At 71.7% G+C, this 57,441-nt stretch carries 46 protein-coding genes, 4 pseudogenes and 1 riboswitch (2 of these 51 running past the window's edge); of the genes and pseudogenes, 15 read left to right on the forward strand and 35 right to left on the reverse strand.

The window, feature by feature from the left end; all coding sequences use genetic code 11:
* Both KGS77_RS05165 and KGS77_RS05170 read right to left on the reverse strand, forming a co-directional pair.
* On the reverse strand, nucleotides 1–602 hold the 5' portion of the coding sequence (locus KGS77_RS05165) for an aldehyde dehydrogenase family protein (RefSeq protein ID WP_242578908.1). The gene continues 814 nt to the left of window position 1, outside the view; only the first 602 of its 1,416 coding nucleotides appear in the window; the start codon lies at nucleotides 600–602; its stop codon lies off the left edge, out of view.
* Between the two features lie 103 nt (nucleotides 603–705).
* Complete coding sequence (locus tag KGS77_RS05170) at nucleotides 706–2,073, reverse strand: glutamine synthetase family protein (RefSeq protein WP_242578910.1); 1,368 nt, start codon at nucleotides 2,071–2,073, stop codon at nucleotides 706–708.
* Between the two features lie 73 nt (nucleotides 2,074–2,146).
* Here KGS77_RS05170 and KGS77_RS05175 point away from each other — a divergent pair, with 73 nt between their 5' ends.
* From KGS77_RS05175 to KGS77_RS05190, 4 genes are all read left to right on the forward strand, one after another.
* Nucleotides 2,147–2,923: an FCD domain-containing protein gene (locus KGS77_RS05175; RefSeq protein WP_242578912.1), complete on the forward strand. Its 777-nt coding sequence runs from the start codon at nucleotides 2,147–2,149 to the stop codon at nucleotides 2,921–2,923.
* A 101-nt stretch (nucleotides 2,924–3,024) separates the two neighbouring features.
* The gene (eat, locus tag KGS77_RS05180; protein ID WP_242578913.1) at nucleotides 3,025–4,497 is read left to right on the forward strand and encodes an ethanolamine permease; all 1,473 of its coding nucleotides are present in this window, start codon (nucleotides 3,025–3,027) and stop codon (nucleotides 4,495–4,497) included.
* Nucleotides 4,498–4,584: 87 nt separating this feature from the next.
* Entirely contained in the window at nucleotides 4,585–5,334 is a 750-nt protein-coding gene (locus tag KGS77_RS05185; protein ID WP_242587300.1) for a gamma-glutamyl-gamma-aminobutyrate hydrolase family protein, read from the forward strand.
* Between the two features lie 70 nt (nucleotides 5,335–5,404).
* Nucleotides 5,405–6,340, forward strand: a complete 936-nt coding sequence (locus KGS77_RS05190; protein WP_242578915.1) for a methyltransferase — start codon at nucleotides 5,405–5,407, stop codon at nucleotides 6,338–6,340.
* Between the two features lie 143 nt (nucleotides 6,341–6,483).
* Here the strand turns inward: KGS77_RS05190 and KGS77_RS05195 are convergent, their stop codons facing one another.
* A complete protein-coding gene (locus tag KGS77_RS05195) occupies nucleotides 6,484–7,521 on the reverse strand; it encodes a LysR family transcriptional regulator (RefSeq protein ID WP_242578917.1) in 1,038 nt (345 codons plus the stop codon).
* A gap of 70 nt (nucleotides 7,522–7,591) precedes the next feature.
* Here KGS77_RS05195 and KGS77_RS05200 point away from each other — a divergent pair, with 70 nt between their 5' ends.
* Nucleotides 7,592–8,878, forward strand: coding sequence for a TDT family transporter (locus tag KGS77_RS05200; protein WP_242578919.1), 1,287 nt, complete (start codon nucleotides 7,592–7,594; stop codon nucleotides 8,876–8,878).
* 92 nt (nucleotides 8,879–8,970) lie between these two features.
* Here KGS77_RS05200 and KGS77_RS05205 read toward each other — a convergent pair whose 3' ends face one another.
* The 3 genes from KGS77_RS05205 to KGS77_RS05215 form a co-directional block, all read right to left on the reverse strand.
* Entirely contained in the window at nucleotides 8,971–9,720 is a 750-nt protein-coding gene (locus KGS77_RS05205; protein ID WP_242578921.1) for a helical backbone metal receptor, read from the reverse strand.
* Nucleotides 9,721–9,752: 32 nt separating this feature from the next.
* On the reverse strand, nucleotides 9,753–10,223 hold the full coding sequence (locus KGS77_RS05210) for a hypothetical protein (protein WP_242578923.1): 471 nt from the start codon (nucleotides 10,221–10,223) through the stop codon (nucleotides 9,753–9,755).
* A 327-nt stretch (nucleotides 10,224–10,550) separates the two neighbouring features.
* A complete protein-coding gene (locus KGS77_RS05215) occupies nucleotides 10,551–12,131 on the reverse strand; it encodes a TROVE domain-containing protein (RefSeq protein WP_242578925.1) in 1,581 nt (526 codons plus the stop codon).
* A gap of 454 nt (nucleotides 12,132–12,585) precedes the next feature.
* Nucleotides 12,586–12,734: riboswitch (cobalamin riboswitch) on the forward strand.
* Nucleotides 12,735–12,889: 155 nt separating this feature from the next.
* On the opposite strand from KGS77_RS05215, the gene metE reads away from it, so the two are divergent.
* From metE to KGS77_RS34555, 4 genes are all read left to right on the forward strand, one after another.
* Nucleotides 12,890–15,331, forward strand: coding sequence for a 5-methyltetrahydropteroyltriglutamate--homocysteine S-methyltransferase (gene metE, locus KGS77_RS05220; protein ID WP_242578927.1), 2,442 nt, complete (start codon nucleotides 12,890–12,892; stop codon nucleotides 15,329–15,331).
* Nucleotides 15,328–15,750 carry a hotdog domain-containing protein gene (locus KGS77_RS05225; protein ID WP_242578937.1) on the forward strand — a complete coding sequence of 141 codons (423 nt, stop codon included), beginning with the start codon at nucleotides 15,328–15,330 and terminating at the stop codon, nucleotides 15,748–15,750. Before metE ends, KGS77_RS05225 begins: the two co-directional genes overlap by 4 nt.
* A 241-nt stretch (nucleotides 15,751–15,991) precedes the next feature.
* Nucleotides 15,992–16,564, forward strand: a complete 573-nt coding sequence (locus KGS77_RS05230; RefSeq protein ID WP_242578939.1) for a hypothetical protein — start codon at nucleotides 15,992–15,994, stop codon at nucleotides 16,562–16,564.
* Nucleotides 16,537–16,665: a hypothetical protein gene (locus KGS77_RS34555; RefSeq protein ID WP_277994186.1), complete on the forward strand. Its 129-nt coding sequence runs from the start codon at nucleotides 16,537–16,539 to the stop codon at nucleotides 16,663–16,665. The genes KGS77_RS05230 and KGS77_RS34555 overlap by 28 nt, the downstream gene beginning before the upstream one ends.
* A gap of 57 nt (nucleotides 16,666–16,722) precedes the next feature.
* On the opposite strand, the gene KGS77_RS05235 is transcribed toward KGS77_RS34555, so the two are convergent.
* The 3 genes and pseudogenes from KGS77_RS05235 to KGS77_RS05245 all read right to left on the reverse strand — a co-directional run bounded on the left by KGS77_RS05235 (nucleotide 16,723) and on the right by KGS77_RS05245 (nucleotide 20,011).
* Nucleotides 16,723–16,920: a hypothetical protein gene (locus tag KGS77_RS05235; protein ID WP_242578949.1), complete on the reverse strand. Its 198-nt coding sequence runs from the start codon at nucleotides 16,918–16,920 to the stop codon at nucleotides 16,723–16,725.
* A gap of 156 nt (nucleotides 16,921–17,076) precedes the next feature.
* Nucleotides 17,077–18,849 (reverse strand): annotated as a pseudogene (locus KGS77_RS05240) (ABC transporter permease/substrate binding protein); the annotation flags it as partial.
* Nucleotides 18,842–20,011 carry a glycine betaine/L-proline ABC transporter ATP-binding protein gene (locus KGS77_RS05245; protein ID WP_242578951.1) on the reverse strand — a complete coding sequence of 390 codons (1,170 nt, stop codon included), beginning with the start codon at nucleotides 20,009–20,011 and terminating at the stop codon, nucleotides 18,842–18,844. The gene KGS77_RS05245 and the pseudogene KGS77_RS05240, both read right to left, overlap by 8 nt.
* Before the next feature lie 231 nt (nucleotides 20,012–20,242).
* Between KGS77_RS05245 and KGS77_RS05250 the strand changes: the two genes are divergently transcribed.
* Both KGS77_RS05250 and KGS77_RS05255 read left to right on the forward strand, forming a co-directional pair.
* Nucleotides 20,243–21,187, forward strand: a complete 945-nt coding sequence (locus tag KGS77_RS05250) for a 5'-3' exonuclease (RefSeq protein ID WP_242587301.1) — start codon at nucleotides 20,243–20,245, stop codon at nucleotides 21,185–21,187.
* Nucleotides 21,188–21,224: 37 nt separating this feature from the next.
* Entirely contained in the window at nucleotides 21,225–22,109 is an 885-nt protein-coding gene (locus KGS77_RS05255) for a siderophore-interacting protein (RefSeq protein WP_242578953.1), read from the forward strand.
* A gap of 129 nt (nucleotides 22,110–22,238) precedes the next feature.
* Here KGS77_RS05255 and KGS77_RS05260 read toward each other — a convergent pair whose 3' ends face one another.
* The 14 genes from KGS77_RS05260 to KGS77_RS05325 form a co-directional block, all read right to left on the reverse strand.
* Nucleotides 22,239–23,015, reverse strand: coding sequence for an ABC transporter permease (locus KGS77_RS05260; RefSeq protein WP_242578955.1), 777 nt, complete (start codon nucleotides 23,013–23,015; stop codon nucleotides 22,239–22,241).
* On the reverse strand, nucleotides 23,012–24,025 hold the full coding sequence (locus KGS77_RS05265) for an ATP-binding cassette domain-containing protein (RefSeq protein WP_242578957.1): 1,014 nt from the start codon (nucleotides 24,023–24,025) through the stop codon (nucleotides 23,012–23,014). Before KGS77_RS05265 ends, KGS77_RS05260 begins: the two co-directional genes overlap by 4 nt.
* A gap of 253 nt (nucleotides 24,026–24,278) precedes the next feature.
* On the reverse strand, nucleotides 24,279–24,974 hold the full coding sequence (locus tag KGS77_RS05270) for a PadR family transcriptional regulator (protein WP_242578959.1): 696 nt from the start codon (nucleotides 24,972–24,974) through the stop codon (nucleotides 24,279–24,281).
* A 227-nt stretch (nucleotides 24,975–25,201) separates the two neighbouring features.
* Nucleotides 25,202–28,018, reverse strand: a complete 2,817-nt coding sequence (locus tag KGS77_RS05275; RefSeq protein WP_242578960.1) for a DEAD/DEAH box helicase — start codon at nucleotides 28,016–28,018, stop codon at nucleotides 25,202–25,204.
* Between the two features lie 196 nt (nucleotides 28,019–28,214).
* A complete protein-coding gene (gene tatC / locus KGS77_RS05280) occupies nucleotides 28,215–29,132 on the reverse strand; it encodes a twin-arginine translocase subunit TatC (RefSeq protein WP_242587302.1) in 918 nt (305 codons plus the stop codon).
* Nucleotides 29,133–29,247: 115 nt separating this feature from the next.
* The gene (tatA, locus tag KGS77_RS05285; RefSeq protein ID WP_242578962.1) at nucleotides 29,248–29,535 is read right to left on the reverse strand and encodes a Sec-independent protein translocase subunit TatA; all 288 of its coding nucleotides are present in this window, start codon (nucleotides 29,533–29,535) and stop codon (nucleotides 29,248–29,250) included.
* A 206-nt stretch (nucleotides 29,536–29,741) separates the two neighbouring features.
* Nucleotides 29,742–29,942 carry a hypothetical protein gene (locus tag KGS77_RS05290; RefSeq protein WP_242578964.1) on the reverse strand — a complete coding sequence of 67 codons (201 nt, stop codon included), beginning with the start codon at nucleotides 29,940–29,942 and terminating at the stop codon, nucleotides 29,742–29,744.
* 143 nt (nucleotides 29,943–30,085) lie between these two features.
* On the reverse strand, nucleotides 30,086–30,403 hold the full coding sequence (locus KGS77_RS05295) for a phage terminase large subunit family protein (RefSeq protein WP_242578967.1): 318 nt from the start codon (nucleotides 30,401–30,403) through the stop codon (nucleotides 30,086–30,088).
* A gap of 12 nt (nucleotides 30,404–30,415) precedes the next feature.
* Nucleotides 30,416–31,366, reverse strand: a complete 951-nt coding sequence (locus KGS77_RS05300; RefSeq protein ID WP_242578969.1) for a WYL domain-containing protein — start codon at nucleotides 31,364–31,366, stop codon at nucleotides 30,416–30,418.
* A gap of 28 nt (nucleotides 31,367–31,394) precedes the next feature.
* A complete protein-coding gene (locus tag KGS77_RS05305; RefSeq protein WP_242578971.1) occupies nucleotides 31,395–32,387 on the reverse strand; it encodes a WYL domain-containing protein in 993 nt (330 codons plus the stop codon).
* Between the two features lie 317 nt (nucleotides 32,388–32,704).
* Entirely contained in the window at nucleotides 32,705–33,079 is a 375-nt protein-coding gene (locus KGS77_RS05310; RefSeq protein ID WP_242578973.1) for an FKBP-type peptidyl-prolyl cis-trans isomerase, read from the reverse strand.
* Between the two features lie 63 nt (nucleotides 33,080–33,142).
* On the reverse strand, nucleotides 33,143–34,072 hold the full coding sequence (locus KGS77_RS05315; RefSeq protein ID WP_242578974.1) for an FKBP-type peptidyl-prolyl cis-trans isomerase: 930 nt from the start codon (nucleotides 34,070–34,072) through the stop codon (nucleotides 33,143–33,145).
* Between the two features lie 149 nt (nucleotides 34,073–34,221).
* Complete coding sequence (gene pafA, locus KGS77_RS05320; RefSeq protein WP_242578977.1) at nucleotides 34,222–35,583, reverse strand: Pup--protein ligase; 1,362 nt, start codon at nucleotides 35,581–35,583, stop codon at nucleotides 34,222–34,224.
* A gap of 9 nt (nucleotides 35,584–35,592) precedes the next feature.
* Nucleotides 35,593–36,852 (reverse strand): MFS transporter, encoded by a 1,260-nt coding sequence (locus KGS77_RS05325; protein ID WP_242578978.1) that lies wholly within the window; start codon nucleotides 36,850–36,852, stop codon nucleotides 35,593–35,595.
* A gap of 382 nt (nucleotides 36,853–37,234) precedes the next feature.
* Here KGS77_RS05325 and KGS77_RS05335 point away from each other — a divergent pair.
* Nucleotides 37,235–38,292, forward strand: a pseudogene (locus tag KGS77_RS05335) (LacI family DNA-binding transcriptional regulator).
* Nucleotides 38,293–38,447: 155 nt separating this feature from the next.
* Here the strand turns inward: KGS77_RS05335 and prcA are convergent.
* The 6 genes and pseudogenes from prcA to arc form a co-directional block, all read right to left on the reverse strand.
* Entirely contained in the window at nucleotides 38,448–39,308 is an 861-nt protein-coding gene (gene prcA / locus KGS77_RS05340) for a proteasome subunit alpha (RefSeq protein ID WP_242578980.1), read from the reverse strand.
* Nucleotides 39,309–39,372: 64 nt separating this feature from the next.
* Nucleotides 39,373–40,218 (reverse strand): proteasome subunit beta, encoded by an 846-nt coding sequence (gene prcB, locus KGS77_RS05345; RefSeq protein WP_242578982.1) that lies wholly within the window; start codon nucleotides 40,216–40,218, stop codon nucleotides 39,373–39,375.
* Nucleotides 40,170–40,366: pseudogene (locus KGS77_RS05350) on the reverse strand (endonuclease domain-containing protein); the annotation flags it as partial. The gene prcB and the pseudogene KGS77_RS05350, both read right to left, overlap by 49 nt.
* Before the next feature lie 127 nt (nucleotides 40,367–40,493).
* Nucleotides 40,494–40,712 carry a ubiquitin-like protein Pup gene (locus KGS77_RS05355; protein ID WP_242578984.1) on the reverse strand — a complete coding sequence of 73 codons (219 nt, stop codon included), beginning with the start codon at nucleotides 40,710–40,712 and terminating at the stop codon, nucleotides 40,494–40,496.
* A 191-nt stretch (nucleotides 40,713–40,903) separates the two neighbouring features.
* Entirely contained in the window at nucleotides 40,904–42,415 is a 1,512-nt protein-coding gene (dop, locus tag KGS77_RS05360; protein WP_242578994.1) for a depupylase/deamidase Dop, read from the reverse strand.
* 276 nt (nucleotides 42,416–42,691) lie between these two features.
* Nucleotides 42,692–44,458: a proteasome ATPase gene (gene arc, locus KGS77_RS05365; RefSeq protein ID WP_242578996.1), complete on the reverse strand. Its 1,767-nt coding sequence runs from the start codon at nucleotides 44,456–44,458 to the stop codon at nucleotides 42,692–42,694.
* A gap of 241 nt (nucleotides 44,459–44,699) precedes the next feature.
* On the opposite strand from arc, the gene KGS77_RS05370 reads away from it, so the two are divergent.
* Nucleotides 44,700–44,987, forward strand: a complete 288-nt coding sequence (locus KGS77_RS05370) for a ferredoxin (RefSeq protein WP_242578998.1) — start codon at nucleotides 44,700–44,702, stop codon at nucleotides 44,985–44,987.
* Nucleotides 44,988–45,002: 15 nt separating this feature from the next.
* On the opposite strand, the gene KGS77_RS05375 is transcribed toward KGS77_RS05370, so the two are convergent.
* The 3 genes from KGS77_RS05375 to KGS77_RS05385 all read right to left on the reverse strand — a co-directional run bounded on the left by KGS77_RS05375 (nucleotide 45,003) and on the right by KGS77_RS05385 (nucleotide 48,843).
* Nucleotides 45,003–45,632: a hypothetical protein gene (locus KGS77_RS05375; protein ID WP_242579000.1), complete on the reverse strand. Its 630-nt coding sequence runs from the start codon at nucleotides 45,630–45,632 to the stop codon at nucleotides 45,003–45,005.
* 373 nt (nucleotides 45,633–46,005) lie between these two features.
* Nucleotides 46,006–46,914, reverse strand: coding sequence for a tRNA (adenine-N1)-methyltransferase (locus KGS77_RS05380; protein WP_242579002.1), 909 nt, complete (start codon nucleotides 46,912–46,914; stop codon nucleotides 46,006–46,008).
* Between the two features lie 609 nt (nucleotides 46,915–47,523).
* Entirely contained in the window at nucleotides 47,524–48,843 is a 1,320-nt protein-coding gene (locus KGS77_RS05385; protein ID WP_242579004.1) for a site-2 protease family protein, read from the reverse strand.
* Between the two features lie 250 nt (nucleotides 48,844–49,093).
* Here KGS77_RS05385 and KGS77_RS05390 point away from each other — a divergent pair, with 250 nt between their 5' ends.
* The gene (locus KGS77_RS05390) at nucleotides 49,094–50,254 is read left to right on the forward strand and encodes a PD-(D/E)XK nuclease family protein (RefSeq protein ID WP_242579006.1); all 1,161 of its coding nucleotides are present in this window, start codon (nucleotides 49,094–49,096) and stop codon (nucleotides 50,252–50,254) included.
* A gap of 13 nt (nucleotides 50,255–50,267) precedes the next feature.
* Nucleotides 50,268–50,942, forward strand: a complete 675-nt coding sequence (locus KGS77_RS05395) for a response regulator transcription factor (RefSeq protein WP_242579008.1) — start codon at nucleotides 50,268–50,270, stop codon at nucleotides 50,940–50,942.
* A gap of 159 nt (nucleotides 50,943–51,101) precedes the next feature.
* Here KGS77_RS05395 and KGS77_RS05400 read toward each other — a convergent pair.
* From KGS77_RS05400 to metH, 3 genes and pseudogenes are all read right to left on the reverse strand, one after another.
* A pseudogene (locus KGS77_RS05400) lies at nucleotides 51,102–52,711 on the reverse strand (ABC transporter substrate-binding protein).
* Nucleotides 52,712–53,087: 376 nt separating this feature from the next.
* Entirely contained in the window at nucleotides 53,088–53,789 is a 702-nt protein-coding gene (locus KGS77_RS05405) for an HAD family phosphatase (protein ID WP_242579010.1), read from the reverse strand.
* 160 nt (nucleotides 53,790–53,949) lie between these two features.
* Nucleotides 53,950–57,441, reverse strand: the 3' portion of a protein-coding gene (metH, locus tag KGS77_RS05410; protein WP_242579012.1) for a methionine synthase. The gene runs 18 nt beyond the window's last position; the window shows 3,492 of its 3,510 coding nt (coding positions 19–3,510); the start codon falls outside the window, past its right edge; its stop codon occupies nucleotides 53,950–53,952.

The raw sequence follows: 57,441 nt of genomic DNA on the forward strand, positions 1-57,441 counted from the left end.
ACGCCGGGGTGGTCGACCAGGGCCTCGCCGGTGACCGCGCCCTCGCCGGGCAGGACCTGGAAGAGGTCCTCGGGGACGCCGGCCTCCAGCGCGTGCCGTGCCAGGCGCAGGGCGGTGAGCGGGGTGGTCTCGGCGGGTTTGAGGAGGACGGCGTTGCCGGCGGCCAGCGCGGGGGCGGTGCCCCAGGCGGCGATGGGCATGGGGAAGTTCCAGGGGGCGATGACGGCGACGACGCCCAGCGGCTCCTGGAAGGTGACGTTCAGGCCGCCGGCCACCGGGATCTGGGTCCCGGTCAGGCGCTCCACTCCCCCGGCGGCGTAGTCCAGCAGGTCACGGACGTTGCCGGCCTCCCACCGGGCGCTGTCCAGGGGGTGGCCGGCTTCCCTCAGCTCCAGGTCCGCCAGCGGTTCGGTGTTCTCCTCGACGACCTGGGCGAACCGGCGCAGGACACGGGCCCGGTCGCCGGGCGGCAGGGCGGCCCACTTCTCCTGCGCGCGGGCGGCCCGCCGGACGGCGGCGTCGACCTCGGCCGGGGTGGTGACGGGGACGGTGGCTACCAGTTCCTCGGTCGCCGGGTTGATGACGCTCAGTTCTCGCAACATGCAGCGGCTTTCCTCACCTGCGCTCGGCGGCTTGTCTTCCACGGGGTCGGCGGCTTGTCTTCCACGGAGTCGGCGGCTTCCCGCACGGGGGCGGCGACGGGCTTCACATGCGTTCGAAGGAGCGGAAGCGCTCCCAGTCCGTGACGGCGGCGTCGTACGCCTCCTGCTCGACGCGCGCCATGTTGAGGTAGTGGCCGACGACCTCGTCGCCGAACGCCTCGCGCGCCATGGGGCTCGCCTCCCACAGGGCGGCGGCCTCGCGCAGCGTGGTGGGGACATGGGCGGCGTCGCCGGTGTAGGCGTTGCCGGTGCACGGCTCGGGGAGTTCCAGTCGGTGGTCGATGCCGTACAGCCCGGCCGCGATCATGGCGGCGAGCGCGAGGTAGGGGTTCACATCGCCGCCGGGCAGCCGGTTCTCCAGGCGGTGGGAGGGGCCGTGGCCGATGACGCGCAGCGCGCAGGTGCGGTTGTCCGGGCCCCAGGCGACGGCGGTGGGGGCGAAGGAGCCGGGCCTGAAGCGCTTGTAGGAGTTGATGTTCGGGGCGTAGAAGAGCGTGAAGTCGCGCAGGGCCGCGAGCTGTCCGGCCAGGAAGTGCCGCATCGTGGCGGACATGCCGTACGGGCCGGACTCGTCCGCCAGCACGGGGCGGCCCGCCTCGTCGCGCAGCGAGAGGTGGATGTGGCAGGAGTTGCCCTCGCGCTCGTCGTACTTGGCCATGAAGGTGAGCGCCATGCCCTCCTGGGCGGCGATCTCCTTGGCGCCGGTCTTGTAGACGGAGTGCTGGTCGCAGGTGGTCAGCGCCTCGTCGTAGACGAACACGATCTCGTGCTGGCCGAGGTTGCACTCGCCCTTGGCGGATTCCACCGCCAGGCCGGCCACGCCCATCTCGTTGCGGATACGGCGCAGCAGCGGCTCGACGCGGCCCGTCCCCAGGACGGAGTAGTCGACGTTGTACTGGTTGACGGGGGTCAGGCCGCGGTAGCCGCGGGACCAGGCGTCCTCGTAGGTGTCCTTGAAGACCATGAACTCCAGCTCGGTACCGGCGTACGCGCTCCAGCCGCGCTCGGCGAGGCGGTCGAGCTGGCGGCGCAGGATCTGCCGGGGCGAGGCCAGGACCGGGGAGCCGTCGTGCCAGGCGAGGTCGGCGGTGATCAGGGCGGTGCCCGGGTTCCAGGGGGTACGGCGCAAGGTGGCGGGGTCGCCGTGCAGGGCGAAGTCGCCGTAACCGCGTTCCCAGGAGGACATGGCGTAGCCGTCGACGGTGTTGAGGTCCACGTCCACGGCGAGCAGGTAGTTGCAGCCCTCGCTGCCGCCTTCCAGGACGGTGTCCAGGAAGTAGCGGGCGGCGAACCGCTTGCCCTGGAGCCTGCCCTGCATGTCGGTGAAGGCCAGGACGACCGTGTCGATCTCGCCGGTGCCGACGAGCCGGGTCAGCTCCTCGACGGGGAGCGGGGGCGTGCGGTCTGCCACGGTGGTGCCTCCTGTCGCCGTGTCCGGAGGTCATAAGGTAGGGCCACGAACCATTGGTTGGGAAGGGGTGGCGATGGACGGTACGGCGGACCGGCTGGCGCCCGTGCTGCGTCCGGTACGGGCGGGGAACGGCTTCGAGGAGGCACTGGAGCAGATACTCCAGATCGTCCGTCTCGGCCTGGTTCCGCAGGGTGAACGACTGCCCGCCGAGCGGGAGTTGGCCGAGCGACTGCAGATCAGCCGGGTGACGCTGCGCGAGGTGCTCAAGGTCCTCCAGGACCAGGGCCTGGTGGAGAGCCGGCGCGGGCGGTACGGCGGGACGTTCGTACGCGTCCGTACGGAGTCCACCGGCGAGGCCGAACTGCGGCGCCGCATCGGCACGGTGGACATCGAGGACGTACTGCGCTTCCGCGAGGTGCTGGAGGTCGGGGCCGCCGGACTGTGTGCCGCGCACGGCCTGGACGACGCGGGGGCGACGCGACTGCGGGGCGCGCTGACCGCCACCCACGACGCGCCGCTTGCCGACTACCGCCGCCGCGACACGCTGCTGCACCTGACGCTCGCCGAGCTGTCCGGCTCTCCCTCGCTCGCCGCCCAGTACGCCGCCGTACGGGCGAGCGTCAACGACCTCCTGGACTGCATCCCGCTGCTGGTACGGAACCTGGAGCACTCCCAGGCGCAGCACACCGCGCTGGTCGAGGCGGTGCTGGAGGGGGACGCGGACGGGGCGCGGGAGGTGATGCGGGAGCACTGCTGCGGGACGGCGGCGCTGCTGCGGGGGTTCCTGACCGGGCCGGCGGGTCCGGGCGGCCCGGGTGGCACGAGCGGCACGGACGCGCCGGCTTCGTAACCGGCCGTTGCCGCAGGGGTCTTGCGCCCGGCCGCCCGGGAACGCAAAGGTATTCCGCTGAACCTTTACCCGACGTCCCCTCGGCGAGGCAGGAGCGGCTCATGGCCGACAGCACGGACGCGCACACCGCACCGCCCACCCGTCCCCCGGGCGGCGAGCGGTCCGCACCGGACACGTACCTGGAGAAGCGCTCCCTGCGGCGCGGCAGCGCGGGCCCCCTCCTGCTCACCGGCCTGGGCGTCGCCTACGTCGTCTCCGGCGACTTCTCCGGCTGGAACAACGGCCTGGCCCACGGCGGCTTCGGCGGCCTGGCCGTGGCCGCCGTCCTGATGGGCGTGATGTACACCTGCCTGGTCTTCGCGCTGGCGGAACTGGCGTCCGTACTGCCCACGGCGGGCGGCGGCTACGGCTTCGCGCGCCGCGCGCTGGGGACCTGGGGCGGCTTTCTGACCGGCACCGCCATCCTCATCGAGTACGTGCTCGCGCCCGCCGCCATCTCACTGTTCATCGGCGACTACGTCGAGTCCCTGGGCCTGTTCGGGCTGACCTCCGGCTGGCCGGTCCAGCTCGCCTGCTTCGTGATCTTCATCGGCATCCACCTGTGGGGCGTGGGCGAGGCGCTGCGCTTCAGCCTCGTGGTGACCGCCGTGGCGGTGGCCGCGCTCGTGGTCTTCGCCATCGCGGCCCTCACCGACTTCCACGTCGGCGCCCTTGACGACATCCCGGTGGACCGGGACGCCCTGGGAGCCAGTTCATGGCTGCCGTTCGGGGTGCTCGGCATATGGGCGGCCTTCCCGTTCGGCATGTGGTTCTTCCTCGGCGTGGAGGGCGTACCGCTGGCGGCCGAGGAGACCAGGAACCCGGCCCGTACGCTGCCCCGGGCGATGGCCGCCGCGATGGGCGTCCTGCTGCTGCTCGCGCTGGTCACCTTCCTCGCCGCGACCGGCGCCCGGGGCTCGGCCGCCATCCGGTCCGTGGGCGACCCGCTGGTCCAGGCGCTCCAGCCCGGCGGCCGGCCGACCACCGTGAGCCGGATCGTCAACTACGCCGGGCTGGCCGGGCTGGTGGCGTCCTTCTTCTCCCTGATCTTCGCCGGTTCGCGCCAGCTCTTCGCGCTGTCCCGGGCCGGCTATCTGCCCCGCTTCCTGTCCCTGACCAGCCGCCGCAAGGCCCCCTACCTCGGTCTGCTGGTGCCCGGGGCGATCGGCTTCACCCTCGCCGTGGCCAGCGGGGACGGCGCCCGCATGCTCAACGCCGCGGTCTTCGGCGCCACGATCTCCTACGCGCTCATGGCGCTCTCCCACATCGTGCTGCGCCGGCGCGAACCGGAGCTGCGGCGCCCGTACCGTACTCCCGGGGGCGTGCTGACGTCCTCCGTCGCCCTGGTCCTGGCCTGCGCGGCGCTGGTGGCGACGTTCCTGGTGGACGTGGCGGCGGCGGTCATCGCCCTGATCGTGTACGGGGTGGCGCTGGCCTACTTCGCCCTGTGGTCCCGGCACCGGCTGGTGGCCTCCGCGCCCGAGGAGGAGTTCGCGGCCCTGGCCGCCGCCGAGGCCGAGCTGGAACGCGGCTGACGTACCGGCTGACGTACGGAAGACGCACCGACCGGCGTACCGGCTGACGTACGGAAGTCATCACAGGCATCACAGACATCACACCGCATCACCCACTGCTCAGGAGATCCCGTTGCCCCCTCCCCCGCCCCGCCCCTCATCGGCATCAGCACCTACCTCGCCGAGGACGCCCGCTGGGGCGTCTGGGCGCAGCCCGCGGCCCTGCTGCCGGCCGCCTACCACCAGCTCGTCCAGCGCTCGGGCGGGCTGGCCGCACTGCTGCCGCCGGGCGACCCGGCGACCGCCGCGCGGACGGTGGCCCGGCTGGACGGCCTGGTCATCGCGGGCGGCCCGGACGTGGAGCCCGTACGGTACGGGGCCGACCCGCACCCCAGGACCGGCCCGCCCGACCGGGCCCGGGACGCCTGGGAGCTGGCGCTGATCGACGCGGCGCTGACCTCCGGCGTACCGTTGCTGGGCATCTGCCGGGGCCTGCAACTGCTCAACGTGGCGCTGGGCGGCACCCTGGTCCAGCACGTGGACGGGCACGCCGGCCCGCCGGGCGTCTTCGCCTCGCACACGGTCGAGCCGGTGCCCGGGACGCTGCTGGAGACGCTGCTGCCCGGGCCGGTGACCGTGCCCGCGTACCACCATCAGGCGGTCGACCGGCTCGGCGCGGGCCTGCGCCCCTCGGCGTACGCGGCGGACGGCACGGTCGAGGCCCTGGAGGCGGCCGGTCCGGGCCCGTCCGGGCGCGGGTTCGCGCTGGCCGTGCAGTGGCATCCGGAGGCCGGGGACGACGCACGGCTGACGGACGCTCTGATCGCCGCGGCACACGACTGGTCCGCGGCCGTGTGAGGTGGTCCACTGGTCTGCGACAGCGGCCCGTGCGCCGGGCCCACGGTCCCGCCCCGGTGAGGAGGCCCCGTTGAGGAGTCCGCGGTCCCCCAGGCGTCTGATGGAGATCGTCACCGGCATGTGGGGCGCCAAGGCGCTGGCCGAGGCGACCCGTCTGGACCTGTTCTCCCAGCTCTCGGCGGCACCCGGCTCGACGGCGACGGAGGTGGCCGCCCGCAACGGCCTGGCCGTACGTCCGGCCGAGCAACTGCTGACGGCCTGCGCCGGGCTCGGACTGCTGCGCCGCCAGGGCCCCGGGTACGCCAACACCCCCGAGGCGGAGACGTATCTGGTGCGGGGCCGCCCCGACTACTTCGGGGACGCGGTGCTCTCCTTGGACCACCGCTACGCGGGCTGGATGCGCCTGGGCGAGGCGCTGCGCTCCAACGCCCCGACCAACTTCGACGCCCAGGCATCGGAGTCGATGTTCGATCCCGAGGACACCGAGCTCCAGCAGCACTTCTGGAAGAGCATGTACGCGCTGTCCGCCACCAGCGCCCGTGCGCTGGCCGCCGCCTACGACTTCGGCCCGGTGCGCCGGCTGCTGGACGTCGGCGGTGGCGGAGCCGCGTACGACATCGAACTGTGCCGGGCCTACGAGGAGCTGCGGGCGACCGTTTTCGACCTCCCCTTCATCTGCGAGCTCAGCCGGGAGCCGGTGAGCCGGGCGGGGCTGACGGACCGGATCTCCTTCGCCCCCGGCGACTTCCTGCGGGAGGCGGCACTGCCCGCCGGGCACGACGCGGTCCTGCTCTCCCAGGTCCTGCACGACTGGGACGAGCGGACGAACCGGCTGATCCTGGCCAAGTGCTTCGCCGCCCTCCCCTCCGGCGGCCGGATCCTGATCAGCGAGCTGCTCGTGGACGACACCAAGGACGGGCCGCTGCTGCCCGCGCTGATGAGTCTGAACATGCTGGTGAGCACGTGGGGCGCAACTACACGGCGGCGGAGTACGGGGCGTGGCTGAAGGACGCCGGGTTCGTCGACGTGGGGACGGTGCGCTTCGAGGGGCCGGGGGCGGACGGGGCGGTGGTCGCGGTCAGGCCGTGAACGGGCGGTCCGCGGCCGGCCGTCGGGAGGCACCCGGCACAGGACCGGCCCGGCACAGGATCAGCCCGGCACCGCACCCGCCGCCTGATCCGGGCCCGCACCCGCCGCCTGATCCGGCACCGGACCCGCCGCCTCGCCCGGTACCGCGCCCGGCACCGGCCCCCTGCCGCGCGTCAGCCCCAGCAGGTGCCGGGCCGGGCCCACCGGCCGCTGCCCCGCGGGCCACACCGCCCGCAGCTCGCGGCGCAGCCGCAGCCCGTGCACGGGGATCTCGACCAGCCGCCGGGCGGACAGCTCCTCACCCACGGCCAGCTCACTGAGCACCGCGGGCGCCGCCTCGCTCACCGCGGCGGCCTTCAGCGCGGTGGTGGAGGCCAGTTCCAGCAGCGGACGGGCCAGGCCGCCGTGCGCGGCCAGGGCCGCGTCCAGCACCTGACGGGTGCCGGAGCCGCGCTCGCGCAGGATGAGCGGGGTCGCGGCCAGCTCGGCCGCGGTCAGCGCCGTACGGCGACGGGCCCAGGGGTGGGCGGGCGCGGCGACGACCACCAGCCGGTCGTGGCCGATGACCGCGCCGTCCAGTCCGGCGGGCACCTCCAGGCCCTCCACGAAGCCGAGGTCGGCCTCGCCGGAGCGCAGCCGGCCGGCGACCGCCGCGGAGTTCCCGGCCAGCAGCGAGACGGCGGTCTCCGGCCGCTCGGCGCGCAGCGCGATGAGCCAGCCGGGCAGCAGGTACTCGGCGATGGTCATGCTGGCGGCCACCCGCAGCCGTGAGTCACGGTGGTCGCGCAGCGCCTGCGCCCCGGCGTCGAACGCCTCGGCGGCCTCCATGATCCGCCGTGCCCAGTCCGTGACGAGCACTCCGGCGTCGGTCAGGCGTGAGCCGCGCGGTGAGCGTTCGACCAGTGCGACCCCTAGCTGCCGTTCCATGGAGCGGACCCGGCTGCTGGCCGCGGGCTGGGTGATGCCCAGGGCGCGGGCGGCCCGGCCCAGGCTGCCGAGCCGGGCCACGGCCAGCAGCAGTTCCAGCGCTCCGAGGTCGGGGACGCGGTGGGAGAGCGGACCGCTCCCGCCCGGCTCCGGAAGGATGTACTCACTCATAAACCAAGCTTATGCCCTCATAGGCGATTGATCTCTACCCGTGTCCAGGAGCTGGGACAATGCTGGGACCATGGCAATTCCGGCACCGTCCCGTCCCCCTTCCCCCACCGGCTCCCCCGGCATCCGGACCGGCTCGTCCGGCCGGCCCGGTGACCGGGAGCCGGCCGGTGGCGGGCGGCCGGATCTGCCGCCCCGGCCGGACCGGCCGGCCCTCTCGGCCCCCTCGGGCCGGTCGGTCCGTCACCTGGGCCCCAACTGGTACGCCTGTGTCATGGGCACCGCCATCGTCGCGAGTGCCGGAGCCGCCCTGCCGCTGCCCTTCCCCTGGCTGCGCGGGGTGTACGAGGCCCTGTGGGCGCTGTCCGCCATGATGCTCGCGGCGCTGCTCGCCGCCCGGGCCGCACACTGGGGCCGCCACCGCGACCAGGCACGACGGCACCTCCTGGACCCGGCGGTCGCGCCCTTCTACGGCTGCCTGCCGATGGCCCTGCTCGCGGTCGGCGGCGGCGCGCTCGCCGTCGGCCCGGGGATCCTCGGGGAGCGGGTCGCGGTCGCCGTGGACGCCGTGCTGTGGAGCGCCGGTACGGTCAGCGGGCTCACGGTCGCCGTGACCGTCCCGTACCTGATGATCACCCGGCACCGGAACGGGCCGGGCAGCGCGGCGCCCGCCTGGCTGCTGCCGCTGGTCCCCCCGCTGGTCTCCGCGGCGCTCGGCCCCGCCCTGGTCCCGCACCTGCCCGCCGGACAGGCGCGCGAGGCGATGCTGCTCGGCTGCTACGCGCTGCTGGGGATGTCCGTTCTCGGCACGCTGATCGTGCTGCCCCTGGTCTTCGCCCGGCTGCTCCGCCACGGCCCGCCGCCGCTGGCGCTGACGCCGACGCTCTTCCTGGTCCTGGGACCGCTCGGGCAGTCCACGACGGCCGTGGGCAACCTCGCGGACGCCGCGCCCGGCGCCGTCGGCGCCCCCTACGCGCGGGCGATGAGCGCCTTCGCGGTCCTGTGCGGCGTGCCGGTGACCGGCTTCGCACTGCTGTGGCTGGCGCTGGCCGCCGCGCTGGTGGTCCGTGCCTTCCGGGCCGGCCTGCGGTTCGCGATGACCTGGTGGAGCTTCACCTTCCCCGTCGGTACGTGCGTCACCGGCGCCGCGAGCCTGGCCCGGCACACGGGGCTGACCGCCTTCACCTGGACGGCGGTGGCCCTGTTCGCCCTCCTGGTCACGGCCTGGCTGGCGGCCTGGATCCACACCGCCCTGGGCCTGGTCCGCGGCACGCTCCTGGTCCCGCCCGCCCGGCCCATGCCGGACAGCGGGACACCCGACGACCGGCCGGCGACCGCTCCCCTGCCGGCCACGGTCTGAGCCCGGCGGGAGGTCGCGCGCCGCGGCCGTGGCGCCCTCGGATCATCCGGCGAAGAGCGGGCGCACCGCCGTACGCCAAAGGCCCGCCGTCCTCAGCGGGCCGCGTCCAGCGCGGCCGACAGGACGGCGGGGGCCCGGGTCAGTGACGGGCCGTACCAGGTCAGATGGCGTCCGCTGACGAGGGCGGCGGGCAGGCCGGGGAACGCCTCGGGGCCGTCGTCCGCCGTGAAGCGGTACGGCTCGTCGGGGAGGACGACCAGGTCCGCGCCGCAGGCGTTCAGCTCCGCCACGGGGACGCGCGGGTAGCGCTCGGCGTGGTCGGCGTACACGTTGCGTACGCCGAGCCGGGCCAGGAGGTCGCCCGCGAAGGTGTCCCGGCCCAGCACCATCCACGGCCGTCGCCAGATGGGCACCACGGCGCGGCGGACGGCCGTGGCGGGCGGCGCGGCCCGCTCCGCCTCGCGCCAGGCGCCCGCCGCCTCCTCCAGCCAGGCGGGCCGGGCCAGCCCGCAGCCCCGTACCAGCACCCGTTCCAGTTCCCGCAGGGCCTGATCCAGGTTCCGTACCTCGGTGACCAGCACCTCCAGACCGGCCGCCCGCAGCGCGGCGAGGTCGCGCGCGCGGTTCTCCTCCTCGTTGGCGATGACCAGGCCGGGCGCGAGGGAGGTGATCAGGGCGAGGTCCGGGTTCTTGGTCCCGCCGACGCGGGCGACGTCCAGGCCGGGCGGGTGGCTGCACCAGTCGGTGACGCCGACCAGCAGGTCCGGTGCTTCGGTGGCCACCGCCTCGGTCAGGGACGGGACCAGCGACACCACGCGCCGCCTGGGTATGTGACCGGTCATCACCCCACCGTACGCGTGCGTGGCGGCCCCCGTCAGGGTCGTCGGCCGGCGTGCCGGTGCATCAGGTACGACGCCCCGCCCGCCAGGATGAGCAGCGCCACGCCGCCCGCGGCCTGGGCGACGCTCACCTCGCCGACGCCGCCGCCGAGCCCGGTCCTGGCGTCCGCGGAGGGGTCCGCGCCGCGCACGGCCAGGGTTTCGGTGAACCGGTCGCCGCCGGGCCCGCACTCGATCGTGACCCGGTAGGTGCCGGTCGCGGCGGAGGTGCCGATCCGGGCCTCCGCGCCCATGTGGTCGCCCCCCGGTGCCAGCGGCACGTCACCGAACAGGTCCGAGGTCGCCTTGGCCTGGTGGCCCGCGCCGCACCGCTTGTCGTCGCTGATGCTGACGCTGCGGCCCGGTATCACCGGATTGGGGTGGGTGGAGGCCGACACGACGGGTGCGGCCAGGCCCAGGGTGGCGACGGCGATCAGGGCGACGGCGGACGTACGCACAGCCTTCATGATCATCTCCAGCCGCCGGTCGCGGTCCCGGTGACCGCGAAAGACAATCCGGCTCACTGGGAGGGAACCATCGAACCCGCTCCGGCGCGACGCGGGCAGGACCGTCCGGAGCCCCGATACGCCGTCAGGGGCAAGTGCCTCCAGGGAACGAGGGGCCACGACGGGTTCATACCCGCCGGCGTGTCCCCGCACGCCGTCGCGCCGTCGGCCCTCATCCCTCCACGCCGTCACGCCCGTGCGCCGTCGGCCCGTACCGCCTCCACGCCGTCACGCCCGTGCGCCCGCGTGCCGTACGCCCGCTCCGTCATCCCCTCAGGCCCCGCGGCCTCACGCCGCCGCCGTCTCCCACGGCCACCGCGCCCGCTCACCGCCCGCCAGCAGCCCGACCATGGTGAACAGCTTGTCGCTGAAGCCGCCGATCTCGTAGCGCAGCGGCCGTGCGGCGTCGATCGACGAGGCGGCGTACCCCGTGGTGTCCACCCCGAACACCGGCACGTCGGCGGGCACCGCGTCGGAGACCGACACCTGGCGGCGGCCCGCGCGGTGCTCGAAAGCCTGCATGTCGGAGATGATCACTACCCGGTCGTGCCCCCGGTAGGCCGCCTGGAGCGCCGCGACCGTCTCCGTGCCGTGCCCCACCTCGCCGATCCGCGCGCAGAACGCGTCGACGTCGCGGAGCACCGAGCCGCCCGGCGTCAGCGGGTGCCGGAAGCGCCCGGTGGCGTAACCGACCAGGTCCACCGCGCTGCCACGGTGCGCGAGGGCCACGCCGAAGAGCGCGCCGACGTCCACGTGCCGGATCCGGGAGCCGCCGGTGACCGGGCCTTCCATGGACGCGGAGGTGTCGACGAGTACGAGGGTGCGGCCGGGCAGGCGCGGGATGTTGGCGCTCGCGGCGGTCAGCGCCGTCTCCAGCGCGTGGCCCCAGCGCAGCGAGGGCGCGGCGCGGTAGGCGGACAGGAAGCGGTAGGGGAACTGCCGGGAGCGGGCGACCTCGGCGGGGTCGGCGAGCCGCCCGGCGACCTGCTCGGCCACCTCGTCGGGCACTCCGGCCTCGTCCAGGTTCCGCAGGTTGCGCAGCAGCGCCATGTATCCCATGGAGGGCAGCAGCGCCGTCCAGACCGCCGCGTCCATCGGGCCCCGGAGCCAGCCGGCCACCGCCTCCCAGGTCATCCCGGCCGCGCGCAGCACCTCGGCGGCGTCCGGCCGCTCCAGTACCGCCCGCCGCTCGCCGGCCGGCAGTTCCGCCAGCGCGGCCCGGGCCCGTACGGTCGCCAGCGTCCGCGGTACGGGGTTGGCGCGGCCGTGCCGGCGGTCCAGGGCGTGCCGGAAGAGGTCGCCCTGCCAGGCCGCCCGGTCCGGGTGGGGCGTGGCGTGCACCAGTTCCAGGACGTCCCCGAAGCGGAAGGCGTGGCTGCCGGTGTCGTACTTCAGCAGGGCGCGTTCGGTGTACAGGCGGCGTACGGCGTCGGCCAGGCCCCGCTTGACGGGCTTGGGCACGGCGCGCCCGTACGTCCCCGTCCAGTACGCCAGCAGCTCCCCCGGCTCGTCGGCACGCAGGCACACCGCGTCCACCAGGCGGCGGTTGCCGCCGTGCAGCCCGGCGTCCAGCCGTGCCTTGACGGCTTCGGCGGCGGCGACCACCGACGCGGAGCGCATGCCTGCCTCACCGCGCAGCCAGGCCAGGAAGCCGGCGGTCCATTCGGCGTCCTGGACGGCCACGGTCCGCACCAGGGACCGGTACCGCTCGTCGCGCTCGCCGGCCTTCTCGTAGAAGGTCTGCTCACCGACCATGTTGACGACGGCCAGCAGGACCAGTTCGTCCTTCGCGGCCCGGGTGTACGCGGCGCCGCCCTCGTGGGTGACGGTGCCCGTGAAGCGCTTGAGGGCGCGGTTGAACTTGCTCATCTCTTCCCCCGGGTGGAGCGGTGTGTGGTGCGGTGGTGCGCGGAGCCGCTGAGGGAAGGCGCGAGGAGCGGACCGGGGCGCCCGAGATCGGAAGTCGGCGGCGGGCTGCGTGGGAAGCGAAGTAACCGCCGCCTGCGCACCGGGCGCTCCGGTGCCGTCGCGCCTCCCGAGATCAAGGCCGACGACGGCAGGTAAACGCCGTACCGCACACGGCGGAACGATTTCAGGAGTCGAACCCGAATCAGCACCGGAAGTAACCGTCGTCTTCGCACCGGGAGGTGCGTTCGTGGAAAGGAGCCTAGAAGGCCCGCCCCGCGTCGTCACCCGAATTAATCAGCCCCCGCCGGCCGCCGGGCCCGTCGCGGCCGTGGCCGTCGCGACACCCGCCCGTCACACCGGGGTTGTACGCTGCCAAGCGCAGTCGGTTCGCCCCGTCCGCCAGGCGGGAGCGTCGTAAGAGGGAATCCGGTGGAAATCCGGAACTGCCCCGCAGCGGTGAGTGGGAACGACCGCCGTCATACGCACTGGACGCGAGTCCGGGAAGCGACGGCCAGTAGGTGCCCGGCCCCAGGAGGCCGGGCGTGCCCGCGAGTCCGAAGACCTGCCACTGCCCGTGCGCCCGCCGGGTGCGCGGTGGACCGTGACCTCGTGGGCGGGTCGGCGGCGGGAGCGTACGGGACGGTCTCCTCTTCCCGTGCCCTTCCGGTGCCCGCACGGCGCTCCGCGGGGTCGCTTCAGGACTCGCGAAGGAGAGTTCCGTGACCCAGGCATCACCGAACGGGCGCCGGGCGCCGGCCCCGGCCGCGCTGGCCACCCTCCACGGCTATCCCCGGCAGGGGCCGGGCCGGGAGCTGAAGAAGGCCGTCGAGGGCTACTGGTCCGGCGGTACCGACGCCGGGCGACTGCTGGAGACCGCGCGGGAGCTGCGGGCCGGCGTACGGGCCGAACTGCGGGCCGCGGGCGTCGAGGAGATTCCCACCGGTGACTTCTCGCTGTACGACCATGTGCTGGACACCGCCTGGATGGTGGGCGCCGTCCCGGCCCGGCACCGCGCCGCGGCCACCGGCGGCCTCGACACCTACTTCGCGATGGCGCGTGGCACCGCCGAGGCCGAACCGCTGGAGATGACCAAGTGGTTCGACACCAACTACCACTACCTGGTGCCGGAGTTGAGCGCGGGCACGGTCTTCACCGCCGACTCCCGCAAGCAGGTGGCGGAGTACACCGAGGCGCGGCGGGAGGGGCTGCGGGCCCGTCCCGTACTGCTGGGCCCCGTCAGTTTCCTGCTGCTGGCCAAGCCCGCGCCGGGCACCGACCCGCACTTCGAGCCGCTGACGCTGCTGGACCGGCTGCTGCCGGTCTACGCGTCCGTACTGGCCGATCTGCGGGCCGCCGGGGCGCGGTGGGCGCAACTGGACGAGCCGGTGCTCGTCCAGGACCAGCCCCGGTCGGTGCTGTCCGCCACCGCCCGCGCCTACCGGTTCCTGGGCGCCGCCGCCGACCGGCCCAAGCTGCTGGTGGCCTCCTACTTCGACGCGCTGGGCGAGGCGCTGCGCCCGCTGGCCGACTCGCCCGTCGAGGGCCTGGCGATGGACTTCACCGGCCCCGCCGCGGCCGACGTGGACGCGCTCGCCGCGATCGGCGGCCTGCCGGGCAAGCGGCTGGTGGCGGGCGTCGTGGACGGCCGCAACGTCTGGGCAGCGGACCTGGAGAAGGCCCTGGGAACGCTCGCCACCCTGCTCGGGCTGGCCGGGCGGGTGGACGTCGCGCCCTCCTGCTCGCTGCTGCACGTCCCGCTGGACGTCACCGCCGAACGCGACCTGGACCCGCAGATCGCCCGCTGGCTGTCCTTCGCCCGGCAGAAGACCGAAGAGGTCGCGCTGCTGGCCCGGGCCCTGAACCAGGGCCGGGACGCCATCGCCCCGCGGCTCGCGGCCAACCGGGCGGCGCTGGCCTCCCGGGCGGGCTCCGCGCTCGTCCGCGACGACGCCGTACGGGAGCGGGCCGCCGCGGTCACCGCCGCCCAGACCCGCCGCCCCCAGGAGTACCGGGAGCGGGCCGCGGCCCAGCGCGCCCGGTTCGGCCTGCCGCCGCTGCCGACCACCACCATCGGCTCCTTCCCGCAGACCGGCCGGCTGCGGCGGGCCCGTGCGGAGCTGCGCTCGGGGCGGATCGACGCCGCCGGGTACCGCTCCCGTATCGCGCAGGAGGTGCGCGAGGTCATCGCCTTCCAGGAGAAGGCGGGGCTGGACGTCCTGGTGCACGGCGAGCCCGAACGGGGTGACATGGTGCAGTACTTCGCCGAGCGGCTGACCGGCTTCCTGGCCACCCGGCACGGCTGGGTCCAGTCCTACGGCACCCGGTACGTGCGTCCGCCGATCCTGGCCGGTGATGTCTGCCGCCCGGCGCCGATGACCCTGGAGTGGACCGGTTTCGCGCAGTCGCTGACCGAGCGCCCCGTCAAGGGCGTGCTCACCGGGCCGGTGACCATGCTCGCCTGGTCCTTCGTCCGCGACGACCAGCCACTGGCCGACACCGCCCGGCAGGTCGCGCTGGCCCTGCGCGAGGAGGTCGCCGACCTGGAGGCGGCGGGGACCGGGATCATCCAGGTGGACGAGCCGGCGCTGCGCGAGCTGCTGCCACTGCGCCGCCCGGCGCACCGGGCCTATCTGGACTGGGCCACCGAGGCGTTCCGGCTGGCGACCTCCGGCGTGCGCGCGGACACCCAGATCCATACGCACATGTGCTACGCCGAGTTCGGTGACGTGCTGGCCGGCATCGAGGAGCTGGACGCCGATGTGATCAGCCTGGAGGCGGCCCGGTCGCGGATGGCGGTGGCCGGCGAGCTGGCGGCGGCCGGGTACCCGCGGGCGGCGGGGCCCGGCGTGTACGACATCCACGCGCCGCGGGTGCCGTCCGTGGCACAGATGACGGAGCTGATCGGGCAGGCGCTGCGCGCGGTGCCCGCCCAGCGGCTGTGGGTCAATCCGGACTGCGGGCTGAAGACCCGCTCGCCGCGGGAGGTGGAACCGGCGCTGGAGCGCATGGTGGCCGCCGCCCACGCGGTACGGGCCACGCTGCCGGCGGGGACCGGGAACCCTCAGGCCCGTCGGACCCCTCCACCGTCGCCCCGGCCCCTCCCCCGGCCCCCGCCACCTCCCCGTCGCCGTCCGCTCCCCAGGACTGAGAGGCACCCTTGAGCACCGATCTCTCCTTCGGCCCGGCCCACAAGGCCCCGGCCGACTCCGCCGTCACCCTCGCGCACATCATGAGCGAGCAGGACACGAATCTTTACGGCACCGTGCACGGCGGCGCGGTGATGCGGCTGGTGGACGACGCCGCGGCAGCGGCGGCCGGCCGGCACGCGGACGGGCCCGCGGTGACCGCCTCCGTCGACGCGATGACCTTCCACGCGCCGGTACGGGCCGGTGACCTGCTGACCGTCAGCGCGGCCGTCGAGCAGGTGGGCCGTACCTCGATGGTCGTGGCGGTACGGGTGACCGCCGAGCGCTGGAACTCCTCGGGCCCCACGGCCCAAGTGGCCACCGCCCGACTGACGTTCGTCGCCGTCGACGCGGACGGGCTGCCCCGGCACGTACCGATGCTGAGGACGCCGTGAGGCCGTGGCGCCGTGGGGCTGTGCGGCCGTGACTTGGTAAGGCCGCGTACGGAAGCGGTACCGGGCCTCACCACCGGCAACGGGGACCGGGTGCCGAAGTGGTCTGCCCGGCCGCTTCGGCGCCCCCGCCTGCTCGTCGCCGGGCCACGGTGCGCGGGCGCCGGGCGGCGTGATCTGATCGGTGAGCTGCTCCACCTGTGAGCCGCTCACCGACCACCCATCAGATCCCGAGGAACTGCGAATGAGCGACCTGTCAGCCCGCACCGGCCACAGCGGTGCCCCCGACCCCCTGCGCAGCGTGTACCTGCGGCTGGTCGCCGAGGAGTCGATACCCGAGGAAGCACGAGGGCAGTTCAGCCACCTGCGGCCACTGGCCACGGACCTCCTCGCGGGCATCGCCCTGGACACCCCTGAGAACGTCCGCGTCCTCAGTGACCGCGACGTGGCCCTCGTCGCGTGGGACACCCTCGTGGCCGCCGCGCGTACCAACCTGCTCAGTGAGCCGGTCAATTACGACACCGTCGATCTCCCCGGTGGCGCGGTCCTCCACATCCTCGGCCATCCGGAGTCGGTGTTCGCGGCCAGCAAGGTGCTCGTCTTCGAAGAGGCGGTGCGGGCCGCCGGCGGCCCCGGGATACCGGACGAGGGTGTGCTGCTGGTCGTCCCGAACCGGCACAACCTCGTGTTCTACCCGCTCACCGACGAGCACGTGGGCGAGGCCGTCAACGCCTTGGCGCAGTTCGGGCAGGGCGCCTACGAGGACGGCCCCGGACGCCTGTCCCCCGGGTGTTCTGGTGGCGCGCCGGCACCCTGACGTCGATCACGCTCGTCGACCAGGAGAGCCGGACGATGCGGATCGCCCCGCCCGACGAACTCATGACGATCATGCGTCGCCTGGCCGGCACCGCCGGCTGACAGGGCCGTGCCCGGCTCCCGCGAGCCGGGCACGGACACGGACATGGGCACGGACGGCTAGGGAAGGTACCTTTCCAGCGCGGCGACGCCCTTTTCCTCGATCAGCCGCACCGCCCGTTCGAGCCGCTCGGGGGTCACGTCGCGGCCCGACACCCGCACCAGGTCCTCGGCGTCGAACGGTCGCTCCCCGCCCGTGTAAAGGCGGGCCGGCCTGGGCGCGGCCTCGGGAGTCGTCCCATCCGATGGCTCCTGCATGTCTTTCACCTCATCGTCGCGAAGCTGCTTACCAGCACCCTCCCTCAAGGCTCACGCGCACGAGATGCCCACATCGTGCGCAGCACGGGAAAATTGCGCCACCCGGGTGAATCCGTCCGGTCCGCGAGCCGCCGGGGCCGGGCGCTACTTCGCCGGCGGGGCGATCTTGTCCACCAGCGACGGGTTCTCCTTCAGCCAGGCCCGTACGCCGTCCTGCTCATGGCCCTCGCCCGCGTCCTTGATCTCGTTCTCCAGGCTGGTGAGCTGCTTCTCGTCCAGGTGGAAGTTCTTCATCCACCGCGCGACCTCGGGTTCGTCGCGGGAGAAGCCCTTGCGGCCCAGGAGGTGCAGGCCGTCACCGGTGCCGAAGGCGCCCTTGGGGTCCTTGAGCTTGGTGAGCCGGTACTTGTCGTACGCCCAGTGCGGCGACCACAGGGTGACGGCGACCGGCTTCTTCGCCGCGTACGCGCGGTCCAGTTCGGCGAGCATGGAGGCGGTGCTGGCCTCGGTGAGCTTGAACTCGTCCGCCAGGCCGTACTGCTTCTGCACCGTGTCCTTGTAGATCTTCATCTCGCCGGCGCCCGGCTCGATGCCGATGACCTTGCCGCCGAACCGGTCCGCCTTGCCCTTGAGGTCCTCCAGGGACGTGACGTCCTTGACGTAGGAGGGGACCGCGATCTCCAGGGAGGTCTTGTCGTACCAGGTGCCGAGATCCTCCAGCTTCTCGCGGTACTTCTCGTAGTACGCGGCGTGGGTCGTCGGCAGCCAGGCGTTGGTCTGGACGTCGATGTCCCCGCGGGCCTGGCCGGTGAAGAGGGCCCCGGCCTCCAGGGGCTGTGCCTTGGGCCGGTAGCCGCGCCGTTCGAGGATCTCCTTCCACAGGTACGTGGTGGCCTTGCCCTCGTCCCAGTTGACGTACCCGATGGTGATGGGGCGGCCGGCGCCGCTGCCCGTACCGCCGTCCTTGCCGAAGACGCCCAGGCCCCCCGCCACCAGCGCCAGCACGATCACGCCGGCCATCGCGACCGGGGTGGCGGGCTTCCAGCGCAGGAAGCCCGCCTTGCCGAGCGCGGCCTGCGCCTTGGCCAGTGCGCGCCGGCCCAGCGGCGAGACCCGCTGGTTGAGGGCGCCGGTCATCCGGTCCAGGTACATGGCCAGGATGACGACCGCCAGGCCCGCCTCGGAGCCCAGGGCCACGTCCACGGAGCTGATCGCGTTGTAGACGGAGGCGCCCAGACCGCCGCCGCCGACCATGCCGGCGATGACGACCATGGACAGGGCGAGCATGATGACCTGGTTGACGCCGGCCATGATCGTGGGCAGCGCGAGCGGAAGCTGGACGCGCAGCAGCGTACGGCGCGGGTGGGTGCCGAACGCCTCGGCCGCCTCGACCAGTTCCCCGTCGACCTGCCGGATGCCCAGCTCGGTCATGCGCACGGCGGGCGGCATGGCGAAGACGATGGTCGCCATGATGCCGGGCACCACGCCGATGCCGAAGAAGAGGATGCCGGGGATGAGGTAGACCATCGCCGGCATGGTCTGCATCAGGTCCAGGGCCGGGCGCAGCACGCCGCTGACGGCCCGGCTGCGGGAGGCCCAGATGCCCAGCGGAACCGCGAGCACGATGGTGATCAGGCAGGCGACGAGCACCAGCGAGAGCGATTCCATGGTGGCGCCCCACTGCTCGACCGAGTCGATCAGCGCGAAGCCGGCGAAGGTCAGCACGGCCGCCGGCAGCCCGCGCAGCCACCACGCGAGCACCGCGAAGATGCCGGCGAGCAGCAGGGGTTCGGGGGCGGCGAGCACCGCGTGGATCGCGTCGTACAGCCCGGTGAAGACGGTGGAGACGGCGTCGAAGAGCCAGGCGAGGTGGTCGCGGAGCCAGTCCACCGCGGAGCTGACCCAGGAGCCGAGAGTGATCCTAGGCACCGGCGGTCACCTTGCCCTCGGACGCGCCGGCTTCCGGCCCGGGAACGCTCGCGGCCCTTGGTACGGCGGCGGTGCCGGCAACGGTCTCGGCCTTCTTCGTCGGTTCGCCCAGGACCGCGAGCAGCCGGCCCGCCGGTACGGCACCGACGAGCCGCCCCGCGGCGTCGGTCACGGCGACCGGGACCGGGCTGGAGGCGCAGGCCGTGAACAGCTCGCTCAGGGGGGTGTCGGGGCGCACCGTGGCGGGCGCCGCGGCCAGGAACTCCTCGGCCGTACGTATCTCCTGGCCCGCGCCGGTCGTGGTGCCCGGCACCGTGTCGGGGTCGGCCATGATCGCCCCGGCGGTCAGCACCCGGGAGCGGTCCACGTCCTGGATGAAGGAGGCGACGTAGTCGTCGGCCGGGGTGAGCAGGATGTCCTCGGCGGTGCCGGTCTGCACGATCCGGCCGTCCCGCATCACGGCGATCCGGTCGCCCAGCCGCATGGCCTCGTTCAGGTCGTGGGTGATGAAGACGATGGTCTTCTTCAGGGTCTTCTGGAGGTCCAGGAGCTGGTCTTGCATGTCGCGGCGGATCAGCGGGTCCAGGGCACTGAAGGACTCGTCCATCAGCAGCAGGTCCGCGTCGGTGGCCAGCGCGCGGGCCAGGCCCACCCGCTGCTGCATACCGCCGGACAGCTCGTCCGGCCAGGATTTCTCCCAGCCCTTGAGGCCGGCCAGTTCCAGGGCCTGGGCGGCGCGCCGTTCCCTTTCGGCCTTCGGCAGGCCGCGTACCTCCAGCCCGTACGCGGCGTTCTCCAGCACGCTGCGGTGCGGGAAGAGCGCGAAGTGCTGGAAGACCATGGAGATCCTGCGGGAGCGGACCTCGCGCAGTTCCCGCTCGCTGAGCGAGGTCAGGTCCTGGCCGTCGAACCGGACGCATCCGGCGGTCGGCTCCAGCAGCCCGTTCAGGGTGCGCAGCAGGGTGGACTTGCCGGATCCGGACAGACCCATGACAACGAAGATCTGGCCCTCCTCCACGGAGAACGACGCGTCGATCACCGCGGCGGTGGTGCCGTCGGCCCGCAGCTCCGCGCGGCTCGCGCCGCCTTCGATCCGTCGTACCGCGTCCTCGGGTCGTCTGCCGAACACTTTGTAGACGTGTTCGGCTTGCAGCCTGGGCACATACACCTCTCGACTTGTACGGGGAACGACCCGGCTCCCCCGTGGGCAGGTCGTGGCGCGGCACGGGTTCCGCCCGTCTTCACCGGTGGGCGGCGAGATCGCCTGTCCACCGGGGCCGTTCCGGCCGCGCGCCTGCCCCCCTTCCCGGAAACCAAACGCAACAGTGGCCCACCTCACAACGGCGGCGCGTGGGGGACGTACGGCATCATTCGGGGTGTGACTCGACGCCTGATGCTCCTGGACACCGCCTCCCTGTACTTCCGCGCGTACTTCGGCGTGCCGGAATCGGTCAGGGCTCCCGACGGCACGCCGGTCAACGCGGTGCGCGGCCTGCTGGACTTCATCGCCCGCCTCGTCCAGGACCACCGGCCCGATGACCTGGTGGCCTGCATGGACGCCGACTGGCGCCCGCAGTGGCGGGTCGATCTGATCCCCTCCTACAAGGCGCACCGGGTGGCCGGGGGCGCGGCCCAGCCGCAGGACGGGGCCGAGCCGGGCACGGCGGACAGCCACGGCACGCCCGAGGAAGAGGTGCCCGACACCCTCTCCCCGCAGATCCCGGTGATCGAGGAGGTGCTCGACGCGATCGGCATCGCCCGGGTCGGGGCGGCGGGCTACGAGGCCGACGACGTCATCGGCACCCTGACCGCCCGGGCGAGGGGCCCGGTGGACATCGTCACCGGCGACCGGGACCTCTTCCAGCTCGTGGACGACGGGCGCGGGGTGCGCGTCCTGTATCCGCTCAAGGGCGTGGGCACGCTCCAGATGACGGACGAGGCGCTGCTGCGCGAGAAGTACGGCGTGGACGGCGCGGGCTACGCGGACCTGGCGCTGCTGCGCGGTGACGCCAGCGACGGCCTGCCGGGGGTGCCCGGGATCGGCGAGAAGACCGCCGCCAAGCTGCTGTCCGTCTACCGGGACCTGGCCGGGATCATGGCCGCGGTCGACGACCCGGCGGCCAGGCTCACCCCTTCGCAGCGCAAGCGGCTGACCGAGGCCCGCCCGTACATCGAGGTGGCGCCGAAGGTCGTGCGGGTCGCGACGGACGTGGGGCTGCCGGAGTTCGGCGCGGCGCTGCCCACCGGGCCGGCCGACCCCGAGCGCCTGGAAGCGCTCGCCGGGCGGTGGGGTTTGGGCGGGTCTTTGCAGAGGCTGCTGGCCGCTCTCGGCGGCTGAGCTGTTAGGTTAGGTATGCCTAACCAATATCGTGCTCATGACCGCATCAGGGGAGATCGCCGTGGCAGAAGAGCGTCCGGCCCGTAAACAGCCCAAGCTCCACCGTGGGCGGGTGACACGCACCGAACAGCTCACCCCGCACATGGTGCGGGTGATGCTCGGCGGCGAGGGCCTGGCGGAGTTCGCCGCGGGCGACTACACCGACCATTACGTCAAGCTGGTCTTCCCGCTGCCCGGGGTGAGCTATCCGCAGCCGTTCGACATGGGGCGGATCCGCGCGGAGATGCCGCGCGACCAGTGGCCCAGGACCCGTACGTACACCGTACGCAACTGGGATGCCGAGGCACGCGAGCTGGCGGTCGACTTCGTGGTGCACGGCGACGAGGGACTGGCGGGCCCGTGGGCCGCGCGGGTGCAGCCCGGCGAGGAGATCTACTTCATGGGCCCGGGCGGCGCCTACGCCCCCTCCCCCGACGCCGACTGGCATCTGCTCGCGGGTGACGAGAGCGCGCTGCCGGCCATCGCCGCCGCGCTCGCCCGCGTCCCGGCGGGTGCGCCCGTCCACGCCTTCATCGAGGTGGCGGGCCCCGAGGAGGAACAGAAGCTGGAGGCTGCGGACAGCGCCGCGATCCACTGGCTGCACCGGGGCGACGCTCCGGTCGGCAGCCGGCTGGTCGAGGCCGTACGGGCCCTGGAGTTCCCGGCCGGCCGGCAGGTGCAGGCGTTCGTCCACGGCGAGGCGGGGTTCGTCAAGGAACTGCGCCGGCTGCTGCGCGTCGAGCGCGACGTACCGCGCGAGGCGCTGTCGATCTCCGGCTACTGGCGCCGCGGCCATGACGAGGACGGCTGGCAGGCTTCCAAGCGGGAGTGGAACCAGCAGATCGAGGCCGAGCAGGAGAAGCCGGCACCGCCGGCCTCCTGACCCCAAGGCGCCCAGGGCGCCCGCGCGGACGGCGCCGCCCGGAGGGGAACGGTCTCCCCTCCGGGCGGCGGCGCGTTCACCTGCGGCCACCGGACCCGGCCCGTACGTTCAGCGGCTCATCCCGCGTCCTCACACCGACCGCTGGTAGGAGCGGAACGTCCGTGTGGAGAGCAGCACCGCGGCGAGCGCGAGGGCCAGCAGGCCGCCGCCCCTGGTGAGCACGTCCCCCCAGGCCGGCTCCTCGGCCATCGCCGAACGCCCGGCGACCAACGCCCAGTTGACGGGGTTGAAGTCGGCGATGTGCCGCATCCAGGACGGCATCAGCGCCGGTGCCATGAAGGCCGAGGACAGGAACGTCAGCGGCAGCAGCAGGAAGGTGTTCAGCGCGATGATCGACTCGCGCTGGCGCACCAGCATGCCGATGGCGTTGGAGAACGCGCCGACCACGGTCCCCAGCAGCACCGAAGCCACGGTCAGGACCGCCAGGCCGGCGATCCCGCCCGGGTAGTCGGCGCCGCCGAGCCCGCCGAGCAGCACGATGATCACCGACTGGACGGCGGTGCTGATGCCCTGCTGGACGACGTTGGCGTTCATCAGGGCGCCGCGGCTGACCGGGGTGGTCAAGAAGCGGTTGAGCGTGCCGCGCTCGATCTCCTCCAGCGTGCCCATGCCGGCCCACATCGCGCCGGACAGCGCGCTCATCACGACCACGCCCGGGACCAGGTAGTCCAGGTAGGAGCCGCCGCCGAAGCCCGGCAGCTCCACCACCTTCCGGAAGAGCGAGCCGAAGAGGAACAGCCAGATCACCGGCTGGATGAAGCTGATCACCAGGAAGGCGGGCTGCCGCACGATCGCGGTCAGTTGACGCCTGGTCAGGTGCCAGGTCTGAGCCGTCGCCGCACTCATCGCGCACCTCCCGCCATGGCGTGTCCGGCAGCAGCCGCGGCGTCGCCCTCGGCGAACCGGCGGCCGGCGTACCGCAGATAGACGTCGTCCAGGGAGGGCCGGGCGACGGTCACCGACGCGACCCGTACGCCCTCGCGCTCCAGTACGGCCAGGACGTGCGGCACCGCGGCGGCTCCGTCATCGGCGCGGGCGCTCAGCCGGCGCCCCTCCAAAAGGGGCTCACGCACCCCGGCGAACTCCCCGAGCGCGGTCATCAGCAGGTGCCAGTCCACCTCCCCCGGTTCCTCGTACAGCTCCACATGGACCGCGTCACCGCGCAGGTCGCCCTTGAGGCCGTGCGGGGTGCCCTCGGCGACGACCCGGCCGCGGTCGACGATCGCGATCCGCTCGGCGAGCCGGTCGGCCTCCTCCAGGTAGTGGGTGGTCAGCACGATGGTCAGCCCCTCGTCGCCGGCGAGCCGCCCGATCTCCTCCCACATGGCCGTACGGGCCTCGGGGTCCAGCCCGGTCGTGGGCTCGTCCAGGAAGAGCACCTCGGGCCGGTGGACGAGTCCCAGCGCCACGTCCAGCCGCCGCTGCATACCGCCCGAGTACGTCTTGACCAGCCGCTTCCCCGCGTCGGTGAGGTCGAAGCGGGCCAGCAGCTCATCGGCCCGGCGGGTCAGGGCCGCGCCCTTGAGCCCGTACAGACGCCCTTGGAGCAGCAGGTTCTCGCGGCCGGTGGCGACCGGGTCGGCGCCGGACTTCTGGGCGACCACGCCGATGGCCCGGCGCACCCGGGCGGGGTGGCGCAGCACGTCGTGCCCGGCGACCAGTGCCGTACCGGAGTCGGGGCGGGCCAGGGTGGTGAGGATCTTGACGGTGGTGGACTTGCCGGCGCCGTTGGGTCCGAGCAGTCCGAAGACCGTGCCGGCGGCGACGCTCAGGCCCATGCCGTCCAGGGCCCTGGTTCCGCCGGGATAGGTCTTGATCAGGTCGTGCGCCTCGACAGCGGGCGCGCGGGTGTTCATGGCTCCAAGCCTCCGTGCATCGGTGGTTCTCGGTGATTTCGGGTACACCGAACCGAGATTTCGGGTGTACCGAACCGATCCACGGCAGGAGCCGGGCTATCGTAGATGTGCCGCATCTTGAACGCCCGGCCTGCCTGACCGCAGGTCCGTTCGGGATTCCGGGCCCCGGCAAAGCTGTTGGCGCAGCCTCGCCGGGGCCCTTCTTCGTGGTGTGGACGCGCTTGTTCCGCCGCTGTGCGCGGGCGCGCCGCCGTCAACGTCCGGTGGTGTCCTCGCCCTCCACATCGCGCCACTCCTCGGGGATCTCCCCCGACACGCTCATCTTCCGCCACTCCTCGGCACCGCTGATCGCGCCGTGCTCCAGCTCCTCGCGGAAGCCGCGGATCCAGTCGATCTCCGCGCGGATCATGTGCATCTGGTACTCGGTCTCCACGACGAACAGCCGGGGCAGACCGTCCGCGAAGTTGGCGAGCGCGCCCTGTACGGAGGCGAGCTGCCCCTCCAGGGTGGCGGCCCGCTCGTCGAGCAGCGCACACGCCTCGTCCATGGGCAGCACCATCAGCAGCGACAGGGCCGTGGCGAAGGCGGGGAACTCCCGCACCGGCACGGCCACCAGGTCCGCCAGCCAGTCGTGCATCTCCTCGTGGCCGGCCGGGGTGAGCCCGTAGAGCGTGCGCTCGGGGCGGCGCCCCTCGCGCTGGGTGCCGACGGGCTCGACATAGCCGTGCTTCTCCAGGTTCTGGACGACGGTGTAGAGGGACCCGTAATTGATCTTGATGCTGTGTTCCTTGCCGCGGACCCTCAGCACCCGGGCGATCTCGTACGGGTGCATCGGCCGCTCGCTCAGCAGCGCCATGACCGCCAGCGCCAGCGGATTGCTCAGCTTCCGCCGTGTGCCCGCCAACGCCGTCACCCACTTCCTCGTCTCCGTATATCCGTGGACGAACATATCGCGAGGGCATGCGTGAGTCAATACGCGATGCATCGTGTCTGCTCGCATGCGTGCCCCGGGCCCTCTCCACCCGCGATCCCCGACGCAAAAGCCGCCCGTCATGACGTCCGGCGCGCGCGGGCCGGGACGTCATGACGGGCGGCTGAAGTGCGGGCCCGCGGCGCTCGGCAGTCGGCGGCCGGCTCCGGCTCACCACACCGGGGAGTACGCCACCGGCTCCCGGCTCATCCCACCGAGGAGTACGCCACCACGCCCCGCAGCACCGCGTCGACGGCCTTGCGGGCGCTGCGGGCCACCCCGCCGCCCGCCGGGGCCGCCGCCGCGATCTGCCCGAGGACGTCGATGAGCTGCTTGCACCAGCGCACGAAGTCACCGGCCGGCATCTCCGCCTCCCGCAGCACCTCGTCCAGGCCGTCGCCCGAGGCCCACCGGTAGGCCGCCCACGTGAAGCCGAGGTCCGGCTCGCGCTGACCGACGCCCTCCGCCTGGTTGATCTTGTGGTCCTCCTCCAGGGCGTCCAGCCGCCCCCAGATGCGGACCATCTCCGTCAGCGCGTCCCGGGCCCGGCCCGAGGGCAGCTTCGGCGCCATCGCGTCGTCCGCCTGGCGCGCCTCGTACACCAGCGCCGAGGCACAGGCCGCCAGCTCGGCGGGGCCCAGGCCCTCCCAGACGCCGTCACGCAGGCACTCGCTCGCCAGCAGGTCCAGCTCGCCGTACAGACGCCCGAGCCGACGGCCCTCGTCCGTGACCGTGTCGCCTTCCAGGTAGCCGAGTTCGGTCAGCAGCGCGCAGATCCGGTCGAAGGTGCGCGCGATGGTGTTCGTACGCCCTTCTATACGGCGCTCCAACTGGCGGGTGTCCCGCAGCAGCCGGTGGTAGCGCTCGGCCCAGCGCGCGTGGTCCTCGCGCTCGGCGCAGCCGTGGCAAGGGTGCGCGCGGATGGCCGTACGCAGCCGGGCGAGTTCCCGGTCGTCCGCCGCCGCCGAACGCTGCCGCCGGTGCCGCTCCGGCACCAGGTGCCCGGCCTTGGTACGCAGCGCGGACGCCAGGTCCCGGCGCGACTGCGGGCTGCGCGCGTTGAAGGACTTGGGGATGCGCATCCGCTCCAGCGGCTGGACCGGCACCGGGAAGTCCATCGAGGCCAGCCGTTTGACCTGCCGCTCCGCGGTCAGCACCAGCGGGCGCGGCCCGTCCTGCGCCTCGAAGCCGCGGTGGCCGTTCGTCCGCCCCGAGGGCATGCCCGGGTCGAGCACCAGCGCCAGCCCGGCGTACTTGCCCGTCGGTACGTGGATGACGTCACCGGGCCGCAGCTTCTCCAGCGCCGCGGCGGCGGCCACCCGGCGCTGCGCCGCGCCCTGTCTGGCCAGCTCCGTCTCGCGGTCCTTCAGCTCCCGCCGCAGCCGGGAGTACTCCTCGAAGTCCCCCAGATGGCAGGTCATCGACTCGCGGTACCCCGCCAGCCCGTCCTCGTTCTTCTGCACCTGCCGCGAGATCCCCACGACCGACTTGTCGGCCTGGAACTGCGCGAAGGACATCTCCAGCAGCTCGCGCGAGCGGTGCCGCCCGAACTGCGAGACGAGGTTGACCGCCATGTTGTAGGACGGCTTGAAGGAGGAGCGCAGCGGGTACGTGCGCGTCCCGGCCAGCCCCGCCAGCGCGCCCGGGTCCATGCCGCGCTGCCACAGCACCACGGCGTGGCCCTCGACGTCGATGCCGCGCCGCCCGGCCCGGCCCGTGAGCTGGGTGTACTCGCCGGGGGTGATGTCGGCGTGCTGCTCGCCGTTCCACTTCACGAGCTTTTCCAGCACCACCGAGCGCGCGGGCATGTTGATGCCCAGGGCCAGGGTCTCGGTCGCGAAGACCGCCTTGACCAGCCCCTGCGCGAACAGCTCCTCCACAACCTCCTTGAAGGTCGGCAGCATGCCGGCGTGGTGGGCGGCGATGCCCCGCTCCAGGCCCTCCAGCCACTCGTAGTAGCCCAGGACGTGCAGATCGTCGTCGGGGATCCCCGCGGTGCGTGCCTCGACGATCCGGCGGACCTTCTCGCGGCCCTCCTGGTCGTTGAGCCGGAGCCCCGAATACAGGCACTGCTGGACCGCCGCCTCGCAGCCGGCCCGGCTGAAGATGAACGTGATCGCGGGCAGCAGGCCCTCGCTGTCCAGCCGGTCGATCACCTCCGCCCGGCTCGGCGTCCAGATGCGGCTGCGCTGGCGCCGTTCGCGCTCGCGGTCCGCCTCGCGCATGTTCCGCCCGCGGCGCTTGTCCCGCCCGAAGGTGGGGCGGCTGTTCTCGATCCGCGCCAGCCGCTCCAGGTCGGGGTTGACCTCGCGCCGGCTGCCACCGCCCGCGGCGCGCTCCTCGAAGAGGTCGTACATCCGGCGGCCCGCCAGGACGTGCTGCCACAGCGGTACGGGGCGGTGCTCGGAGACGATCACCTCGGTGTCCCCGCGGACGGTGTCCAGCCAGTCGCCGAACTCCTCGGCGTTGGAGACGGTCGCCGACAGCGACACCAGCGTCACCGACTCCGGGAGGTGAATGATCACCTCTTCCCATACGGCGCCGCGGAACCGGTCGGAGAGGTAGTGCACCTCGTCCATGACCACATGTCCGAGCCCGACCAGCGACTGCGAGCCCGCGTAGAGCATGTTCCGCAGCACCTCGGTGGTCATCACGACCACCGGCGCCTCGGAGTTCACACTGTTGTCGCCGGTCAGCAGCCCGACCCGGTCCGCGCCGTAGCGCTTGACCAGGTCCTGGAACTTCTGGTTGGACAGCGCCTTGATCGGCGTGGTGTAGAAGCATTTGCGGCCCTGCTCCAGGGCCAGGTGGACGGCGAACTCGCCCACGATCGTCTTGCCGGATCCGGTCGGCGCCGCGACCAGCACGCCCTTTCCGGCCTCCAGGGCCTGGCACGCCTCGATCTGGAAGGGGTCCAGCGGGAAGTCGTACATCTCGCGGAAAGAGGCGAGTGCGGTGGCCTGCTCGGCCGCCCTGAGCCGGGCGGCGGCATAGCGCTCAGCAGGGGACATGTCCTCGGTCATCGTGCTTACGAGCCTACCGGCCCCCTCTGACAACGTACCGATCTTTATGGACGGCCTTTACCGAACGGACTGCCGTACAAGACTCCGTACGGGGCGGCCGGCGCGGCACGGCGAGGGCCCCGCCGGTGATCCGGCGGGGCCCTCGTAGGGCTGGGTGGCGGCACGCGCGGTGGCGTGGCCCGCCGGCCGCGGCGGATCAGGTCGCGTCGTCGTACCCGCCGCGCCGCGAGGCCGGGCTCTCGGCGCCGCCGCCCTGTTCGGGCAGCAGGTGTCCACTGGCCACCGGCTCGACCTCACCGATGCTCTCGGGCGTCAGGTCCAGCTCCGACGCCTCGTCGTCGGCCGGTCCCTCGGCCACCCGACGCTCCCTGCGGTTGTCGTTCATCGTGGCGACCACGACCGCGGCGAAGTACAGCAGACAGATCGGCGCCGCCAGGACGATCATCGTCAGGGGGTCGGTGCTGGGCGTGGCGACGGCGGAGAAGACCGTGATGCCCAGGACCATGCCGCGCCACCAGCCGCGCATGCGCCGGGCGCTGAGCACCCCGCCGAAGTTCAGCATCACCAGCATCAGCGGGAGCTGGAAGGACAGCCCGAAGACGATGATCATACGGGTGACGAGGTCGAGCAGCTTCTCCAGCGTCAGCAGGTTGTCGACACCGATCGGCGTGAACTCGATGAGCACCTTCGCGGTGGTCGGCAGCACCGAATAGGCGAAGTACCCGCCGGCCAGGAAAAGCGGGAATCCGGTGGCGACAAAGCTCAGCGAATACTTCTTCTCGTGACGGTGCAGGCCCGGAGCCAGGAAGGCCCACAACTGGTAGAGCCAGACCGGACAGGCCAGGATGACACCGGCCATCAGCGACACCTTCAGTGCCAGCGCGAACGGCCCGAGCAGGTCCATCATCACGATGCGGGCGCAGGTGGTGCCCTTACGCTGTTTGGCCAGTTCCGTGAACAGCGCGTCACAGCCGACGGTTTTCAGCACCGGCCTGGTGACGAAATTGATGATCTCCTCGTAGAAGAACGCGGCGACGATCGTGGCGACGAGAATCGCCAGCACCGACTTCAGCAGCCGGCTGCGCAGCTCACGCAGGTGTTCCACCAGGGGCATCCGCCCCTCGGGGTCTTTCTCCGCGCGGTTCTTCCGAAGACCAGACTTCAGCACCCCACGTCCTCATCTCGTGCAGAGGCAACGGCCCGTGGCCGTTGCCCGGTCCGGCCCTCGGTCAGCGCTGCGTCGTGCTGTCGGACGGCTGCGCCACCGGCCGGCCGCCGCTCACGTCACCGGGAGCGGCCTTGATCGTCTTGGGGGCCTCCGACGCGTTCGGCGGGTCGGACGGCGCCGTCTGCGTCGTCGATCCCTCCGACTTCATCGCCTTGGCCTCGCTCTTGAGGATGCGGGCGGACTTGCCGAGCGAACGCGCCATGTCGGGAAGCTTCTTCGCACCGAACAGCAGAATGACGACGACAAGGATGAGGAGGATCTCGACTGTGCCGATCTTTCCACCGAACATAACTGGGTACCTTCTCACCGAGGCGGCTGGGGCTGGGGGCTGCCTGACTGACCGGACACATGTCCGTCCGCCGTGCTAGCAGCGATCGTAACGCGCAGGGGTAAACGCTGGACAATCCCTGTGCGTACTCCCGGTTGCGGGCCGCGCCTCACTCTTCGGCCCGCGTTCCGAGCGTACCGGTCACGCGCAGGTGGCAGCAGTGGCCGTCAGCTCTTTGCTTTCCCGGCCCGCGCGGCCAGGGGGGCCGCCGCGCGCTCCAGGTCACCGGCGGCGCGCTGGATGCGCCGGGAGGTCTGGGCGACCTGCCGGGACAGCCGCCGGACTTCGACGAAGACGCGGACGGCGAGGACGCCGAGTACGGCGAGGCCGAGGAAGCCGAGGGCGACAGCGAGCATGGGCCAGAACATAAGGGGAGCCTATCGAGGGGCGGCAGAGGAATCGTCGGGGGAATGTGACATACGGCGCAAGGAGGGACGCATGGGGGCCGGTGCCGTGGTCGCCTCCAGGGGCCCGGGCCCGGGCCGGGGCCCGGTGGACGGGTACGGGCGGGTCAGGCGGAGTGCAGGCGCAGGGCGCGTACCCCGCCGCCGGTGAGGAGTTCCACGATCCGCTCCCCCGCCGGCTTGCGGACCGCCGTACCGCAGTCGGGGCAGGTGAAGGCGTAGAACGTCGTACGCCGGCTGGCGCCGATGGCCAGCCGGAAGGCGTCCGAGGCCAGCTCGAAGCGGCCACGGCAGCTCGGGCAGGCCGCTTTGAAGAGCACCGCGGGGTGCCGCGCGGGGCCCGCGGCGCAAGCCGGGGCAGGGGCAGCCGCTGCCCGCGGTACGGGCGGCGTCCCGGGCGCCGACGGCGTCAAGGTGCGTGCCATCGTCCGGGCCCCTTACTCGCCGTACGCCGCGAGCGCGAGCCGGGACGCCTGCCGGGCGCTGTCCGCCAGGGCCTGCGGGGCCACGATCCGCCCGTCCCGGCCCAGGCGCAGCGCCAGCCGCCGCAGCGAGGCCGGCTCGGGGGTGCGCAGGGTGATCCGCAGCCCGCCGTCGGGCAGTTCCTCGGCGCTGTCGTGCGGGTAGTACTCCGCGACCCAGCGCCCGCCGGGCCCGACCTCGATGATCACCTCGGGGTCCTCGGCGGCGGGCTGCACGAGCCCTTCGGACAGGTCGCGCAGTTCGACGGGCGGCGGGTCGGCGGGGGCGTCCAGCAGCTTGATCTCGGCGACCCGGTCGAGCCGGAAGGTACGGCGTGCCTCGGAGAGCCGGCACCATGCCTCGACGTAGGTGTGGCCGACCGCGAACAGCCGGATCGGGTCCACCTCGCGCTCGGTGAGTTCATCGCGCGCGGGCGAGTAGTAGCGCAGCCACAGCCGGCGGCGCTCGGCGATGGCACGGTCCACGTCGGCGAAGACCCCGCCCTCGGACTCGAAGGTGACCGAGAGCCGGGAGCTGGCGCCGGCCGCCTCGCCGGCCGCGGCCTCCAGCTTGGCGGTGGCGCGCAGCAGCGCCTGCCGGTCGCCCTCGCGCAGCCCGGGCAGGGTGGCCACGGCGCGGGCGGCGACCAGCAGCGCGGTGGCCTCGTCGGCGGCCAGCCGCAGCGGCTCGGCCACGTCATCGGGGTTGTGCCACCAGATCCGGTCGCCGTCGGTGTCGATGTCCAGCAGGTCGCCGCCGCGGAAGCTCGTACCGCACATGGGCAGCACGTCGAGGTCGCCGATCAGCTCGTCCTCGGAGATGCCGAAGGCGCGGGCGACGTCGCCGACGCGGGCGCCGGGGCGCTCGCGCAGATACGTCACCAGGGAGAGCATCCGGCGGGTCTGGTCGATCGCGTTGGTAGCCATGGAGTGTGTGCGTCCCTCTCAGCCCTGCTCAGCCCTTGGCCACGGCGCGCAGCCGGTCCACGACGTCGGCCCGCAGCTCGGCGGGTTCCAGCACCACCACGTCGGGGCCGAACTCCACCAGCCAGGCGTCCAGTCCGTGCCCGTAGGGGATCTCCAGCTCGTCCCAGCCGTCCCCCAGCCCGCGCACGCTCAGCGCGCGGGCGCGCAGCGGGTAGCCGTGGTCGCTGCGGAGCTTGATGCGGGCGGTGCCGGTGGCGGTCTCGCCCGCCCAGCTCTCGACGGTCTCGCGGACGGTGACGTGGTCGGGCACCGGGGCGGTGAAGGCGCCCTGCCGGGAGCGGACCTTCCCGGTGATCCGGGAGAGCCTGAAGACCCGCTCGGCCTGCCGGCCGCGGTCCCAGCCGGCCAGGTACCAGTGGCCGCGCCAGCACTCCAGGATCCACGGTTCGACCTGCCGCTGCTCGGGGCGGGCGGCGTTGGACTTACGGTAGTCGAAGACGACCGGGCGGCGGTCGCGGCAGGCCAGCATCAGCGGCTCGAAGGCCGCCTCGTGGGCGGGGATGCGGGGCTCCAGCGCGCTGTGCGGCTGCCGGTCGTCGTAGGCGTCGTCGTCCTCGGCCAGCGGCATGCCGGCGGCCCGCAGCTTCTGCAGCGCGCCGCTGGCGGCACCGGCGAGCCGGGCCTGCTGCCAGATCTTGGCGGCCAGGCCCAGGGCGGCGGCCTCCTCGGCGTCCAGCGTGATCGGCGGGAGGCGGTTGCTGTCGCGGCGGGCGAGGTAGCCGGTGTCGCCTTCGAGGCTGTCGACCGTCTCGATGACCAGGCCCAGCTCGCGCAGATCGTCCTTGTCGCGCTCGAACATCCGGTTGAAGGCGTCGTCGTTGCCGGACGGGTCGTCGCCCGGGCCAAAGGTTTCGACGTACGCCTCGATGGACGAGCGCAGCTCGCGCTTGGTGAGGGGGCGCCGGGTCCCCAGCAGGCACAGCGCCAGGTTCATCAGCCGCTCGGCCTTGGCAATCGCCATCGACGCCCTTTCTCGTTGACTCCCGACCGATGACCGTACCGCTCCGCGTACGTACGACAAAAGCCGAGGGCCCGCGCCGCTCGGCGCGGGCCCTCGGTGTGCCGGCCGGGTGCTACGGCCTGGTGTCCGCATTCCGGGGCCGGGCACCGGTCTCCGTACGGGAAGCGGAAACCGGCGACCGGACGGCGTCAGACGTGGCCGGTCACGATCCGACAGTGGCCGGACGGCGATCAGACAGCAGTCGGACAGCGGTCGGACAGCGGTCAGGCAACGACCGGACGGCGATCAAGCACTGACCGGGCAGTGTCAGACAGTGATCAGACGGCGATCAGGTCGCAGACGAAGATCAGCGTCTCGCCCGGGGCGATACGGCCGCCACCGGCACCGCGGTCGCCGTAGCCCAGGTGCGGCGGGATGGTCAGCCGGCGACGGCCGCCGACCTTCATGCCCTGCACGCCCTGGTCCCAGCCGGCGATGACCTGGCCGGCGCCGAGCTGGAACTCCAGCGGGTTGCCGCGGTTCCAGCTCGCGTCGAACTCCTCGCCGGTGCTGAAGGAGACGCCGACGTAGTGGACCTTGACGAAGTCCCCCGCCTTGGCGACCGGCCCGTCGCCCTCCCACAGGTCCACGATCTCCAGCTCTGTGGGAGCCGGGCCCTCCGGGAAGTCGATCTCGGGCTTGTCGATGTTCACGAATGTGCTCCTACGAACGAATCTTTACGATTACCGCCACAGTCTTGCAGATACCCGGTCACGTCACGCGACATCGATGATGTCCACGGAGAAGACCAGGGCGGAGTCGATCTGCTTGCTCTGCTCCTTGGTCAGCTTCTCCTTCGGCACGACGATCAGGACCCGGCTGCCCACCTTCTGCCCCTTGAGCGCTTCCTTCCAGCCCGGCAGCATGTCCAGGGACTGGGTCACCGGCGACGGCGCCATCTGGGGGTTCTGCGGGTTCTGCTGCCAGGTGTCGGCGAACAGCTTGCCGTCCTTCCAGAGCACGCCGGTGTAATTGGTGACGATCTGGTTCTTCTCCGTCACCTCCTTGCCGGTGCCCTCGATGACCGGCTTGGCGACGATCTCGGTCGGGGCGTCCTTGCCCTTGGGCACGGTGATCTTGGGGGCCTTGTTGCCGTCGGTGTCGGTCGCCACCTGCGGCAGCGCCGCGTCCTGCTGCGCCTTCTTGCCCTTGGGCCTGATCGAGGTGGTCTTCTCCAGGTCGACCACGAAGACGAGGGTGGAGTTCGCCGGAATGTTCTCCTGGGCCTGGTCCCGGTACCCCTTGTCCGGCGGGATGACCAGTTCGACCCGGCTGCCGACCTTCTTGCCGACCAGGCCCTCGTCCCAGCCCTTGACGACCGCGTTGACCCCGATCTGGAACGCGACGGGCTCGCCCTTCTTCCAGGAGTTGTCGTCGAAGATCTGGCCCTGCCAGGTCTGGCCGACGTACTTCGCCGTAAGGAGGTCGGTCTTTTCCACCACCGGTCCGCTCCCCTCCTTCAGCACCTTGGTCAGGAGCTTCTTCGGCGGGTCGCCCTCGCCCTTGTCGATGACAGGCTTCTTGGCGTTCCCGCCGCTGACGGCCGGGATGCCCCCGGGCGTGGACGACGAGGAGTCCTCGCTGCCGCAGGCCGCGGCGGAGACGAGCAGCAGGGGAACGGCCAGCAGGGCTGCGGTACGGCGCACGAATATCCCTCAAGACGGGCTGTTGTGGACGGGCACGATCGGTCGGGGTCACTCTAACCACGACATGGGAGCGGCGGAGCCCCCGTATCACGGGCCCCGCCGCTCCCGCCGCGCCGCGGCTCTCTGCCGTCTGCCGCCGCCGGTGCGCCTTACATGCCGGCGATCAGTTTCTCGACCCGGTCGTCCACCGACCGGAAGGGGTCCTTGCACAGGACCGTACGCTGCGCCTGGTCGTTGAGCTTGAGATGGACCCAGTCCACCGTGAAGTCCCGCCGCTGCTCCTGCGCCCGGCGGATGAAGTCGCCGCGCAGCCTCGCGCGGGTGGTCTGCGGGGGCACCGACTTGCCCTCGAAGATCTTCAGGTCGTTGCAGATCCGGGTCGCCTGCCCCTTGCGCTCCAGCAGGTAGTACAGCCCCCGGCGGCGGTGGATGTCGTGGTACGCCAGGTCTATCTGCGCCACCCTCGGGTGGGACATCGTGATGTTGTTCTTCGCCCGGTAGCGCTCGATGAGCTGGTACTTCATGACCCAGTCGATCTCGGTGGAGATCAGGTCGAGGTCCTCCTCGCGGACGGCCCGGAGCGTACGGCCCCACAGTTCCAGGACCCGCTCGACGGTGCCCGTACGGATGCCGCGGCGCTCGCAGAAGTCCACGGCCTTCTCGTAGTACTCCTGCTGGACCTCCAGCGCCGACGCCTCGCGCCCGCTGGCCAGCCGGACCTTGCGCTGACCGGTTATGTCGTGGCTGACCTCGCGGATGGCCCGGATCGGGTTCTCCAGGGTCAGGTCCCGCATCACCGTCCCGGCCTCGATCATGCGCAGCACGAGGTCGGTGGCGCCGACCTTCAGCAGCATCGTCGTCTCGGACATGTTGGAGTCGCCGACGATGACGTGCAGCCGGCGGTAGCGCTCGGCGTCGGCGTGCGGCTCGTCACGGGTGTTGATGATGGGACGGGAGCGGGTCGTCGCGGAGGAGACGCCCTCCCAGATGTGCTCGGCGCGCTGGCTGACGCAGTAGACGGCGCCGCGCGGCGTCTGGAGCACCTTTCCCGCCCCGCACAGGAGCTGACGGGTGACCAGGAACGGGATGAGGATGTCCGCGAGCCGGGAGAACTCCCCGTGCCGCGCCACGAGGTAGTTCTCGTGGCAACCGTAGGAGTTGCCCGCCGAATCGGTGTTGTTCTTGAAGAGGTAGACGTCGCCGGCGATTCCTTCCTCGTGCAGTCGGCGCTCGGCGTCGACGAGCAGGCCCTCAAGGATGCGCTCGCCCGCCTTGTCGTGGGTGACCAGTTCGGTCACGTTGTCGCACTCGGGAGTTGCGTATTCCGGGTGCGAACCCACGTCCAAGTACAGCCGGGCGCCGTTCCGCAGGAAGACATTGCTGCTGCGGCCCCATGACACGACACGGCGGAAGAGGTACCGCGCCACTTCGTCAGGAGACAGTCGGCGCTGTCCCCTGAACGTGCACGTGACGCCGTACTCGTTCTCCAGCCCGAAAATGCGGCGGTCCATGACTGAACATTACGCCTGACGGCCTGCTCTGAAACCGGGTTCGACGGCCCCGTTCCGATCATTTTCCGCCGGGCTCCCGTCATCCGTACGTCGCACGGGAGACGCCAGGAAGCGCCGTGCCGACAGCAGTACGAGCACCGCCGCGAGGCCGCCGCCGCCCGCCACCGCGAATCCCGCCCCCGACCCGCCGTGTTCCACCGCCGGTCCCACGACGGTCATGCCCAGCGCGGACCCGACCCCGAAGGACGTCACCAGCCAGGAGAACGCCTCGGTGACCGTGCCCTTGGGGGCGTGCCGGTCCACCACGACGAAGGCACAGGCCAGCGAGGGCGCCAGGAAGAGTCCCGCGACGCCGGTCAGGACGGTCATCGCGGCGGTCCCCGGCGTCAGCGCGAGCGGCAGATAGCCCAGCGCGAGCAGAAGGACCAGCAGGCGCAGCCGGTTCTCCGGGTGCCCCGGCCACTGCCGCGCCCCGTACACCACACCGCCTATGAGCGCGCCGACGCTGAGCGCGGCGAGCAGATAGCTGGAGATCAGGCCGCCGCCGTGCTCGTCGGCGTAGGCGACCGCGGCGACCGCTATCGAACCGAGGGCGAGCCCGATGAAGAGGAAGGAGCCTATGAGGACCAGCATGCCCGCCGAGCGCAGCGCACCCAGCCAGTGCGCCTCGCGCGGTGCGCTGCGCCACTGCCGGGACGGCGGCGAGAGCACCACCGAGAGCGCACCGAGCACGCCTACGGCGTTGATCAGCAGCAGCGCCGCCCGCTCGGACCACAGGGCCACGCCCAGGGCGACCAGCAGCGGCCCCACGGCGAACATCACTTCCTGGGCCACCGCGTCCAGCGCGTACGCGGCGTGCACCTGGTCCTCACGCTTGAGGACCTTGGGCCACAGGGCGCGCAGGCTGCCTTCCAGGGGCGGGGTGAAGAAGCCGGCGACGGCCATGGCGGCGTAGGCGGCCGGCAGCGGGTCGAGCCCGAGGAGTGCGAACGCTACGGCGCCGAAGGCGGAGAGGACCGCCGAGGGCAGCAGCACCCGCGGCTGGCCGTACATGTCCACCGCCCTGCCGAGCAGCGGCTGGCCGACGGCGTTGGCGACGCCGTAGACCGCCGACAGCGCGCCCGCCAGGGCGTAGCCGCCGCCCTCGGCGCGGGCGAGGAGGACCACCGCCAGGGGCCCGGTCGCGTTGGGCAGCCTGCCGATCAGCGTCCCGGCCAGCAGACGCGCCGCATGCCGCGTTCTGAGCAGATCCGCATATCCCGCGGCCATCTCCGCCTCTTTCCGCCCGGCGACCCGGGAAGTGTTACGTATAACGTCCGCCGTCATACGTACCATGGCCCAAGGCCACGGGTCCAGCCCGTGCCGGGTGACGCGAGGAGCGAGGACGAAGGTGACCAGCAGGCCCGGCCCGCCGGCCGGCCGCGAGGGCGGCGACGGCTACGACGGCGACAGCGCCGGGACCGACGTGAGCGATGGGGCCGACGTGACCGGTGGGGGCGCGCACGGGAACGGCGCCGATGACGGCCACGGCGCCGGGACCGGCGGGAAGGAAGGCGGGGGCAACGGCGGGGGGACGGTTCCCGGCACCGGTGGCGGGACGGTTCCCGGAAACGGCGGCGGCGCGGCTCCCAAGAACGGCAGCGCCCCCCGCGTGACCAGCCGCGACGTGGCGCGCGCCGCCGGAGTCTCACAGGCGGCGGTCTCCCTGGTCCTCGGCGACAAATGGCGCGGACGGGTCTCGCCGGGCAAGGCCGAGGCGGTCCGCGCGGCGGCGCGGGACCTGGGCTACCGGCCCAACCTGGCCGCGCGCAGCCTGCGCCTGGGCCGCACCCGTACGGTCCTGCTGGTCGTCCCGGCGCTGACCACCGAGTTCTTCGCCCGGGTCTATACGGGCGCGGCCCAGGTCGCCGCCGACCACGGCTTCGGTGTCGTCCTGTACCCCTCCCCCGAGGGCATCGGGCCGGCCCGCGACCCGTTCGCCTCCGCGCGCGCCTCACTGGACGGCGTCCTGGCCTCCTCCATGGCGGCCGAGGCGCTGGACCTCATCCGGGGCGAGGGCCTGCCGCTGGTGATGCTGGACAACGACCCGGGGGATCCGCAGGCGACGGCGACGGTGAACCTCGACATCGCCGACGGGGTACGGCAGTTGGCGGGCCATCTGCTGTCCCTGGGCCACCGGCGGATCACCCACCTCGCCGCCGACATCGACTCCTGGACCTTCCATCTGCGGGCCCGGACGCTGGCGGAGGTGGTGGGCGAGGTGCCCGGCACCGTGCTGCGGACCGTGCCGGCCGCACTCGCCGTGGAGGCGGGTCTGGAGGCGGCGCAGTCGGCGCTGACCGGGCCGGGGCCGCGGCCCACGGCCCTGCTGTGCGACGACGACCTGCTGTCGGCCGGCGCCTGCAAGGCCGCCCGGCGGCTGGGGCTGCGGGTGCCGCAGGACCTCTCCGTCGGCGGGTTCGACGACCTGGCGCTGGCGACGGCGGTGGAGCCGGAGCTGACGACCGTACGGCTGCCCGCCGAGGATTTCGGCGCGGCGGGGATGCGGGCGCTGATCACCACACTGGACGGCCGGCCGCCCACCGCCACCACGACCCTGCCGGTCACCCTGGTCCCCGCGGCTCGACGGCCCCGGCCCCGCCGGCCGCGCCCGGGGCCCCCGCGGCGTCCGGCACCGCGTCCAACGCGGCGCGCCCCGGCGGGTGTTGAACCCACCGGGGCGCGGAGCGAGCCGTACGTACGGACGTGGACGCCGGGCAAGGGAGCCGGGCCAGGGCGCCGGACGAGGGCGGCCACGGAGGAGCAGGGTGACGGACGTCCGCGACCGGCGGACGGCCTGCCCCCCGGAGCCGGCCCCGTGGCGCCTATTCCTTGGCGTCCGCGGACCCCGAGGATTCCCCGGATCCGGATCCGGATCCGGAGCCGGAGCCCGTACCGGAGCCCTCAGCCGAGCCCGAGGAACCCGAAGACTCCCCGCCGTCCCCGGAGCCGTCCGTCTCCTGCCCGCCCTCGGCGAGCGCCCCGCCGTTGTCCTCCAGCAGCCGGGAGAGCTGGCGGCCCAGGATGCGCTTGAACTTCCGCTGCTGCGGTCGCGTACGGTCCAGCGTGGCGACCTCCAACTGCTCGGCGGTCAGCGTGCGCTCGCCGCCGTTGTTGTCGCGCGAGAGCGAGTCGACCGCGAGCTTGAGCGCCTCGCCCAGCGTCATGCCGTCGCGGTGGTGCTCGCCCAGATAGCTGCTGATCTGGTCGGCGTTGCCACCGACGGCGACCGAGCCGTGCTCGTCCACGATCGAGCCGTCGTGCGGCAGCCGGTAGATCTGGTCGTCCTCGGGGCGGTTGCCCACCTCGGCGACGATCAGCTCGACCTCGTACGGCTTCTCCGCGGCGCTGGAGAAGATCGTGCCGAGCGTCTGGGCGTAGACGTTCGCCAGGCCGCGCGCGGTCACGTCCTCCCGGTGGTAGGTGTAGCCGCGCAGATCGGCGTAGCGCACCCCTCCGATGCGCAGGTTCTCGAACTCGTTGTACTTGCCGACCGCGGCGAAGGCGATGCGGTCGTAGATCTCGCTGACCTTGTGCAGGGCGCGGGAGGGGTTCTCGGCGACGAAGACCACGCCGTCGGTGTACTGCAGTACCACGACGCTGCGCCCGCGCGCGATGCCCTTGCGGGCGTAGTCGGCGCGGTCGGCCATGGCCTGCTGGGGTGAGACATAGAACGGCGTCGACACCGGCTATCCGTCCCTTTCTGTCAGTGGCTCTCTCAGTGACGCATGCATGGGATCATCCGCCCTGTCACAGGAGCGCGGCCCGGGGGCCGTCCGGCTCCTGGAGCCGCCGCTCGTGGACGGACCGGGCGATCTCCGACACCTCGGCCTCGGTCAGCTTCCTGAAGCCGTCCTCGGTGATGACCGTGACGATCGGGTAGATCCGCCGGCCGAGGTCGGGCCCGCCGGTCGCCGAGTCGTCGTCCGCGGCGTCGTACAGCGCCTGGACGACGGACATGGCGGCCTGCTGCTCCGTGAAGTCCTCGCGGTAGAGCTTCTTGAGGGAGCCGCGGGCGAAGACCGAACCGGAGCCGGTGGACGCGAAGCCGTGTTCCTCCGAGCGCCCGCCGGTCACGTCGTAGGAGAAGATACGGCCCTTCTCGCGGTCGACGTCCCAGCCGGCGAACAGCGGCACCACGGCCAGGCCCTGCATGGCCATCCCGAGATTGCCGCGGATCATCGTCGACAGCCGGTTGGCCTTGCCCTCCAGGGAGAGCTGGGCTCCTTCGACCTTCTCGAAGTGCTCCAGCTCCAACTGGAAGAGCTTGACCATCTCCACCGCGAGTCCGGCGGTGCCGGCGATGCCGACCGCGGAGTACTCGTCGGCGGGGAAGACCTTCTCGATGTCGCGCTGCGCGATGACGTTGCCCATCGTGGCCCGCCGGTCACCGGCGAGCACGACGCCTCCGGGGAAGGAGACCGCCACGATCGTCGTGCCATGCGGTGCCTCGACGGCGCCCTGCACGGGCGGCAGCGGGCGGTTGCCGGGCAGCAGCTCCGGCGCGTGGTCACCGAGGAAGTCCATGAACGACGAGGACCCGGGCGTCAGGAAGGCCGCAGGTAGACGCCCGGTGCTACGAGTGTTGGCTTCCACACGTTTCCTTCCAGATATTCGGCCGCCCGCCTGAAGGCGTCCGGCCGATCCTTGAATTGGCCCAGCGCTGCGTTGCTGCTGGCGCACAGTACGTCTGGACCCTACCCGCCTCATGGTCATCATCTACATGCGCGGCGGCCCGCACACAGGCCGTGCGGAGGTCCTGGGGCCCGGCGGGCCGTCCCGTACGCCGGCCGGGCGCCGCGCGCGGCGACGTCACCCTGTCCCACGCGCGACGCATCGGTCCGCAAAAGGTCGGACATGCCCCGATTTTTCTACTGCCCGCCCTTTTGCACGAACGACCGCACGAAGTCCTCGGCGTTCTCCTCCAGTACGTCATCGATCTCGTCGAGCACGGAATCGACGTCGTCCGAGAGCTTCTCCTGGCGCTCCTTGAGGTCGTCCGTGGCCTGCGCGTCCTGCGCCTGCTCCTCGACCTCCTCGGTGGAACGCGATGCCTTCTGCTGTCCGCCGCCGGTGTCCTTGGTCGCCATATCCCTCACCCCGCTCGGTTCGCCCCGCTCGATGTGACTGTCAAGATCAGACCCTACAAGCTGGGTCCGACATCAGCCCTGCTGTTTGTCCAACGTCCGGGAGTCACCTCGATGATTCCCGTCCGGGAGTCTTTTCAGGCGTGCCCCGGCCGCTCCGTGCCCGTACCGGCCGTCCGTGGCGCCCCGGCCGCTCAACTGCCGGAAAGCACCCTGACCAGGTCCTCGGCCGTACGGCACCGGTCCAGGAGTTCCTTGACGTGGTTCCGGGTCCCGCGCAGCGGCTCCAGCGTGGGCACCCGCTGGAGGGAGTCACGGCCCGGCAGGTCGAAGATCACCGAATCCCAGGAGGCCGCCGCCACGTCGTCGGCGTACTGCTCCAGGCAGCGCCCGCGGAAGTAGGCCCGGGTGTCCTCCGGCGGCTTGAGCTGCGACCGGCGCACATCCGGCTCCTCCAGCAGCCGCTTCATCTTGCCGCGGGCCACCAGCCGGTTGTACAGGCCCTTGTCGGGCCGTACGTCGGCGTACTGGAGGTCGACCAGGTGCAGCCGGGCCGCGTCCCAGTCCACGCCGTCGCGGCGGCGGTAGCCCTCCATCAGCTCCCGCTTGGCGACCCAGTCCAGCTCCCCGGAGAGCGTCATCGGGTCGTTCTCCAGCCGCCCCAGCACGTCCTCCCAGCGGGCCAGGACGTCCTTGGTCTGCTCGTCCGCGTCCGATCCGAAGCGGTCCTCGACGTACTTGCGGGCCAGCTCGAAGTACTCCATCTGGAGTTGTACGGCGGTCAGCGTACGGCCGCTGCGGAGCGTGACCAGGTGGCGCAGCGTCGGGTCGTGCGAGACCTGGTGGAGGGTGCGTACGGGCTGGTCGACCGCGAGGTCCACGGCGATGAAGCCGTCCTCGATCATCGACAGGACCAGGGCGGTCGTCCCGAGCTTGAGATAGGTGGAGATCTCCGAGAGGTTCGCGTCACCGATGATCACGTGCAGCCGGCGGTACTTCTCCGCGTCGGCGTGCGGCTCGTCGCGGGTATTGATGATGGGGCGCTTGAGCGTGGTCTCCAGCCCCACCTCGACCTCGAAGTAGTCCGCGCGCTGGCTGAGCTGGAAGCCGTGCTCGTGCCCGTCCTGGCCCAGCCCCACCCGGCCGGCGCCGGTGACGACCTGGCGGGAGACGAAGAAGGGCGTCAGATGGCGCACGATGTCCGAGAAGGGCGTCTCCCGCTTCATCAGGTAGTTCTCGTGCGTCCCGTAGGAGGCGCCCTTGTTGTCGGTGTTGTTCTTGTAGAGGTGGATCGGCTGGGCGCCGGGGACCTGGGCCGCGCGCTCGGCGGCCTCGGCCATGATGCGCTCGCCGGCCTTGTCCCACAGCACCGCGTCCCGTGGGTTGGTGACCTCCGGAGCGCTGTACTCCGGGTGGGCGTGGTCGACGTAGAGCCGTGCCCCGTTGGTGAGGATCACGTTGGCCAGACCGATGTCCTCATCGGTGAGCTGACTGGCGTCGGCGGATTCGCGGGCGAGGTCGAAGCCTCGGGCGTCCCGCAGCGGGTTCTCCTCCTCGAAGTCCCAGCGGGCGCGTCGCGCCCGGTGCATCGCCGCAGCGTAGGCGTTGACGACCTGGGACGAGGTGAGCATGGCATTGGCGTTCGGGTGGCCGGGGACGGAGATCCCGTACTCCGTCTCGATTCCCATTACTCGCCGTACGGTCATGCGGCCCTCCTTGCCCGGCGGCGCCCCCGGATGGGGTCGGCGCTCAAGTACCGCTGCGCTTCCGGTCCGTATGCGGTCCCCGCTCCCGCAGTGCGTGACGCGGCGGTACCGAAGAGCCTAGAACGCCTTTGCGGCGCTGGGGAGATCATTACAGTCATTGCTCCAGTCCGGTTTTCCCCGCTTCATCGCCGGCTTCCCGGGGACCGCCCCTCAGGGCCCCGAAAAGCGTCCGGCTGCGGACGCCCCGTGCAGGACATCCGCAGCCGGAGAGCGCTGTTACAGGTATTGGCCGGTATTCGCCACCGTGTCGATGGAGCGACCGGTGTCCGCGCCCTGCTTGCCGGTGACCAGCGTACGGATGTAGACGATCCGCTCGCCCTTCTTGCCGGAGATACGGGCCCAGTCGTCCGGGTTGGTGGTGTTCGGCAGGTCCTCGTTCTCCTTGAACTCATCCACGCACGCCTGGAGCAGGTGGGAGACCCGCAGGCCCTTCTGGTTGTGCTCCAGGAAGGCTTTGATCGCCATTTTCTTCGCACGCCCGACGATGTTTTCGATCATCGCGCCGGAGTTGAAGTCCTTGAAGTACAGAACTTCTTTGTCGCCGTTGGCGTAGGTGACCTCCAGGAAGCGGTTCTCCTCCGATTCCGCGTACATCTGCTCGACGACCGACTGGATCATTCCGCTGACCGCGGCCTTGCGCGAGTCGCCGTGCTCACTGAGGTCGTCCGCGTGCAGCGGCAGCCGCTCGGTGAGGTACTTGGAGAAGATGTCCTTGGCGGCCTCGGCGTCCGGACGCTCGATCTTGATCTTCACGTCGAGGCGGCCGGGGCGCAGGATCGCCGGGTCGATCATGTCCTCCCGGTTGGAGGCACCGATCACGATGACGTTCTCCAGACCCTCCACGCCGTCGATCTCGGAGAGGAGCTGCGGGACGATGGTGTTCTCCACGTCCGAGCTCACCCCCGAGCCGCGGGTGCGGAAGAGGGAGTCCATCTCGTCGAAGAAGACGATGACGGGTGTGCCCTCGCTCGCCTTCTCCCGGGCCCGCTGGAAGACCAGCCGGATGTGCCGCTCGGTCTCACCGACGTACTTGTTGAGGAGCTCGGGGCCCTTGATGTTGAGGAAGAAGCTCTTCCCCGCGGGCTGCCCGGTCACCTCGGCGACCTTCTTGGCCAGCGAGTTGGCGACCGCCTTGGCGATGAGCGTCTTGCCGCAGCCCGGCGGGCCGTACAGCAACACACCCTTGGGCGGGCGCAGTTCGTGCTCCTTGAACAGGTCGGGATAGAGGTACGGGAGCTCGACCGCGTCACGGATCATCTCGATCTGGCTGCCGAGACCGCCGATCTTCGTGTAGTCGATGTCCGGGACCTCTTCGAGGACCAGTTCCTCGACCTCGCTCTTGGGGATGACCTCGTACACGTAGCCGGAGCGGGGTTCGAGAAGCAGGGCGTCGCCGGGGCGGATGGTGATGTCCAGCAGGGGCTCGGCGAGCCGCACCACCCGCTCCTCGTCGGTGTGCCCGATCACCAGGGCGCGCTCGCCGTCCTCAAGGATCTCCTTGAGGGTGACGATGTCCCCGGCGTTCTCGAACTCCATGGCCTCGACCACGTTGAGTGCTTCGTTGAGCATGACCTCCTGGCCACGCCTGAGCTCATCGAGCTCGACACTGGGGCTGACGTTCACCCGGAGCTTACGGCCTCCGGTGAAGATGTCGGCCGTGCCGTCCTCGTTCGCCTGCAGGAAGACACCGAAGCCGGCCGGCGGCTGCGCGAGCCGGTCGACCTCCTCCTTGAGGGCGACGATCTGGTCGCGCGCCTCACGGAGCGTGTTGGCGAGTCGCTCGTTCTGCGCCGAAACGCCGGCCAGGTTGGTCTGCAGCTCGACGATCCGCTCTTCGAGAATCCTCGTGTGACGCGGAGAGTCGGCGAGCTTGCGTCGCAGGACGGCGATCTCCTGCTCAAGATAGGCGACCTGGCCGGCAGGGTCTTCAGACCCCCGCCCCGGCCGGATGCCGCGGTTGATGTCGTCGTCGTGGGCTGCCACGGTCCTCACCTCCTCCAAGGGGAGCTGGACGCTTCCTGACCCTACCTGGGCCGGTGCAGGTTGAAACCCCTAGATCGAAAAGACTGTCGGGGTGTGTCCGATCTTCACCCTTGCGCACGTCCTCACAGCAGGGGAATACCCACCCAGCAACATCAGAAAGCGACCGGTTGTATCGTCGAGTCGGTCAACACCCGTCAGGGCTGGCCCCATTTGATTCACGTACGCAGGAACGGCAGGCGACATGACCGCGCAGGACGAAGCTCTAGAGGTGTGGATCGACCAGGATCTGTGCACCGGTGACGGCATCTGTGCGCAATACGCCCCAGAAGTCTTCGAACTCGACATCGACGGGCTGGCCTACGTCAAGAGCCCCGAGGACGAACTGCTGCAGGACAAGGGCGCCACAACACCCGTACCGCTGCCGCTGCTCAATGACGTACGGGACTCCGCCAAGGACTGTCCCGGCGACTGCATCCATGTACGTCGTATTTCGGACGGGGTCGAGGTGTACGGCCCCGACGCCGAGTAGACGGCCCGTAGTCGATCACGCACGCTGCGTAGCCACCCCCGGGGTGACCGCGCTGCGCACGAACTCGCCCTCACGCCACCGCCACTTGACGCTGTCGCGCACATCCGGACAGCACTGAGGGACATCGGCCGAGGAGTAGCCCACGAGCGTCGCCCGGATCGCGGCGGCGCCGTCGGCGGGCCGGCCGTCGCCCTCGGGCCTTTCGAGGCCGAACCCCTCGACGCCGCGCTTGTCCGAGGGCGCGAGCAAGGTGGCCACGATGCGGACCGCGGAGCCGCGGGCCGCCGCCCGGGCCAGGACGTAGATGCCGCTGGGCGGCGTCCCGGCCTCCGTGTGGCAGCGTACGACGGCGACCGTCTCGGGACGCCCGTCACCGTCGAGATCACCGGAGGCCCGCCGCACCACGTCGGGCCGGTTCGGGCCGCAGTCGATCGGGTACGTCACCGCCTGCGGACCAGGAGCCGGAGCCGCCTCGCCGGGCGCGGAGCCCCGGGACGTGGCCGTGGCGTCGGCAGGACGGAGGAAGGACGAGCCCGCCACGACCGCCGCGAGGGCCGCGGCGGTGACGAGCCAGTGCACCGCGCGGGTACGGGTGTGCGGGAGGTCCTGGCCGTACGGAAGGTCCTGGCCTGCCGAGAACTGCACGCGCGATAACTCCTGTGAAGAGCTGTGGCGATGGGGGTGCCCAGCATCGTTCCACAGGGCGGGGCCCGGGGGGAACAACCCGGGCCGGGTTTTGCCCGACGAACAGAAAAGCAGGCGAACGGGGCCGGGCGGCGCATATGAGCGGACACGAGGGGCGGGGCGGTAAAGGGGCCGACGATGCGGGCGTGCCACACATCACGACCGCCCCGCTGCCCCGCCGCCCCACCGCCGGAACGGCGAAGCGCCGCCGTGGGCCCCCGTTCGGGGAACTCCACGGCGGCGCCCAGTCCTTCAAGTCCGTACATACGGACAATGGGCCACTGCCGACCGCCGGCGGTCGGCTGCGAGCTGTGGCCCCTCGGCCACCGGCAGGTCAGCCGCGCTCGGCGGAGCCGCTGGTGCTGCCCGGACCCGTGTAGTCCTCGCCGTACGCGCCCTTGGCGGGCCGGCGCCGGCGCAGCGGCGGCTCGACGCCGTCCGCGAGCCGGCGGGCGGTCAGCAGGAAGCCCGTGTGGCCGATCATGCGGTGGTCGGGGCGGACGGCCAGACCCTCTACGTGCCAGGTACGGACCATGGTCTCCCAGGCCGACGGCTCGTTGAAGGTGCCGTGCTCACGGATGGCCTCGACGGTACGGGCCATCTGCGTGGTCGTCGCCACGTACGCACACAGGATGCCGCCCGGGACGAGCGCCTTGGAGACGGCCTCCAGGCACTCCCAGGGGGCGAGCATGTCCAGAATGACCCGGTCGACGTCGGTGTCGGAGAGATTGTCCTGGAGGTCACCGACGGTGAGGGTCCACGCGGGGTGCGGGCCGCCGAAGTAGCGCTCCACGTTCTGCGTGGCGATCTCGGCGAAGTCGGCCCGTCGCTCGTACGAGTGGAGCATGCCCTGATCGCCGATGGCACGCAGCAGGAAACTGCTGAGCGAGCCGGACCCCACCCCCGCCTCGACGACGCGGGCGCCGGGGAAGATGTCGGCCATCGCCAGGATCTGCCCCGCGTCCTTGGGGTAGACCACGGCGGCACCGCGGGGCATGGACAGGACGTAGTCGGGGAGCAGCGGGCGCAGCGCGAGGTAGGCGACGTTCCCGGTGGTACGGACAACACTGCCCTCGGGAGCACCGATCAGCTCGTCGTGGGGGAAGGCTCCCTTATGGGTGTGGAAGCTCTTGCCCTCTTCGAGCGTGAAGGTGTAGTGGCGTCCCTTGGGGTCGGTGAGCTGGACCTGGTCCCCGACCTTGAAGGGCCCGCGACGGCGGGCGGCACCGGTCGGTTCGGACATGTGACCAGCCTACCGGGCGCACGGACCGCTCCGTACCAGGGCGGGAGGCCGGGGCTGTGGGCCGTGCGGGTGGGTGGCCGCGGGGCGGGTGGCCGAGCGGTGGGCAGTCGGGCGGGTTGGTGTGAGGAGGCCGGGCTGTCCGCATACGGAGGCCGACGGTACGCGGCGGGGGGTACGCGGCGGGCGGGCGATCGCCGGGCTGTGCGCCTAGAGGGCAAATCGAACGCGCCTTGTCCCCCGACCGGGGTTACCCGCAGGGGCCGGCCGGGAACCGTCCGATGCGGGGCGCGGCCAAGGCTGAGCGGGCGACCGCCGGGCTGTCGGCAACGGGGCCGGGCGGTCGGGGACTGGACCGGCAGGCACCGGGCTGTCCGCATACGGAGACCGACGGTACGCGGCTGGGCGGGCGACCGCCGGGCTGGACGCGTACGGACGCCGGCGGCGAGGGCTGGGCGGGCTACTGCCCGGCTGAGCGCCTACAGGGCAAATCGAACGCGACTTGTCCCCCGACCGGGGGTTACCCGCAGGGGCCGGCCGGGAACCGTGCGGCGCGGGACGCGACGGGTGCGGCGGGGGCGGGGGCTCAAGGTGGGTGGGGTGGGGCAGGGCTCAGGAGGGGCGGGCCATGGCGGCTACGAAGGCTCGTTCCACGTCCGCCGTGGACAGGACGCCGTAGATCTCGCCGGTCTCCTCCACCACCAGGTATTCCGTCGCGGGGGTCGCGCGCAGGTAGTTCAGGAGGTCCTCACCGGCCAGTTCGGCCGAGACCCGCATGCCCTCCTTGAGGTCCTGGGCGAGGCCGCTCACCGTCACCCACGGCCGGCGGTGCTCGGGGACGCCGACGATCGCCGCCTCACGGACGACGGCGGTCGGGCCGCCCTGGCGGTCCACCACGACGAGCGCGCGGGCGCCGTCCTCCTGGGCCCGGCGCAGTGCCTCGGACAGCGGCGTGTCGGCCTCGACGGGGACGGCGCGCCGGGTGAGCGTACGGGCGCGCAGGTCGGGCAGCCGCTCCCGGAGCCGGGCCATGCGCAGGCTGTTGCCCGCGCCGGTCCAGATGATGGCCGCCAGGATCGCCGCGAGCAGGGCGTCGGTGAGGGAGTCGGCGCCGCCGATCTCGGGGCGGGCGTTGCCCAGCGCCCCGGTGTGGGTGAGCAGCGGCAGGCCGATCAGTACGGTGATGGCCAGCGCACGGCCGACCCACGCCGCCGCGACGGTGCCGGCCATCGGCTTGCCGGTGATCTTCCAGACGACGGCGCGCAGCATCCGGCCGCCGTCCAGCGGCAGGCCGGGCAGCAGGTTGAAGATCGCGACGATGAGGTTGGAGATCATCAGGCCGGCGAGCAGCACGCCGGGGACCGTAGCGGGTTCGACCAGCTTCATCCCGCCATAGAAGGCGCCCGCCAGGACCAGCGAGAGCAGCGGGCCGACGAAGGCCAGCACGAATTCGCGGCCGGGGCTCTCGGACTCCTTCTCGATCTCCGACACCCCGCCGAAGAACTGGAGCTGGATCCGGCGTACGGGGAGCTTGAAGCGCAGCGCGGCGACGGTGTGCGCGAGCTCGTGGACCAGTACGGAGGCGTAGAAGGCGACGGCGAAGAAGAGCGAGACGAGGTAGCGGGCGCCGCCCAGTTCCGGCAGGACGCGTTCGAGCTGGCCGCCGAAGACCCAGGTGATCAGGGCCGCGACCACGAACCAGCTCGGGGCGACGTAGACGGGCACGCCGAAGGGGCGGCCCATGAGGATGCCGCCGCCGGGCTTCTTCCCCTGGCCCGGGTCCTTCGGCGCGCCGGAGGACCCGGAAGGTCCGGTTGCCCCGGAAGCCTCGGGCGGGCCGGGCGGCTGGGGCCGCGCCGACCCCTGGGGCTGCGCGGGCCTTTGAGGCTGCGCGGGCTCCTGGGTCTCCTGCGGCTTCCCGCTGTCGTCCACGGTGTCCCCTCGTCGAATGCGTCTTCACACCTGTCTGGCGCGGTCCCACGATCATGCAGGGCAAAAGGGTCTGGCGTCGATGGTATGCGGAGCGCTTCGCGGTGATCCGCGTCTCGGTTCGTCTCGGTTCGTCTCGGTTCCATGGTGACGCTTCCCGGCCTTGGGGGACGCGGGTGGTGGCCTTGCCGGACGTCGTCCCGTCCTCCGCGGATGCGGGGACTGTCAGTGCGGGGCCGTAGGGTCGTATGCCATGGGAACGAGCACCGAGAAGGCCGGGCAGGCCGACGTGGACGCCGAGGAGGCCGGACCGGCCGGCGGGGAGGGTCCGGACGGCAGGACCGGCACGGGCGGCACGGGCGGCGCGGGCGGCACAGGCAGCGTGGGCGGCCCGGCCGGCGGGAACGGGCCGGGCGGCGGCGCGGCGGCGGGCGGGCCGCGTGACGCGTCGTACGCCGGAAACGAAGGCCCCGCGGCCGGTCCGTCCCTCACGCAGGCCGAAGCCCGGGCCGCCACACCGGAGGGCGTCGCGCCGGAGGGTGTCGCGCCGGAGGGCGTCCGGGCGAGCGCGCCGGTGGCGCTCTCCCCGTCCCGCGCGAGTGACTTCATGCAGTGCCCGTTGCTGTACCGCTTCCGCGTGATCGACAAGCTGCCGGAGAAGCCCAGCGCCGCCGCCACCCGCGGCACGGTCGTGCACGCGGTGCTGGAGCGCCTCTTCGACGTCCCGGCGGCACGGCGTACGGCTCCCGGCGCGCGCGCCATGGTGCCCGGTGAGTGGGAGAAGCTGCTGGCCAAGCGGCCGGAGCTGGCCGAGCTGTTCGAGGACGACCCGGACGGCGAGCGGCTGGCGCGGTGGCTGGCGGAGGCCGAGGCGCTGGTCGAGCGGTGGTTCACGCTGGAGGACCCGACCCGGCTGGAGCCCGCGGACCGCGAGCTGTACGTGGAGACGGTGCTGGAGTCCGGCCTTCAGTTGCGCGGTTTCATCGACCGGGTCGACGTGGCGCCGACCGGCGAGGTGCGCCTGGTCGACTACAAGACGGGCAAGGCCCCCCGTCCGGAGTACGCCGAGGGCGCGCTCTTCCAGATGAAGTTCTACGCCCTGGTCGTGTGGCGGCTGCGCGGCCAGGTGCCCCGCCGGCTCCAGCTCGTGTACCTGGGCAGCGGTGACGTCCTGACGTACGACCCGAGTGAGGCCGACCTGCGGCGGGTGGAGCGCAAACTGCTGGCGCTGTGGGAGGCGATCCGGCGGGCGACGGCCAGCGGCGACTGGCGGCCCCGGCCGACCAAGTTGTGCGGTTGGTGCGACCACCAGGCCCGCTGTCCCGAATTCGGCGGCACTCCCCCGGTGTACCCGCTGCCGGTCCGCCCGGCGGTCGCCGATGGTGATCAGCAGGGCAGAATGGAGCCGGTCTAACTAAGGAGAACCTGTGGCTATCCGCGTCCTGCTGGTCGACGACCAGCCGTTGCTGCGTACCGGTTTCCGGATGATCCTGGAGGCCGAGCAGGACCTCGCGGTCGTCGGTGAGGCGGGCGACGGCCTGCAGGCCCTGGACCAGGTGCGGGCGCTGCAGCCCGACGTGGTGCTGATGGACATCCGGATGCCGCGGATGGACGGGGTCGAGGCCACCCGTCAGATCACCGGGCCGGCGAAGGACGGTCCCGCCAAGGTGCTGGTGCTGACGACCTTCGGCCTGGACGAGTACGTGGTCGAGGCGCTGCGCGCGGGGGCCAGCGGTTTTCTCCTGAAGGACGCGCCGGCCAACGAGCTGGTCCAGGCGATCCGGGTGGTGGCGGCCGGCGAGGCGATGCTCGCGCCGAGCATCACGCGCCGGCTGCTGGACAAGTACGCCGGGCACCTGCCCTCCGGTGAGGAGCCGATGCCCGACACCCTGCATACCCTGACCGAGCGGGAGGTCGAGGTGCTCAAGCTGGTCGCGCGCGGGCTGTCGAACGCGGAGATCGCCGCGGACCTCTTCGTCAGCGAGACGACGGTCAAGACCCATGTCGGGCATGTGCTCACCAAGCTGGGGCTGCGCGACCGGGTGCAGGCGGCGGTGTACGCGTACGAGAGCGGACTGGTGCGCCCCGGGGGCGGGCAGTAGGCGCGGCGGACGCAGGACGCAGCGGGCGGCCGGGCGCCGGAGCAGCAGATGCTGTGGATCTTCGGCCTGGAGCACCGCAGCACCGGAGCACCGATGAGGGCTCACCGGCAGCATGCCGGTGAGCCCTCATCTCATATGCGCTGCGTGCGCTGTGGGAGGTCAGTCCTCGCCCACTCCGCGGCCCAGCTCCCAGATCTGCAGGACCGAGGAGGAGTTGACGGCCCAGGAGATGCCGGTGATGTCGTCACGGGCGGCGACGTACTGCTTGCCCTGCCACAGCGGCAGGATCGGCACGTCGTCGGCGACGATGTCCTGCGCCTGCTTGAAGGCGTCGGAGGCGGCGTTGCGGTCCGCCTGCTGACGGGTGGCCGGGATCAACTGCGATTCGATCTTGTTGTTCCGGTAGGGCGAGTTGAGGAAGTTCGTCTTGCCGAAGAACGGCGCGATGTAGTTGTCCGCGTCGGGGAGGTCGGCGAACCAACCCATGCCGTAGACCGCGTACTTGCCCTCGGACTGCTCCTTGCGGAACTGCTGCCAGTTGTCGATGCCCTTGATTTCGGCGGCGAACAGCCCGCTCTTGTTGAGCTGGTTCTGGAGGGTCTTGAACTCCTTGGCGGTGCTGTCACCGTAGTGGTTCTTGGTGTAGGTGAGGGTCAGCTTCACCGGGGTGTTGATGTGCGCCTGCTGGAGGATCTTGCGGGCGGCGGGGACGTTGGGGTTCCCGTACTTGTTGAAGAAGGAGTTGACGTGGCTGGTGAGGCCGGTCGGCACCAGCGAGTAGAGCGGGTCACCGGTGTAGGAGTAGACGTCGCGCACCAGCTCGGAGCGGTTGACGATCTGCGCCATCGCCTGCCGTACGGCCTTGTCGGAGACCGTGGGGTTCTCGGTGTTGAAGGCGAGGTACCGGATTTCCTGGCCGGGCATCTCCTGGAGGTTGATGCCCTTGTCACGGGCGTCCTGGAGGCCCTTGATCTGGTCGGGCGACACGGTGCGGTTCAGCAGGTCGATGTCGCCCTTGCGCAGCGCCTTCTCCATGGCGGCGGGGTCGGTGAAGAAGCGCATCTCCACCTTGTCGTTCTTCAGCTGCATCCCGCCCTTGTAGGTGGGGTTCTTGGTGAAGACGGCCTTGGAGATGCGCTCGCCGCTGCGCTCGACCTTGAGCGTGTACGGGCCGGAGCCGGCGACCTCGAAGCCCTTGTAGAGGGCCTTCTTGGGGTAGACCTCGCTGTCGACGATCGCGGCGGCCGGCGTCGCCAGCTTCTGCGGGAACGTGGCGTCCGGCTTCTTGAGGTGGAAGACCACCTCGGACTCGCTCGGCGTCTCGACCTTGTCGATGCCGTCCAGCAGGGTCACCGGACCGTTGCTGTACTTGATGTCGAGCATCCGCTGGATGGAGAACTTCACGTCCTTGGACGTCAGCGCGTGCCCGTTGGAGAACTTCAGGCCGCTGCGCAGGGTGCAGCGGTACTGCTCGTTCTGGGTGTCGCGGAATCCACAGGACTCGGCGGCCTCGGGCACCGGCGCGGTGCCGGTGCGCGGCAGCCGCATCAGGGTCTGGAAGGTGCCGCGCAGCACGTTCCACGCGTCGACGTCGTACGCCTGTGCGGGGTCCAGAGGTGCCGGCGCGTCCTTGGTGGCTTCGATCTGGGCGGTGGCTCCGACGACGATCGCGTCGCCCCCTCACCCGCGCCGTCCGAGCTGCCACAGGCAGCGAGTGCGGGGGCGAGCAGACCGGCCAGGGCCGGCAGCACCAAGGTCTTGCGATTCATCGTCGGCAGGTTCCTTATCAGCGCAGAGGTGTTGCTCGCGCTGACATTAGTAGGAACAGCCAGGGGCTCCGGAACACAACGGAGTTGAATCAATATCACGCCCGGATAACGGCCGAGGGATGACCGATATCCGGACGGCGGAACGATTCATACCGTGATCCACCAAACCCGGACACTCAGCCCCGCACAACCCCCCGAAAAGCCCCCACGGAACACCCGATGACCTTGTTGTCGACCGGCCGAGGCGTGATAAACGTCACTCCTTCCCGTACTCCCGGGAGCACCGGAATTCGGCCTTCTTATTCGTAACGGAAAATGAGCGGGCCACTCCCCACAGTTCCCCGGTGCTTTCACCGGTGCACGGTCCGTGTACGGCTCACTGCCTTTCGGTGATGAGCGATCGGAGAAATGGGAGATCTACTTCTTCCAGCGATCCCACGACCGTACGGCCGGCCGCGGCCGGTATCGGCATCACCGACGGCACGGCGACGACCCGGCACCCGGCCGCCTCCCCCGCCGTCACCCCGGTCACCGTGTCCTCCACGACCGCGCAGCGCGCCGGGTCCACGCCCAGCCGCGCCGCCGCCGTCAGATAGGGGTCCGGGTGCGGCTTGGTCCGGGACAGTTCGTCCCCGGCCAGGGTGAGGTGGAAGTTCTCCGGGCCGAGCGAGCGCAGCATCCGGTCGATGACCGTGCGGTGCGAGGCGGAGACCAGCGCGGTCGGCACGCCGTGCGCGGACAGCTCCGTCAGCAGCCTGCGGGCGCCGGGCATCAGCGGCACCCCGCGGGCGATCCGGGCGGCGAACCGCGCGTTGAGCAGCACGGTCAGCTCGGCGAGTGTGATCCGGGCGCCGGTGACCTCGATCAGGTACGAGGCGCTGCGCGACATGGGCCCGCCGACGACGACCTCCCGGTGCGCCTCGTCCAGGACGTGGCCCAGCTCCGCGAAGACCTCGGCCTCCGCCTCCCACCAGAAGCCCTCGGTGTCGACGAGGGTGCCGTCCAGGTCGAGGAAGACCGCCTGGAGCGTGGCGCCGTCGGCCGTACGGGTGTCCGCCGCGGGGATGCTGCTCGTCATCCGTGCACCTCCGTTGATGTGTCCCCGAAGGGACAAAAGGGCCGGTCGCCTCCCCGTACTGGGGAAACGACCGGCCGCTACCGGACCGACCAGTGTACGACGACGCCCGCCGGCGCGCGTGGTCAACTCCCGGCAGACCACTCCACCGCGCTACCGCGCGTCACCGCGCGTTGAAGTACTTGGCCTCCGGGTGGTGGATGATGATGGCGTCGGTGGACTGCTCGGGGTGGAGCTGGAACTCCTCGGAGAGTTCCACGCCGATCCGCTCCGGCCGCAGCAGCTCGGCGATCTTGGCGCGGTCCTCCAGGTCCGGGCAGGCGCCGTACCCCAGCGAGAAACGGGCGCCGCGGTACTTCAGCGCGAACATCTCCTCGACGTCGGCGGGGTCCTCCCCCGCGAAGCCCAGCTCCGCGCGGACCCGGGCGTGCCAGTACTCGGCCAGCGCCTCGGCCAGTTGGACGGACAGTCCGTGCAGCTCCAGGTAGTCGCGGTAGGAGTCGGAGGCGAACAGCTCGGCGGTGGCCGCGCCGATCCTGGACCCCACGGTGACGACCTGGAGGCCCACCACGTCCCGCTCCCCCGACTCCTCGGGGCGGAAGAAGTCGGCCAGGCACAGCCGGCGGCCCCGGCGCTGGCGCGGGAAGGTGAAGCGGGTGCGCTCGGTGCCGTCCTCGTTGAGGAGGATCAAGTCCTCGCCCTTGGAGTAGCAGGGGAAGTAGCCGTGGACGACGGCGGCCTCCAGGAGGTTCTCGGTCTGGAGCTTGTCCAGCCAGCCGCGCAGCCGGGGACGGCCCTCGGTCTCGACCAGTTCCTCGTAGGAGGGGCCTTCACCCGTACGGGCCTGCTTCAGGCCCCACTGGCCCTTGAACAGGGCGCCCTCGTCCAGCCAGGAGGCGTAGTCGGCGAGCTGGATGCCCTTGACGACGCGGGTGCCCCAGAACGGCGGGGTGGGTACGGGGTTGTCGGTGGCCACGTCCGAGCGGACCGCGCCCTCCTCCCGCTCCGGCTCCTGGTCACGCACGTCCCGCTTGGGCACCCGGCGCTGCTTGAGCTCGGGCAGGGTGGCGCCGGGCACGCCGCGCTTGACCGCGATCAGCGCGTCCATCAGGCGCAGGCCCTCGAAGGCGTCCCGGGCGTAGCGGACCTCGCCCTCGTAGATCTCGTGCAGGTCCTGTTCGACGTAGGCGCGGGTGAGGGCCGCGCCGCCGAGGATGACGGGGAAGTCCGCGGCCATCTTGCGCTGGTTCAGCTCCTGGAGGTTCTCCTTCATGATCACGGTGGATTTGACCAGGAGTCCGGACATGCCGATCACGTCGGCGCGGTGTTCCTCGGCGGCCTCCAAGATGGCCGAGACCGGCTGCTTGATGCCCAGGTTGACGACGTTGTAGCCGTTGTTGGACAGGATGATGTCGACGAGGTTCTTGCCGATGTCGTGGACGTCGCCGCGTACGGTCGCCAGGACGATGGTGCCCTTGCCCTGGTCGTCGGACTTCTCCATGTGCGGCTCCAGGTAGGCCACCGCGGTCTTCATGACCTCTGCGGACTGGAGCACGAACGGGAGCTGCATCTGTCCGGAACCGAACAGTTCGCCGACGACCTTCATGCCTTCCAGCAGGGTGTCGTTGACGATGTCCAGGGCCGGGCGCTCAGTCAGCGCCTCGTCCAGGTCGGCTTCCAGGCCGTTCTTCTCGCCGTCGATGATGCGGCGGCGCAGGCGCTCCTCCAGCGGCAGCGCGAGCAGTTCCTCGGCCTTGCCGGCCTTCATGGACTTGGTGTCCACGCCCTCGAAGAGCTCCAGGAACCGCTGCAGCGGGTCGTATCCCTCGGTGCGCCGGTCGTGGATGAGGTCCAGGGCGACCTTGACGTGTTCCTCCTCCAGCCGGGCGATCGGCAGGATCTTGGAGGCGTGCACGATCGCCGAGTCCAGGCCGGCCTTGACGCACTCGTCCAGGAAGACGGAGTTCAAGACGATGCGGGCGGCCGGGTTCAGGCCGAAGGAGATGTTGGAGAGGCCGAGCGTGGTCTGGACGCCGGGGTGGCGGCGCTTGAGTTCGCGGATGGCCTCGATGGTGTGGAGGCCGTCCTTACGGGACTCCTCCTGGCCGGTGCAGATGGTGAAGGTGAGGCAGTCGATGAGGATGTCGCACTCGCGGATGCCCCAGTTGTCCGTGAGGTCCGCGATGAGCCGCTCGGCGATGGCGACCTTGTGCTCGGCGGTACGGGCCTGGCCCTGCTCGTCGATGGTCAGCGCCATCAGGGCCGCGCCGTGCTCGGCGGCCAGCGCGGCGACCTTCGCGAACCGCGAGTCGGGCCCGTCGCCGTCCTCGTAGTTGACGGAGTTGATGACGGCGCGGCCCCCGAGCTTCTCCAGCCCGGCGCGGATGACCTCCACCTCGGTGGAGTCCAGCACCAGGGGCAGCGTCGAGGCGGTGGCGAAGCGGCCGGCCAGCTCCCGCATGTCCGCGACCCCGTCCCGGCCGACGTAGTCCACGCACAGGTCGAGCATGTGCGCGCCCTCGCGGATCTGGTCCCGGGCCATTTCCACGCAGTCGTCCCAGCGGCCTTCGAGCATGGCCGTACGGAACTTCTTGGAGCCGTTGGCGTTGGTGCGCTCACCGATGGCCAGGTAGGAGGTGTCCTGACGGAAGGGCACGGTCTGGTAGAGGGAGGCGGCGCCCGGCTCGGGGCGCGGGTCGCGCGCGGGGGGCGTCAGGCCCCGTACGCGTTCCACGACCTGGCGCAGGTGCTCGGGCGTGGTGCCGCAGCAGCCGCCGACCAGCGACAGCCCGTACTCGGCGACGAACGTCTCCTGGGCGTCGGCCAGCTCCCGGGCGGTCAGCGGGTAGTGGGCGCCGTCCTTGCCCAGGACCGGCAGACCGGCGTTGGGCATGCACGACAGCGGGACGCGGGCGTTGCGCGCCAGGTAGCGCAGGTGCTCGCTCATCTCGGCGGGGCCGGTCGCGCAGTTCAGCCCGATCATGTCGATGCCCAGCGGCTCCAGGGCGGTCAGCGCCGCGCCGATCTCCGAGCCCAGCAGCATGGTGCCGGTCGTCTCCACCGTCACCGAGCAGATCACCGGCAGATCGGTGCCGGTGGCCTTCAGGGCGCGCCGGGCGCCGAGGACGGCGGCCTTGGTCTGGAGCAGGTCCTGGGTGGTCTCCACCAGCAGGGCGTCCGCGCCGCCGGTGATCAGGCCCTCGGCGTTGCGCTGGTAGGCGTCGCGCAGTGTGTCGTACGGGGCGTGACCGAGGGTCGGCAGCTTGGTGCCGGGGCCCATGGAGCCCAGGACCCAGCGCTGCTGCCCGGTGGCGGCGGTGAACTCGTCCGCGGCCTCCCGCGCGATCCGGGCGCCGGCCTCGGACAGCTCCTGGACCCGCTCGGGGATGTCGTACTCCCCCAGCGCCGCGTGGTTGGCGCCGAAGGTGTTGGTCTCCACACAGTCCACGCCGACCTCGAAGTAGGCCCGGTGGACGGAGGCCACGATGTCGGGACGGGTGACGTTGAGGATCTCGTTGCAGCCTTCGAGCTGCTGGAAGTCCTCCATGCTGGGGTCCTGCGCCTGGAGCATCGTGCCCATCGCCCCGTCGGCGACCACCACGCGGGAGGCCAGTGCCTCGCGGAGGGCTGCGACACGGGATGTGCTGGCGGACGA

The organism is Streptomyces sp. MST-110588, from assembly GCF_022695595.1.
Lineage (GTDB): Bacteria > Actinomycetota > Actinomycetes > Streptomycetales > Streptomycetaceae > Streptomyces.

Bases quoted from the DNA above. Each gene is read 5' to 3' on its own strand.
- KGS77_RS05175 (WP_242578912.1), top strand. From the start codon at position 2,147: ATGGACGGTACGGCGGACCGGCTGGCGCCCGTGCTGCGTCCGGTACGG.
- eat (WP_242578913.1), top strand. From the start codon at position 3,025: ATGGCCGACAGCACGGACGCGCACACCGCACCGCCCACCCGTCCCCCG.
- KGS77_RS05195 (WP_242578917.1), bottom strand. From the start codon at position 7,521: ATGAGTGAGTACATCCTTCCGGAGCCGGGCGGGAGCGGTCCGCTCTCC.
- KGS77_RS05200 (WP_242578919.1), top strand. From the start codon at position 7,592: ATGGCAATTCCGGCACCGTCCCGTCCCCCTTCCCCCACCGGCTCCCCC.
- KGS77_RS05205 (WP_242578921.1), bottom strand. From the start codon at position 9,720: ATGACCGGTCACATACCCAGGCGGCGCGTGGTGTCGCTGGTCCCGTCC.
- KGS77_RS05210 (WP_242578923.1), bottom strand. From the start codon at position 10,223: ATGAAGGCTGTGCGTACGTCCGCCGTCGCCCTGATCGCCGTCGCCACC.
- KGS77_RS05215 (WP_242578925.1), bottom strand. From the start codon at position 12,131: ATGAGCAAGTTCAACCGCGCCCTCAAGCGCTTCACGGGCACCGTCACC.
- KGS77_RS05230 (WP_242578939.1), top strand. From the start codon at position 15,992: ATGAGCGACCTGTCAGCCCGCACCGGCCACAGCGGTGCCCCCGACCCC.
- KGS77_RS05235 (WP_242578949.1), bottom strand. From the start codon at position 16,920: ATGCAGGAGCCATCGGATGGGACGACTCCCGAGGCCGCGCCCAGGCCG.
- KGS77_RS05250 (WP_242587301.1), top strand. From the start codon at position 20,243: ATGCTCCTGGACACCGCCTCCCTGTACTTCCGCGCGTACTTCGGCGTG.
- KGS77_RS05255 (WP_242578953.1), top strand. From the start codon at position 21,225: ATGACCGCATCAGGGGAGATCGCCGTGGCAGAAGAGCGTCCGGCCCGT.
- KGS77_RS05260 (WP_242578955.1), bottom strand. From the start codon at position 23,015: ATGAGTGCGGCGACGGCTCAGACCTGGCACCTGACCAGGCGTCAACTG.
- KGS77_RS05265 (WP_242578957.1), bottom strand. From the start codon at position 24,025: ATGAACACCCGCGCGCCCGCTGTCGAGGCGCACGACCTGATCAAGACC.
- KGS77_RS05270 (WP_242578959.1), bottom strand. From the start codon at position 24,974: ATGTTCGTCCACGGATATACGGAGACGAGGAAGTGGGTGACGGCGTTG.
- KGS77_RS05275 (WP_242578960.1), bottom strand. From the start codon at position 28,018: ATGACCGAGGACATGTCCCCTGCTGAGCGCTATGCCGCCGCCCGGCTC.
- tatC (WP_242587302.1), bottom strand. From the start codon at position 29,132: ATGCCCCTGGTGGAACACCTGCGTGAGCTGCGCAGCCGGCTGCTGAAG.
- tatA (WP_242578962.1), bottom strand. From the start codon at position 29,535: ATGTTCGGTGGAAAGATCGGCACAGTCGAGATCCTCCTCATCCTTGTC.
- KGS77_RS05290 (WP_242578964.1), bottom strand. From the start codon at position 29,942: ATGTTCTGGCCCATGCTCGCTGTCGCCCTCGGCTTCCTCGGCCTCGCC.
- KGS77_RS05295 (WP_242578967.1), bottom strand. From the start codon at position 30,403: ATGGCACGCACCTTGACGCCGTCGGCGCCCGGGACGCCGCCCGTACCG.
- KGS77_RS05300 (WP_242578969.1), bottom strand. From the start codon at position 31,366: ATGGCTACCAACGCGATCGACCAGACCCGCCGGATGCTCTCCCTGGTG.
- KGS77_RS05305 (WP_242578971.1), bottom strand. From the start codon at position 32,387: ATGGCGATTGCCAAGGCCGAGCGGCTGATGAACCTGGCGCTGTGCCTG.
- pafA (WP_242578977.1), bottom strand. From the start codon at position 35,583: ATGGACCGCCGCATTTTCGGGCTGGAGAACGAGTACGGCGTCACGTGC.
- KGS77_RS05325 (WP_242578978.1), bottom strand. From the start codon at position 36,852: ATGGCCGCGGGATATGCGGATCTGCTCAGAACGCGGCATGCGGCGCGT.
- KGS77_RS05355 (WP_242578984.1), bottom strand. From the start codon at position 40,712: ATGGCGACCAAGGACACCGGCGGCGGACAGCAGAAGGCATCGCGTTCC.
- dop (WP_242578994.1), bottom strand. From the start codon at position 42,415: ATGACCGTACGGCGAGTAATGGGAATCGAGACGGAGTACGGGATCTCC.
- KGS77_RS05370 (WP_242578998.1), top strand. From the start codon at position 44,700: ATGACCGCGCAGGACGAAGCTCTAGAGGTGTGGATCGACCAGGATCTG.
- KGS77_RS05380 (WP_242579002.1), bottom strand. From the start codon at position 46,914: ATGTCCGAACCGACCGGTGCCGCCCGCCGTCGCGGGCCCTTCAAGGTC.
- KGS77_RS05390 (WP_242579006.1), top strand. From the start codon at position 49,094: ATGGGAACGAGCACCGAGAAGGCCGGGCAGGCCGACGTGGACGCCGAG.
- KGS77_RS05405 (WP_242579010.1), bottom strand. From the start codon at position 53,789: ATGACGAGCAGCATCCCCGCGGCGGACACCCGTACGGCCGACGGCGCC.